The 57,671-nt window shown below is 59.9% G+C and carries 42 protein-coding genes, 1 tRNA gene and 1 riboswitch; of the genes, 21 read left to right on the top strand and 22 right to left on the bottom strand.

Translation table 11 applies throughout. From position 1 onward, the window contains the following. Positions 1-139 precede the first annotated feature (139 nt). Together BME24068_RS20405 and BME24068_RS20400 are read left to right on the top strand one after the other, a co-directional pair. The gene (locus BME24068_RS20405; RefSeq protein ID WP_174927181.1) at positions 140-331 is read left to right on the top strand and encodes a hypothetical protein; all 192 of its coding nucleotides are present in this window, start codon (positions 140-142) and stop codon (positions 329-331) included. Further along, positions 324-2,378 (top strand): capsular polysaccharide biosynthesis protein, encoded by a 2,055-nt coding sequence (locus BME24068_RS20400; protein WP_174927180.1) that lies wholly within the window; start codon positions 324-326, stop codon positions 2,376-2,378. The genes BME24068_RS20405 and BME24068_RS20400 overlap by 8 nt, the downstream gene beginning before the upstream one ends. On the opposite strand, the gene BME24068_RS20395 is transcribed toward BME24068_RS20400, so the two are convergent. Then, positions 2,320-3,651: a capsule biosynthesis protein gene (locus BME24068_RS20395; protein WP_239007664.1), complete on the bottom strand. Its 1,332-nt coding sequence runs from the start codon at positions 3,649-3,651 to the stop codon at positions 2,320-2,322. The two genes, BME24068_RS20400 and BME24068_RS20395, sit on opposite strands and share 59 nt — an antisense overlap. Before the next feature lie 124 nt (positions 3,652-3,775). Here BME24068_RS20395 and BME24068_RS20390 point away from each other — a divergent pair, with 124 nt between their 5' ends. The 9 genes from BME24068_RS20390 to BME24068_RS20350 all read left to right on the top strand — a co-directional run bounded on the left by BME24068_RS20390 (position 3,776) and on the right by BME24068_RS20350 (position 18,265). Further along, on the top strand, positions 3,776-5,860 hold the full coding sequence (locus BME24068_RS20390; protein ID WP_239007663.1) for a glycosyltransferase family 2 protein: 2,085 nt from the start codon (positions 3,776-3,778) through the stop codon (positions 5,858-5,860). Positions 5,861-5,934: 74 nt separating this feature from the next. After that, entirely contained in the window at positions 5,935-7,053 is a 1,119-nt protein-coding gene (locus tag BME24068_RS20385) for a KpsE/RkpR family capsule polysaccharide export protein (RefSeq protein WP_174927178.1), read from the top strand. A 10-nt stretch (positions 7,054-7,063) separates the two neighbouring features. Further along, the gene (locus BME24068_RS20380; RefSeq protein ID WP_239007662.1) at positions 7,064-8,194 is read left to right on the top strand and encodes a polysaccharide biosynthesis/export family protein; all 1,131 of its coding nucleotides are present in this window, start codon (positions 7,064-7,066) and stop codon (positions 8,192-8,194) included. A gap of 13 nt (positions 8,195-8,207) precedes the next feature. Continuing rightward, positions 8,208-9,023 (top strand): ABC transporter permease, encoded by an 816-nt coding sequence (locus tag BME24068_RS20375; protein WP_174927177.1) that lies wholly within the window; start codon positions 8,208-8,210, stop codon positions 9,021-9,023. Positions 9,024-9,027: 4 nt separating this feature from the next. Next, positions 9,028-9,684: an ABC transporter ATP-binding protein gene (locus tag BME24068_RS20370; RefSeq protein ID WP_174927176.1), complete on the top strand. Its 657-nt coding sequence runs from the start codon at positions 9,028-9,030 to the stop codon at positions 9,682-9,684. A gap of 709 nt (positions 9,685-10,393) precedes the next feature. Continuing rightward, positions 10,394-12,748 carry a glycosyltransferase family 2 protein gene (locus BME24068_RS20365; protein ID WP_174927175.1) on the top strand — a complete coding sequence of 785 codons (2,355 nt, stop codon included), beginning with the start codon at positions 10,394-10,396 and terminating at the stop codon, positions 12,746-12,748. Between the two features lie 22 nt (positions 12,749-12,770). Further along, positions 12,771-15,749, top strand: coding sequence for a glycosyltransferase family 2 protein (locus tag BME24068_RS20360; protein ID WP_203368123.1), 2,979 nt, complete (start codon positions 12,771-12,773; stop codon positions 15,747-15,749). A 13-nt stretch (positions 15,750-15,762) separates the two neighbouring features. Further along, positions 15,763-16,641: a hypothetical protein gene (locus BME24068_RS20355; protein ID WP_174927174.1), complete on the top strand. Its 879-nt coding sequence runs from the start codon at positions 15,763-15,765 to the stop codon at positions 16,639-16,641. Between the two features lie 283 nt (positions 16,642-16,924). Then, the gene (locus BME24068_RS20350; protein WP_174927173.1) at positions 16,925-18,265 is read left to right on the top strand and encodes a pectate lyase family protein; all 1,341 of its coding nucleotides are present in this window, start codon (positions 16,925-16,927) and stop codon (positions 18,263-18,265) included. Between the two features lie 184 nt (positions 18,266-18,449). On the opposite strand, the gene BME24068_RS20345 is transcribed toward BME24068_RS20350, so the two are convergent. From BME24068_RS20345 to BME24068_RS20290, 12 genes are all read right to left on the bottom strand, one after another. After that, complete coding sequence (locus BME24068_RS20345; protein ID WP_174927172.1) at positions 18,450-19,631, bottom strand: polysaccharide pyruvyl transferase family protein; 1,182 nt, start codon at positions 19,629-19,631, stop codon at positions 18,450-18,452. 272 nt (positions 19,632-19,903) lie between these two features. Next, positions 19,904-23,149: a rhamnosyltransferase WsaF family glycosyltransferase gene (locus tag BME24068_RS20340; RefSeq protein WP_174927171.1), complete on the bottom strand. Its 3,246-nt coding sequence runs from the start codon at positions 23,147-23,149 to the stop codon at positions 19,904-19,906. A gap of 111 nt (positions 23,150-23,260) precedes the next feature. After that, positions 23,261-24,427: a nucleotide sugar dehydrogenase gene (locus BME24068_RS20335; RefSeq protein ID WP_174927170.1), complete on the bottom strand. Its 1,167-nt coding sequence runs from the start codon at positions 24,425-24,427 to the stop codon at positions 23,261-23,263. Between the two features lie 53 nt (positions 24,428-24,480). Continuing rightward, entirely contained in the window at positions 24,481-25,839 is a 1,359-nt protein-coding gene (locus tag BME24068_RS20330; RefSeq protein ID WP_174927169.1) for an aminotransferase class I/II-fold pyridoxal phosphate-dependent enzyme, read from the bottom strand. 7 nt (positions 25,840-25,846) lie between these two features. Continuing rightward, positions 25,847-33,484, bottom strand: coding sequence for a type I polyketide synthase (locus tag BME24068_RS20325; protein WP_174927168.1), 7,638 nt, complete (start codon positions 33,482-33,484; stop codon positions 25,847-25,849). A gap of 263 nt (positions 33,485-33,747) precedes the next feature. Continuing rightward, entirely contained in the window at positions 33,748-34,041 is a 294-nt protein-coding gene (locus BME24068_RS20320; RefSeq protein WP_174927167.1) for a hypothetical protein, read from the bottom strand. Between the two features lie 37 nt (positions 34,042-34,078). Further along, positions 34,079-34,981, bottom strand: coding sequence for a dTDP-4-dehydrorhamnose reductase (gene rfbD, locus BME24068_RS20315; RefSeq protein ID WP_174927166.1), 903 nt, complete (start codon positions 34,979-34,981; stop codon positions 34,079-34,081). An 8-nt stretch (positions 34,982-34,989) separates the two neighbouring features. After that, positions 34,990-35,541 carry a dTDP-4-dehydrorhamnose 3,5-epimerase gene (gene rfbC, locus BME24068_RS20310; RefSeq protein WP_174927165.1) on the bottom strand — a complete coding sequence of 184 codons (552 nt, stop codon included), beginning with the start codon at positions 35,539-35,541 and terminating at the stop codon, positions 34,990-34,992. Then, positions 35,526-36,419, bottom strand: a complete 894-nt coding sequence (gene rfbA, locus BME24068_RS20305; protein ID WP_096505127.1) for a glucose-1-phosphate thymidylyltransferase RfbA — start codon at positions 36,417-36,419, stop codon at positions 35,526-35,528. Before rfbA ends, rfbC begins: the two co-directional genes overlap by 16 nt. A gap of 11 nt (positions 36,420-36,430) precedes the next feature. Then, positions 36,431-37,492 (bottom strand): dTDP-glucose 4,6-dehydratase, encoded by a 1,062-nt coding sequence (gene rfbB, locus BME24068_RS20300; protein ID WP_096504984.1) that lies wholly within the window; start codon positions 37,490-37,492, stop codon positions 36,431-36,433. A 578-nt stretch (positions 37,493-38,070) separates the two neighbouring features. Beyond that, positions 38,071-38,904: a class II glutamine amidotransferase gene (locus tag BME24068_RS20295; protein ID WP_174927228.1), complete on the bottom strand. Its 834-nt coding sequence runs from the start codon at positions 38,902-38,904 to the stop codon at positions 38,071-38,073. Positions 38,905-39,052: 148 nt separating this feature from the next. After that, positions 39,053-39,382 (bottom strand): carboxymuconolactone decarboxylase family protein, encoded by a 330-nt coding sequence (locus BME24068_RS20290; RefSeq protein ID WP_096504982.1) that lies wholly within the window; start codon positions 39,380-39,382, stop codon positions 39,053-39,055. 127 nt (positions 39,383-39,509) lie between these two features. On the opposite strand from BME24068_RS20290, the gene BME24068_RS20285 reads away from it, so the two are divergent. The 10 genes from BME24068_RS20285 (at position 39,510) to BME24068_RS20240 (ending at position 50,353) form a co-directional block, all read left to right on the top strand. Continuing rightward, positions 39,510-40,454 carry a cupin domain-containing protein gene (locus BME24068_RS20285; protein ID WP_174927164.1) on the top strand — a complete coding sequence of 315 codons (945 nt, stop codon included), beginning with the start codon at positions 39,510-39,512 and terminating at the stop codon, positions 40,452-40,454. A 110-nt stretch (positions 40,455-40,564) separates the two neighbouring features. Then, on the top strand, positions 40,565-41,008 hold the full coding sequence (yiaA, locus tag BME24068_RS20280) for an inner membrane protein YiaA (RefSeq protein ID WP_096504978.1): 444 nt from the start codon (positions 40,565-40,567) through the stop codon (positions 41,006-41,008). Between the two features lie 139 nt (positions 41,009-41,147). After that, positions 41,148-42,212, top strand: coding sequence for a glycosyltransferase family 2 protein (locus tag BME24068_RS20275; RefSeq protein ID WP_239007660.1), 1,065 nt, complete (start codon positions 41,148-41,150; stop codon positions 42,210-42,212). Positions 42,213-42,271: 59 nt separating this feature from the next. Further along, positions 42,272-43,303: a hypothetical protein gene (locus BME24068_RS20270; protein WP_174927163.1), complete on the top strand. Its 1,032-nt coding sequence runs from the start codon at positions 42,272-42,274 to the stop codon at positions 43,301-43,303. Next, positions 43,300-44,055: a hypothetical protein gene (locus tag BME24068_RS20265; protein WP_172441903.1), complete on the top strand. Its 756-nt coding sequence runs from the start codon at positions 43,300-43,302 to the stop codon at positions 44,053-44,055. Before BME24068_RS20270 ends, BME24068_RS20265 begins: the two co-directional genes overlap by 4 nt. Then, on the top strand, positions 44,052-45,215 hold the full coding sequence (locus BME24068_RS20260; protein ID WP_174927162.1) for a glycosyltransferase family protein: 1,164 nt from the start codon (positions 44,052-44,054) through the stop codon (positions 45,213-45,215). The genes BME24068_RS20265 and BME24068_RS20260 overlap by 4 nt, the downstream gene beginning before the upstream one ends. After that, the gene (locus tag BME24068_RS20255) at positions 45,212-45,835 is read left to right on the top strand and encodes a phosphatase PAP2 family protein (protein ID WP_174927161.1); all 624 of its coding nucleotides are present in this window, start codon (positions 45,212-45,214) and stop codon (positions 45,833-45,835) included. The genes BME24068_RS20260 and BME24068_RS20255 overlap by 4 nt, the downstream gene beginning before the upstream one ends. Beyond that, positions 45,823-46,797, top strand: coding sequence for a fatty acid desaturase family protein (locus BME24068_RS20250; protein ID WP_174927160.1), 975 nt, complete (start codon positions 45,823-45,825; stop codon positions 46,795-46,797). The genes BME24068_RS20255 and BME24068_RS20250 overlap by 13 nt, the downstream gene beginning before the upstream one ends. Further along, complete coding sequence (locus BME24068_RS20245; RefSeq protein ID WP_174927159.1) at positions 46,794-47,933, top strand: YncE family protein; 1,140 nt, start codon at positions 46,794-46,796, stop codon at positions 47,931-47,933. The genes BME24068_RS20250 and BME24068_RS20245 overlap by 4 nt, the downstream gene beginning before the upstream one ends. 35 nt (positions 47,934-47,968) lie before the next feature. Continuing rightward, positions 47,969-50,353 carry an NHL repeat-containing protein gene (locus BME24068_RS20240; protein ID WP_174927158.1) on the top strand — a complete coding sequence of 795 codons (2,385 nt, stop codon included), beginning with the start codon at positions 47,969-47,971 and terminating at the stop codon, positions 50,351-50,353. A gap of 207 nt (positions 50,354-50,560) precedes the next feature. On the opposite strand, the gene BME24068_RS20235 is transcribed toward BME24068_RS20240, so the two are convergent. The 9 genes from BME24068_RS20235 to BME24068_RS20195 all read right to left on the bottom strand — a co-directional run bounded on the left by BME24068_RS20235 (position 50,561) and on the right by BME24068_RS20195 (position 57,140). Beyond that, positions 50,561-50,637 (bottom strand) — tRNA-Lys (locus BME24068_RS20235). A gap of 114 nt (positions 50,638-50,751) precedes the next feature. Further along, positions 50,752-51,501 (bottom strand): tol-pal system protein YbgF, encoded by a 750-nt coding sequence (gene ybgF / locus BME24068_RS20230; RefSeq protein WP_096504966.1) that lies wholly within the window; start codon positions 51,499-51,501, stop codon positions 50,752-50,754. Positions 51,502-51,520: 19 nt separating this feature from the next. After that, complete coding sequence (gene pal, locus BME24068_RS20225) at positions 51,521-52,033, bottom strand: peptidoglycan-associated lipoprotein Pal (RefSeq protein WP_096504964.1); 513 nt, start codon at positions 52,031-52,033, stop codon at positions 51,521-51,523. Positions 52,034-52,050: 17 nt separating this feature from the next. After that, positions 52,051-53,346 carry a Tol-Pal system beta propeller repeat protein TolB gene (gene tolB / locus BME24068_RS20220; RefSeq protein ID WP_096504962.1) on the bottom strand — a complete coding sequence of 432 codons (1,296 nt, stop codon included), beginning with the start codon at positions 53,344-53,346 and terminating at the stop codon, positions 52,051-52,053. Positions 53,347-53,455: 109 nt separating this feature from the next. Beyond that, complete coding sequence (gene tolA / locus BME24068_RS20215; RefSeq protein WP_174927157.1) at positions 53,456-54,535, bottom strand: cell envelope integrity protein TolA; 1,080 nt, start codon at positions 54,533-54,535, stop codon at positions 53,456-53,458. Further along, positions 54,532-54,981, bottom strand: a complete 450-nt coding sequence (gene tolR / locus BME24068_RS20210; RefSeq protein ID WP_096504958.1) for a protein TolR — start codon at positions 54,979-54,981, stop codon at positions 54,532-54,534. Before tolR ends, tolA begins: the two co-directional genes overlap by 4 nt. A 10-nt stretch (positions 54,982-54,991) precedes the next feature. Beyond that, positions 54,992-55,669 (bottom strand): protein TolQ, encoded by a 678-nt coding sequence (tolQ, locus tag BME24068_RS20205; protein ID WP_021157170.1) that lies wholly within the window; start codon positions 55,667-55,669, stop codon positions 54,992-54,994. Positions 55,670-55,799: 130 nt separating this feature from the next. Continuing rightward, the gene (gene ybgC / locus BME24068_RS20200) at positions 55,800-56,285 is read right to left on the bottom strand and encodes a tol-pal system-associated acyl-CoA thioesterase (RefSeq protein ID WP_174927156.1); all 486 of its coding nucleotides are present in this window, start codon (positions 56,283-56,285) and stop codon (positions 55,800-55,802) included. A 108-nt stretch (positions 56,286-56,393) separates the two neighbouring features. Then, positions 56,394-57,140 (bottom strand): SDR family oxidoreductase, encoded by a 747-nt coding sequence (locus BME24068_RS20195; protein ID WP_096504954.1) that lies wholly within the window; start codon positions 57,138-57,140, stop codon positions 56,394-56,396. 180 nt (positions 57,141-57,320) lie between these two features. Beyond that, positions 57,321-57,421, top strand: a riboswitch (ZMP/ZTP riboswitch). Positions 57,422-57,671 lie beyond the last annotated feature (250 nt).

Genomic DNA, 57,671 nt, shown 5'->3' with positions numbered 1-57,671 from the left:
GGATTTCCGGCGGTTTCGAGCGGCCGGCCCGTTAAAATACCGGCCACGAGCCGGCCGGGTAGCGGCGAACAGTAGGCAAGTACAATGCGATTGCGTCAGCAGCGTGAGGAAATGCACGGCGATCACGTGAATTGCGTCCATGATGAGCATTGCTGCCGCTGCCGTCGGGTTGCATGAACCGATACTCGACTGCCCGCTCGACACGAAGAACCTCATGAGCACACCGATATTTCATTATTCCGGCTTCGCGGCAAAACCTTCCGCTTTCGGCAATTGCCGGATCGCGCGGACGCTTGCGGCCATATTTGTCGAGGCTCGTGTCTTTGACTGATTTTTCTGTTGCCCGGGGCGAAGTCGCCGGACAGGCGCTGCCCGATGCGTTGACGGGTTCGCTGCCGATTGCCTATACGCAGGCACCCGGCGTGAACCGCATCCCGACGCTTGCCGCGTTGCTCGACGATTTTCAGTTGCACTACCGGTCGGTTGGCCAACCAGTGGCCGGCGCGGGTGTGCTCGCCTGGGGGCGTCGTCCGAGCGCGCTGGCTGCGCAGCGCTATGCGCAGAAGCACGGCCTCGCCGTCTATCACGTCGAGGACGGCTTTTTGCGCTCTGTCGGACTCGGCAAGGACGATCCGCCGCTCGCGATCGTTTTCGACGATGTCGGGCTTTATCTCGATGCGAGCCAGCCGTCGCGGCTCGAGTCGCTGATTGCGCAGCCGCTGCGCGACGACCAGATCGTGCGGGCTCGTGCATTGGCCGCGGCGTGGCGGGACGGCCGCGTATCCAAGTACAACCATAGTCGCGACCTGGGATGGGCATTGCCCGATGGGTGTGTATTGGTCGTGGACCAGACGCGCGGCGATGCGTCGATCTCCTGCGGTCTCGCCGATGCCGCCAGCTTCCACCGGATGCTGGAGGCCGCGCTGCACGAGCATCCCGATCGCACGATCCTGCTCAAGGTTCATCCCGACGTCGTGTCCGGCCGCAAGCACGGTCACTTCGATCTCGACGCGGTGCGCGCGATGCCGCGCGTGCAGGTGCTGGACGACAACGTGCATCCGGCCAGCCTGCTGCCGCTGGTGCGCGAGGTGTATACCGTCACGTCGCAACTCGGCTTCGAGGCGCTGATGTGGGGATTGCCGGTGCGTGTCTTCGGCATGCCGTTCTATGCGGGCTGGGGGCTGACGCGGGACGCGCTGCCGGCGCCCGCGCGACGCGGTGCGGCCACGCTGGAACAACTCGTTCACGCGGCGCTGATCGATTACTGCCGCTATGTCGATCCGGAAACCGGCAAGCGCTGCGAGGTCGAAACCGTGCTGGCATGGCTCGCGTTGCAGCGCCGGATGCGACAGCGATTTCCCGTCGATATCGATGCGCTCGGCTTTTCCGGCTGGAAGAAGGACTACGTGTGTCAATTCTTCGACGGCAGTGCCGTTCGTTTTCGCTGGCGCGTGCCGCGGGCGATCGATCGCGCCGTTGCCACATGGGGGCGCAAGCTCGACGACCGGCTCGCGCCCGCGCTGCCCGCAACGCAGAAGGTCATTCGCGTCGAGGACGGCTTCGTGCGCTCCGTCGGCCTCGGAGCCGATCTGACTCGTCCGCTGTCATGGGTGCAGGACGATGTCGGCATCTATTACGACGCCACACGGCCTTCGCAGCTGGAAACGCTGCTCGCGCAAACCGCGTTCACGCCTGACCTGCTCGCGCGCGCGGCAGCCCTGCGTCAGGCCATTTGCGACGCGGGCATTACCAAATACAACCTCGGCGGATACGCGAACTGGGTTCGTCCGGAGGGCAGGCGCGTGATTCTTGTGCCCGGACAGGTGGAGACCGATGCGTCGATCCGCTTCGGTGCGTCCGGCATTCGCGGCAATATGGATCTGTTGCAGGCCGTGCGTGCCGCCAATCCCGATGCGTATCTGCTGTACAAGCCGCACCCCGACGTGATGGCCGGCCTGCGCAAGGTGGGGCGAGGGGAGGACGACGCGGCGCGGTGGTGCGACGAGACGATCGGCTCGGTGTCGTTTCACCAGTTGCTCGGCAACGTGGACGAAGTCCATGTGCTGACGTCGCTGGCCGGATTCGAAGCGCTGTTGCGCGGCGTGAAGGTGGTGACTTATGGGCAGCCGTTCTATGCGGGCTGGGGCGTGTCGCACGATGCGGGATTGACGGAACCGGTGCGTCAGCGGCGCAACCGTGTGCTGACGCTCGACGAACTCGTTGCCGCCGCGCTGATTTTATATCCCACGTATGTCAGCAGAACGACGAAACGCTTCACCACACCGGAGCGTGCGCTGCAGGAACTCGTCGAATGGCGCGCTACGCCACGGGTGCCACGTTGGCGGCATTGGGTTGCGCGGCTGTTTCGGGAGGCTTAGCAACCGGGCGCGTACCTGCCGGCTCGATGCCGCTGCCTTTCAACGAACCGAAGATCGGAACGTTCGACCGCAGCGCGCGATCGAGCCGCGGAGGCGGATCGACAAAGGCGCCGTGGCCGTTGACCTCGTCTTTCATCACGCGGCGCACGATTTCGACGCACGCCGCATCGCGGCCCGCGCGGTTGTAGAACGAGCCATGTATCTGGACGGTGGCGGCAATCGCTGCCACGAAGTCGTTGAGCAACGGCTTATTGACACGCTCGGGCCTGGTCCAGAACGTTTCCAGCGAACCCTGGTGCGTGAGCCCCGCAATGTCGTACATCGCCATGCCGAGCACCTTCACCGGGCAATTGGCGCGCAACGCATGCAGGCCCACGGTCGAATTCACCGCAATGACACCTTTGCTGTGCTTGATCGTGCGCTTGAGGTCGCAGTCCGTCACGGCAATGACGCGCGACGCCACGTCGTAGCGTTTTGCCGTGCGCGCGACGAATTTCTCCCAGCGCTCCATGCCATTGTCGAGCGGATGCAGCTTGATGATCAGCGAGCCGTCCTGCGGAGCGTGCTGTGCGAACGATGCAATGACTTCCTCGATCACTTGCCGCTGATCGCTGTACGCGGAATTGGCGCGCAGCTGGTAATCGGCCTGCATTTGCAGCGCGAGCATCCAGTAACGCTTGTTCGAGTGGCGCAATACGTCGGCGGCGGCGACCCGCGCGGGCTCATGCAGGCGCTGGCCGATCATGCGCGGCAGCCAGCGCAGATAGTCCAGTAACGGCAGGTAATACTTGTCGGTGCGATAGAGCGGGAAAAAATATGGCACCAGCGAGGTCAGGAGGTTATAAAGCACCTCGTTGAACGCTTCCTGCCCGAAACTGTGCGAATAGTGCTTGGTGTCCGGCCTGAATGGACCGACACGGCGGGCAATTGCGCGGATCGCCTTCGGGTCGGTGGGGAAGTGCGACAGCGTGCCCATGCCGCCGCGCTCGAGGGTGAGCCAGTCGGGGCGCAAGTAGCCGAATTCGATCGAGTACGTGCGAATGCCGAGCGACTCGGCGACTTCACGCGCGACCGCATGATAGGGCAGGCGGTCGGCAAAGTACATGATGTCGGTGATCTCGTGACGCACCAGATAATCGCGCAGAAAGTCCGCCCAGCGGCTAAAGCGGCCGCGGTAGTTGACCGCGCCCGGTTTGCGCCAGTAGGCCCAGTCCCCCAGGGAAAGATTGATCCGATGCGTGCGCACGAGTGCGGCATCGAAGTGATCGCTCAATTGGCGCCAGAAAAGCGAGGGAGGCCCCTGGAGAAATAGTATGGATCTGCGCATGTTTGATACTTCTAGGTTTTTCTAGTCTTCCTCTGGCCGTGAATTATAATCGCGGATCCTAAGTTGCGACATGATTAAGGCAGGTAGTGAAGAAGTGGCGGCTGAAATCGTTCATAAGGAGAGTTGGCGTGCTGCCACGGCCTGGCTTATAGAGGGCCAAGTGGTTGGTAATGTCAAGGCTTGCGTGGCTACTGTCGTGCTGACGATGCATGATGATCGCACGCAGGCGTTAAAAGTCTTAATCAGCAGTAAGGGCCATATCCAGGAGCTGGTCAAGACTCCTGCAGCCGTTCGGACTGTCCATCTGATCATGGACAACGATGAAAGCCCCGTTCAAGTCCGATTCCTTCGGCATCGCCGTCTGAGTTCCGCAGAGTACCGCTTGCGGCAGTTCTGGCGGGCGGCGAACACGCTGTACAAGCAACCGATGCAGCGTTGTGTCCGAGCAGGACTTACGCCGGTCACTCTTTTCCGCGATCTCGATCATGCATACGACGTGGCGTGCCGTTTTCGCGCGAACGTGTATCGCGAAGGTTACGCAGGGTGGTATCAGGAGTTCTATGCTATTACCCCGGCGGACCGTGCGTTGATGGCTCGTCGTGCGAAGCGTTGGCAAGATTCACCAATATTTAATATTTCGCTGGGGGTGAGCCGGCAAACTACGCAGGCTGATATCGATGCGACGCAAGGCAGTTTGCAGGCGCAAACATATCGACACTTTAAAGTCGAGGTGCGAGACGATTTCTCGGATGATGTACCCCGGTTGATTTCGACACCGGTCGCAGAGAATTCCTGGCGCCTCGTTATCAGGGCTGGAGCGACGCTCTCGGAGCAGGCGCTGTTTTGCCTCGCGGATGCCATCATCAAAACACCCGATGCCGCTGTAATTTATACCGATCATGATGTTGTGGGGATTGACGGCCAACTGCGCGATCCCGTTTTCAAGCCGGACTGGTCTCCCGAGCTACTGCGTTCCACTAACTATATCGGTGACGCTTTTGTCTGGAGCAGCCGGCATGCGGATCGCCTGCATGGATTTGGCGTGGACGTAACAGATGCCAACGCGATGCACGCTTTGCTGCTGGCGCTGAGCGAACTCGGCTCGCCGATGGTTCATGTGCCCGCACCGCTTTGGCATATGGCACCCCGAGATGAACAGGATGATGACGCGGGGACGGTTCGTGCAGTGGCCGCGCATTTGCGGCGCATGGGTGTGTCGGCGGAAGTTCAGAGCACTGGGCCGGGCCGTTGCCGGGTGCGTTATCCGGTAGCCGAGCCGGCGCCGTTGGTCAGTATCGTCATTCCTACGCGCGATCAGCTGGGGCACCTGCGCCGCTGTATCTCCAGCGTGCTGGAAAAGACACGCTATGGACCGTATGAAATCCTCGTTGTTGATAATCAAAGCATCGAACCCGACACACTGGCTTACCTGCAGAGCTTGAAGCAGGTAGCCAATGTTCGGGTGTTGTCGTTTGATGAGCCGTTCAATTACTCGCGGATCAACAACATGGCGGTCGCCGAGGCGAAGGGCGAACTGGTGTGTCTGCTCAACAACGATACGGAAGTGATTTCGCCGGATTGGTTGGGTGAGATGGTGGGGGTGTTGTTAAGCGATGGCGTGGGCGCTGTCGGGGCGAAGCTGCTGTATGGGGACGATACGGTGCAGCATGCAGGCGATACGGTGGGGCCTGGTGGGTGTGCGAATCACCTGCATAGCGGAATCGGGCGGAATGAACCAGGGTATACGGGTAGAGCGTTGGTGGCGCAGGATTTGTCGGCGGTCACGGCAGCGTGCTTGTTGACAACAAGGTCAATTTATCAGGCTACAGGCGGTCTTAACGAGATCAATCTCAAGGTGGCTTTTAACGATGTTGACTTCTGCTTGCGCGTTCGAGATGCGGGACTTCGCGTCATCTGGACGCCACACGCTGAGCTGTATCACCATGAATCTGTCTCTCGCGGTCTCGAAAAAACAGGGGCGCAGCGTCGTCGTTTTCGAGCAGAAGTGCGCTACATGCGTAAGCGCTGGTCTCGAATAATGCATCACGATCCTTACTACAACCAAAATCTCAACTACCTTCAGCCGGATTTTTCATTAAGTGCTTTGCCGATGGCATTCCGGCCTTGGCAAAGTGGTGGTGCCGAATTTTGGTGAAATTGACAGCGATTGAATACGATAGATTTTTTGGAAATTAAATTGTTCGTGCGACAACGAAAAAATACTGACAAATGATTACTGATAGCATTAAAAAGCATCGGCTTTTCTGGGGTATGATTGTTTTGCCAATGATATTGGCAACTATATATTTTGCAATTCTTGCAGAAGATCGCTATGTGAGCACGTCTCAGGTCGTTGTTCATAAAGTTAGTTCTGAGAGCGCGGGGGGCGGCGGTCAGATGCAAGGTCTGGCTGTTCTGATGGGAGGGAGTGGGTTAGCCGATGGGACATCGGCAGAAACACTCTATGTCCGGGAGTTTGTGCTCTCGCAAGACATGCTGGATATATTGCAAAAGAAGCTGCACTGGAGTCAACATTACTCCGGGCGCCTTCGTGATATGTGGTATTACCTTCCGCCTAATGCATCAAGGGAGGTGATGTTAAAATATTACCAACGCATGGTTACGGCTCAATTTGATATGACGACTGGGCTTTTGACCATAGAAGTGCAAGCATTTGATCGGGAGTTTGCTGATCAAACGTTATCGGTGATTATTTCTGAGAGTGATAAGTTTGTTAATGAAATATCACATCGGTTGGCACGTGAGAAAGTTAGCTTCTCGGAAGGGGAGCTGGAGCGTGCGCGTCTCAATTACGAATCGAAACGAGAGGCATTGCTGCATTTTCAAGGGGCAAACAATGTCCTGGATGCCGAGCAGTCTGCATTGGCTAGAAATGATGTCATTACTGGTTTGCAGGCCCAACTGACCAAAGAGAATGCTTCGCTACGGGCTATGCGTGCAAGTTTGAGTGACGATAGCCCGCAGGTTCGTCAGCAAAAAATCCGCATTTCTGCGATTCAGGATCAAATGTCTGCGGAAAATCAGAAGCTAGTTGCGAAGAATTCAAATAATAGAATGAACGTTACTGCTTCGAGATATAAAGGTTTGGAGCTCGAGGCGGGCATTGCAGAAGATTCGTATAAAGCGTCGGTTTCCTCTCTGGAGAGTTCGCGGATAGAGGCGACGCGAAAGCTTAGAAGTCTGGTTGTTGTTGTTAGCCCCAATATGCCTGATGAGGCATTGTTCCCTCGTCGAATTTATAGCTTGTTCACCGTTATGGTGATTTTGCTCTTGATCTATGGCATTGCCAATTTTGTTATAGCTACGGTCAATGATCATAAAGATTAAGGTGGCATATATGTATAAAAAGCAACTATTTAAAGATATTGAGCGGAAAGGTATGCGCTATTTGTCAGGGGCCGTGCTCGTCGGCAGTTTGATCTCGATCAGTGGGTGTGGAATTATTTCGGGGGCAGGTCCCCAAGTTTATAACGTCACATCGCAGAGTAATATGGATAATCCGGATTATCCATATAAATTGATTGATCTCTCGCCGGAAAATATTGCACCTTATATACGTCCTCCAGAAAGCGTTCTTGTGAAGCATGTTGCAAGGCCGGAGGAACCAGAAGTACGTCTGATTCCTGGCGACGTACTGAAGGTATTGATTTCAGACGATGGTGGGGTCGACAAGACGGTATTTGCTCCCCTTGCGCAAGGAGGGACGGTTTTTGCTCAAGTTCGGGTCGATGCAAGAGGCAGGATCTCGATTCCGTATTTAGGCACAAAAAATGTTCGGGGAGCTACCCTTTCCGAAGTCGAAGAAATTATTCGGCGAGGCGTTAGCGGACGTGCAAGCGAACCGCAAGTGCACGTGGAACTAATCAGTGATTTATCGAGTTCTGTTCTGGTTGCTGGTGCGGTCAAAAGTCCCGGCCGATTCTCTGCCCTGCAGGGGCCACTCACCATCCTGGATGCGATCAATCAAGCAGGTGGCCCACTCCTGGAACCGTATCTAATCAATGTAGTGTTGCGGACCGGGAAAAAGGTAGAGAGCTATAATTATCAAGATCTCCTGTCTGGTGGAAATATGCCGGTACCACCAAATTCGGAAATCGTGCTGCAGCGCTCACGGAAGAGATTTGTCGCTATGGGGGCGGTAAGTCAGCCTGGTCTTCATGATTTCCCTTCATCCAGTCCGAGCCTGTTAGAGGTGTTAGGTTCGGTTGGGGGATTGAATGAGCATGCTGCTAACCCGAGTGGTGTTTTTGTATTCAGATTGTCGGATGGTGATTCCGGTGAAGGTCCCAAAGCACAGGTATTTCGGCTAAATATGCGCGAGCCAGTATCAATGTTCTTGGCGAAGAATTTTTTGATACAACCGGACGATACTGTTTACGTCACAAATTCGCCGGTATATGAGATGCAAAAAATTATTTCTCCCATCGTCCAAGTATTGGTTTTGGGTCGAAATGTGAGCAGCTATTGATTAAGGGGGAAGTGTGTCGAATCTAGAATCTCCTTTCAAGATAAACCGCCCGGCAGCCAAGATTTTCAAGTCAGTTTTGTTTGCATTGTTTTTGAGGGAAATGCAAACCAGATTCGGTGCGAGACGAATGGGATTTATCTGGCTTATTCTGGAGCCGCTGGCGATCCTGGTGATTATTTTGGTGTTTCATTCATTCCTGCGAACAACCCCAATGCAAGGAATGGATTTTGTCATGTATATGGTTAGTGGGATCGTTCCTTTCCATATGATGAGAAGTATTGCCTGGCGTTTGACGGATGCTATAGGGGCAAATCAAGGGCTATTCGCGTATCGACAGGTAATGCCATTCGATACCTTCGTTGCCCGGGTGCTCGTCGAATTATGTGCGTATTCGTGTGCATATATAATTATCTGTTTTGCACTGAGCTTCTGGCTTAAAAAGGATGTTTCGATAAATGACCCGCTAATGTGGGTTCTTGCTTTGTTGGTCGGGGTGCTTCTTTCGTTTTCGCTTGGAATTGCCTTTGCAATTATTAGCCACTCCATACCAAATTCGGCAAGAATATGTAAATTGTCGTTCATTCCTCTATATATCACAGCAGGGGTTTTCTTTCCGGTTTGGGAGTTGCCGAGCGAAAAGATGTACTTCATTTCGTGGAACCCTTACGTCGAGGTGATTGATAATATTCGTGCGGCGGCATTTGATAATTATCCGGTAACAAAAGGCCTGAGTGCTGGCTATCCGATATATTTCACGATTGTTCTTACGTTCATTGTAATGTTGATTTACAGGCGCCAGCGACAAGTGCTGCGTGCGCCGAAGGCATAACGATATGATTGAATTGTCGAAATTGACCAAGTCCTATGTGACTAAACATGGGAGGAGGTATGTTTTTCGAGATCTTTCGTTCATTGTTCCGCCTGATCGAAATATCGCGTTAATTGGGAAAAATGGCGCAGGGAAGAGCACATTGATGCGCTTGTTGTGTGGAACGGACATACCTGATAGCGGGAAGATAATTACCGATAAAAGGATATCCTGGCCTGTCGGTCTTGGTGGGGGCTTTCAAGGGTCCCTCACCGGTCGTCAAAATGTGAAATTTATATGTAGAACTCTTGGCGCGGAAGGCCAGGAAATGCAGCGGGTTATAGATTATGTCGAAAACTTTGCTGAATTAGGCGAATACTTTCATCAGCCGGTAAAAACATATTCTTCCGGTATGAGCTCTCGCTTACGCTTCGGAATGAGTTTGGCCTTCGATTTTGATTATTATATGGTCGACGAAGCCATGTCGGTCGGCGATGCACACTTCAGAGAAAAGGCTGCTGAGGAATTCAAGCGTCGAGTTGGCAGGGCAAATCTGATCCTGGTGACCCACGGGATGGGACAGGTTAGAAAGATGTGTGACATTGTTTTGGTCCTGAAGGACGGTAATGTCGAGGTGTACGAGGATGTAGAGGAGGGGATCAACAGGTATATGAAGCTATAGCCTAGATTGCTAAGTAGAGGCGCGGCCTCGTAGTTCCATCGATTAAATAAGTTTTGGGTTTGTGTGGCATATTTCGCTTTTCGGTGATAATCGATTGCACTATTTATTTATGAGAAATGTCGAATTTCGAGTAACAATTTGTGCGGCTGGGTAAATTTCTCAAAAAGCGTAGTGCAGAATGTAATATGGCATCTGGTTGTTGTTGCGGCCTTCTGAAGTAGGGTTGTGACGCACGGAAAAATTGCCATTCCGAGATTGATTCTGGAGTGGGCATTTATCGAGATACGAATGTGGAAATTTTGCGAGCGATGGTACTTCCAAAATATAGCAGGCCGGCTGATGCAAATGAATATTGATTCAGATGAGGTGACTCGTGTCAAATTTCATGAGGAGCGCTAGCGAAATCAGAGGCCGGCGTTTGCAGAACCTGTATCGATCCGAGATGAGAAGCTCCCTACTCGGGTGAAGCTGTGGTGAATTTTCCAAGCGTCTATCAACTGATATCTCTAAGCTGTCGTGTCCTCATCGTCCGATCCTGGAAGTTAATTGCTCCGTTTCGACGTGATTCCGAGGAGCGGTTGGAAAATTGGTGCTCGTACTTTGGTGCGTTCCGCCTATAATACACAAATGCAATCTTGGATCTTGAGTCCAGAGAAATTGATATATGCGCATTGGAGAGATGCCGCATTTGCGAGATATGAAAATAGAAATGAACGATAGATTTAAAATTAAGGCAATTGCGATCGCGAAGGATGAGTCTGCTTATATTCCGCAATGGGTATTCCATCATCTTCATTTCGGATTCGATGCCGTCGAGATTTGGGTAAATAACACTACTGATAACTCCATTGAGATGATCAGGGCGTTAGCAAGCAAACTGGGCGATAATGTTGTTTCAGTGGTTGAGGCAGATGATATTCTGGCTAAGTGTGCGGCAAATAATGGATTATTTCAGCCCGAGGCATACAACCAGGCATATCGCCGAGAGAGTGAGAGAGGGGTGTACAGTCATTTAATGTTTCTGGATATGGATGAGCTGTGGACGCCACATAATTTTCGGGATTCGATAAAGGACGTGCTGGCCAGCTATCCAGACTCAGATGCAATATCGTTTTTGTGGATGGTGGATCTTCCGGTTGCGAGTAGGGCAATGTTCTCGCGTCCTTTTTCGACGACCAACAAATTTCAAAAAAATCGTCACGTTAAATCTTTGGTGAGAATTTCACCGCGGGTCCGTAGCGTGGGGATTCATAATCATGCTTCTAGAGATACCGTATTTCATCTCGCCGACGGAACAAAATTCGAAGAAACCAGTGATGTTTTGAATGTCAATTGGGCATACATTTCAGTCGAGCAAATGAAGAAGCGGCTGGGAGTGCCTGAGAAATATTTTATAGTCCATCAGGTATATCGGTCTCAGGAAGAGTATTTGTCTTCTCTCCTAAGGGGGCGGCAACATGCTCGAGATGATAACGTTTTCAAAGTTAATCGATTAGGCTATGTTCCATTTCATTCAGACGCGCATACAGAAAAAATAAATATCCAGACCGAAGCTCTGGAGGCATACGATACATCGTATGATAATTTTATTGCCGAGAATCGGCTGGAGGGATTGTTGGAGAGCGCGCGTAGCTTTATTGTTAAGCGATATGATTCTGCTTTGTCAATGATCAAATCTGATTCATCGCTATTCGGCAGATATCGGAGGCAGTTGCGAGGGTTACGCGTTGTTGATGAAATTTTTGAAAAAGACCCTCTTATCGGCCGCGTTGAGCGAGTGATTCAATCCTCTTCATCCGGCTTCGTGGAGTTGAAAGGATGGGCGTCTGATATTCTACACAATCGACCTCTTAAATTTCAATACAGATCGAGAGATGGTCGTTTGATTCACGTGTTCTCGCAGAAAATCGCTCGGCCGGACTTGAGTATTTCGAGCCCAGAGTTGGGGTTTTATTGTGGATTTAGAATCGAGGTGCCAGTTGATGTTGCACTCGATATTGGCGATGAAGAAATCAATGGTGGGACTATTGAGTTCATCGCGAAAACGCAAGATGGAAAAAACGCTTGTGTATTGGCTGGCGACGCAGTTGAATATGTCAAATGCGTGGCTCCGAAAGCGTCTGATGCAAATATTTTCGGTGAAGTCCGTGATGCATTGTTTAGAGATGGGATTCTACAAGTCTCCGGAAAAATATCAGACCGTGTAAGTGGACCGATCGAAATTTATGCTGATATTGACGGAATTCTGTTTGAGTTTTCAATCCAGCGAGAGGCAGAGATGTTTGCCGAAAATCTCACGATAGGGGGATTCTCTGCAACATTGAATCTCGAAAATGTTCCGCAGGAATTGAGAACCCGGGCGCCGCAATTTGTTCTGATAATTGAGGGTGTTCGGAGAGCGCTTAAATTTGGAAAAGCATATGCGTATCCAATTGATCAAATCTATGCATCCTTGAATCAAAAGTTGCCGCGTGTATCTATAAAATCCTCTATGCCGGAAGCAGAGCAATCTTGCCTAACCTCGAGTCTGCAAGGAAAAGAGACGTATTTGACTTACGGCGCTCCCGATACCCCGGCTCTGGCGCTAAGTTTGGGAGTGAAGAATGTTGTTGCGGTTGATAGTGACCAAAGGATTTTGGATGCTCTGAACTATCAACTTTTGGCAAAAATAGCGGGCGGGCGGCAAAAATTTTATCCCGTCTGGATCGACATCGGTAAGACCAAGGAATTGGGATATCCGATGGATAGCAGTGGGTGGTCCCGTTATCCATTGTACGCGGTAGCTCCGTGGAATCAATGTGCAGAAAAAGGACTATCGCCAGACGTCATTTTGATCGACGCTCGATTTAGAGTCGCTTGCTTCCTGGTTTCCTTGGTTATGGCGGATCCGGGAGCATATCTCCTATTTGATGATTATGTGGACAGGCCGCAATATCACGTCGTCGAGGAACTTGTAAAGCCTATTGGTGCATATGGGCGACTGGCCAAGTTCGTCGTTCCTGAGCAAGTAGATTGTCGAAAATTGACAAGATTGCTGCTCCAATATTGCAACGCCGCCATGTAACCATCTGGCTGCATTTTGATAAATGTACCGCGAAATCGAGAGAGTCGAAATGATTTTTCATTATGAAGGCGACGATGCGAAGGATGTGCGCCAGAAAGACAATGATCCTCAATTGTCAAAGGAAAATGATTCCTTGATGAGCGTGTGCAGAGACCTAATGTCGCAATGTGATCAATTGCGTCAACGCGAACAAGAACTGGCGATGTCTCTGCATTATGAAAAAATAAAAGTTCTGCAGTTGAATTATAAATTGAAAGGGATGCAATCTGGCGTAGATGGTGCGCTGGTTGCGCCATTTAAATATGCTCGAAGCGTTTATAGAAAATTGACCGGACGCTACCGGTTGCATTTCGTTCCGGTGCATCAATTGGAATTTACGGCGGGGGGGATTTGGCAGGCAACCGGGAATGATCCGCAATTCGTTATATTTGCGGATATCAACTGGAGCCGTCTGGAAGGCTGGTATCTGCTTGAGATTGATGTTGAATCTGAGCATGATCTTGAGGCGCAGATCTACTTTGATGTGGATGGAAATGGTTATAAAGAATCAGATTCCGTTCGTGCTCAAATTTTAGCCAAAAAAACAAATAGAATTCCGATTTTTATTCCGCGTGATTGCAAGGGAATTCGCCTCGATCCATGTCAGTTTAAAACTTCGTTTAGATTTAAAACAGCGAGATTGATTCGACTAAAGGAACGCCCGGATGTTGCGGAGGAAGCGAAAGATCTGCTGCATTCATATTCGCTTCTTGGAGGGATTGGTGGAAATTGGTCGACCCTGGTTCCGAATGAGACGATCGGCCGTTTTCCGGGTAATGAGTACAGCTGGGTATCGGAAAACAACGACCCGTGGTTCAGGGTGGTATCCGATAATAAAAATATTAAAAAGGGATGGCACCGGATCGACCTTCTTCAGTATTCAAAGGTTAAGCGCGGCGTCGCCAAATTTTACTTCGATTTCGGTGACGGCTTTAATGAGACTGACTCCGTCAGGTTGCCATATATGTCAGGCGTTACGGCGTCGAGGATTGTTTACCTCCGCTTACTTCCAATTTCCGTGCGGTTTGATCCTTTGGAATCTGTTTCGGCCTTTTCAATCGATCGGCTCAATATAACGGCGATTGGTGAGGAAGTTGCCAAAAAGGAAAGTGTCGAAAAGATTTGTGAGCATGGCGATGCGTATAAAGACCGAAGCAGCGATGATGTCTGGCGTGATGCGGTAGTCAGTGCAAAAAAAGACGGCCAAGATCCTCTTCTGAAGCTGTACGAGATATATGATTCTGTTCATTTTTATGGACAGGAATCGGCTGACTACTCAGATTGGATTCAGCGAAATGAAGACGGAATTTTTGATGTAAATTTGATTGCAAAGCGACAGCAAGAGTTCGCCTGGAATCCCGTGATTTCGATTGTTATGCCGACTTATAACACATCAAGGCAAATGCTGTCCGCCGCGATAGAGTCTGTTCTGCGGCAAAGTTATCCAAACTGGCAGCTATGCATCGCAGATGATGCATCAACGGACTCAATCACAAGAGATGTGCTCCTGCATTACGAGAAATTAGACAGTAGGATTAATATAGTTTTCAGAGAGGAAAACGGTCATATTTCGGCCGCATCCAACTCGGCTCTCGATTTGGCGAATGGTGATTTTGTTGCTTTGCTTGATCATGACGATGAGTTCGCGCAGCATGCATTGCACTATGTGGTCGATTGCCTGAATCGTAGCCCAGATGCAAAAATTATATACACGGATGAAGACAAGATCGATGTGAACGGTAATAGGTCGGAGCCACACTTCAAATCAGACTGGAATCCGGACTTGTTTTTATCGCAGAATTATGTTTCGCATCTTGGCGTGTATCGGCGAGATATTATTGAAAAAATAGGTGGATTCAGAAGAGGCGTCGAAGGTAGTCAAGATCAAGACTTACTGTTGAGATGCCTGCCCCTTGTGAGGGATTGTGAAATTCATCATATTCCATTGGTGCTCTACCACTGGAGAAGTGTGGAAGGGTCAACGGCAAAATCTGCTGCGGGGAAATCATACACTACCGATGCAGGAGTGAAGTCGCTGCGAGATTATTTCGACTTGCTGAACCGGCCCGATATTCAGGTAGAAGAGGGGCTTGTTGCGAATACGTATCGTGTGCGATATCCAATTCCCAACCCCGCTCCTCTTGTTTCGCTGATAATACCGACGAGGGATCACGTTGATTTGCTTAAGACTTGCATCCAAAGTATTGTCGACAAAAGTGATTACACGAATTTCGAAATAATTATTTTGGACAATGGCAGTGTTGAGCCCGAGACAATTTCTTATTTCGATGAAATTCAACGTGCGGAGCCAAGAGTAAGGGTCCTGCCATATCATCATCCATTTAATTACTCGGCAATAAATAACTTCGGAGTTATGCATGCCGAAGGGGATGTGATTGGTTTGATCAATAATGACGTTGAGGTAATTAATCCCGGTTGGCTATCCGAGATGGTGAGTAACGTTTGCCGGCCGGAAATTGGATGTGTCGGAGCCAAGCTGTATTATAGTGATAATACTATTCAGCACGCTGGTGTCATTGTCGGACTTGGCGGGGTTGCTGGACATTCACACAAATATTTTCCGAGGGATGCGTCAGGTTATTTTCACAGGTTGAAGGTGGCGCAGAATTTATCCGCGGTTACCGCGGCCTGCTTGTTGGTCCGGAAATCCGTATTCCTCGAAGTTGGCGGACTGGAAGAGGACGCGTTGAAGGTTGCTTTCAATGATGTGGACTTTTGCTTGAAGGTGCGAAAGGCTGGATATAGGAATTTATGGACTCCGTATGCAGAGCTTTACCACTACGAATCAAAATCACGTGGATCAGAAGACACTCCGGAAAAAATTGCACGATTTGCGTCGGAAATTAATTTCATGCAGGGTAAGTGGAACGATTATTTGGCGATTGATCCATACTATAGTCAAAATTTAACGTTGTCGCGCGAGGATTTCTCAATATCGTAAGTGAGGAGGAAAGATGGTGCTGACTCGACGGAAATTTATTCAAGCCGGAATTTCGGCTGGTTTGACTTCTGGCCTCAGGCCGGCGATCGCTTCAGAAAATTGTCCTGACCGGCGTCAAAATATATTTGTTGGCGGTGTTACTGGATTTGATTCTCTTGCAAATCCGGAAAATACTGAATTTCTTCGAAAATCATGCCGTGTTGCGTTATATGTTCACGGCTATATTTGGACGCGAACTGCGCCAGAGGTTCAGAAGGAAATTCTGGCTTCCTTCAAGGGTGACTTGATGGAGGTTGAGCTCGGGTTGACTAACAATCCAGATAATTGGTTTGAGCACGGATACAAACGAAAATATATAGACGCGGGCGTTCATGCAAAGCGGGCCCACGTTAATGGGTTTAAGTCAGACCGCGCTGATGTGTGGGGTGAGTTTGTCACAGCAGCCAGGTCGTATGGAATCGAGACTGTAGCTCCAATTTTTTCACCAAACAGTCGACAGTACGTTGGCGCCCCTTTTTCGTCATCGTCTTGGGATGTTTTGCGCAGAGCTGCAAAGATGGGTGGCGGGCTGACTACCGACTCTCCTCCACATTATTTCCTCCGTCAGCCTAGGGAATATCAGAGATTTGTATTGGATGAAGTATCTTGGGCCAAACACGCTGGGCTTCATACAACGTTTATCATTTCTCCAAATAATTCGGGCGATAAATTCCTGGACGAAACAAAGAGGACGATTGATTTTCTGAGTAAAAACGATGCAATTCCAAATTCCTGGGTGGTCGAGAATTATAATTCCAAAGCCGGAGTTTCGTATTTGAACAAGATTGGATCCGAGAATAATAGCGAAAGTGTTCTTGGGGTTGCATCCTGGCTTGTTAAGAATGCTCCATAATCTCAAACTCCCTCGTGTCGCGTATCAAGGGTAGTCGTTCCGTTGATTGTGCTTGTTCGAGAGGAAGGAATGACCGATCATGGGTGATGAGCTGAAGCTCTCTATGGATGATATTTTTGTTTGAGTGTGTCGTCGGCAAACACGCCAGCGCCGACAGGTTTTCATCGAACCGCGGCGCCGGACGCTCGATTTTCTGCTGGTAGATACGTGGAATTAGTTTCGGTCGGGAGGGTATATGGGCAATCGACGGCGGTTTATTTTGTCAATGTTGATAATGGCTTCGATGTCCAAGATGGCTCGGGCCGCAACGTCACAGCTGCATTCCGACAATGCGGAACCGATGGCGGAGAATGCCTATCAACGATCGCCGCACGGTGCGCAATGCCCATGTGATGGGTTGGATCGGCAGATTCCGGGGGGGCGGTTCGAGAAAAATTCCGAAGAGAAGAATACCTACTATGCAAAATCCCTTGGTATTGTTGGGGATGGTGTGACCGATACAGCCCCGGCCATTCGCGCGGCAATCGCAGATGATAGGACTATTGTGTTCCCCGCTGGGGTATATCTCCTAGATAGCAGTAGCGGACCAATTCACGGTGTGGCAGATGCTCCGGCAATCGTAATAAATGGAGTTCGAAATTTCGGTCTTATCGGCATGCCGGGAGCTATCTTTAAAATTGGTGATAATTTAGCTCGCCGGAATAGCAGCTTCGTTTTGATGATGGTTTCTGCTGATCACGCTGCGGCCGGAAAATATACCAAGAATATTCATATTTCTGGTTTGAAGCTCGTATTTAATGCCGGCTCCGGCGTAAAGGGTAATATTTCTGGGTTTAATGTTACATCAGCGGAGAATGTTTTAGTTGAGAACGTTGTATTTGATGGCAGTGCCGTTACCACTGTTGGCGTGCTGGGTATTACAGGCACTGGCGGACGAGGTCACATATTTAGAAAGAATGAATTTATTCAGGTGTCTACAGCATTCGATAATTCCCAATACGAGAATTGCAGATTCGAACGGAATAGATTGATTGGTGGTCGCGGTGCTGTCACTGGATTTAATCATTTCTATGACAAGTCCACGTTGGATAATATCCGACTTGAGAAGCCATTGTCTGGTCCAATTAGCTCCCGGCTGCTCTATTTGGATAATGATATCGCGGGTTATCCGACAGCCTTTGCTCTTAGGGGTCTCCGTGATTCTTGCGTCGACCAAAATCGATGTCATGATGCGATACTTAGCGGTAACGGTGACCGGAATATTATTTCCATTTATACTGGTGATACGGAATATTCTGCTGGCTACTATGTTAGCAATATTTGCGTGACTCGAAACGTTATATATAACTATAGCCGGGCTGGAGTGGGGGTGACGAAGGGTATATTCGTTAACAGGTATGGCGGGAAGAGACCGGTAAAAAATGTCTCTATTGTCGATAATACTATCCGAAACATATCGGGATCGGGAGCAATTGGCGTCGATTGTGATAAGTTGGGTGACGGTGATGAAGTGCAGGGGAATGTTGTCGACGCCAAGTCTGTCGCGAAGACATATGGCGCTCGCATTGCAAAATATATCGAAAATCAATCGGCCGGCGTTGACGGAGTCGGTAGCCGTCGATAACGGGCGAGCTTGAAGTTGATAAGATGGTAGAAAACCAACTGATTTTTCTCGTCGGTGAGTTGGGGAGTGCCGAATTTACTTCACTCGGCGCCATCTCTTCAAACTCGCTCATCGAGAAGGACTGAAGTGGTGAAAGCGGCGGGGAGGATGTCCTCCACCGCCTGGTGATCTTTTCGACGTTACATCAGGTCGATTCCGAGCACAATCTTTCAAATTCAACAGAAAGCGGGATTTCCATTTCGAGCATAAGAGTTCGAATTTGGCGCGCCAGTCCAAGACGATGTTCGTCTCTCTCGGCAGCATCTTTTTTGTTTATTTTTTCAAAAAGCCTGTCGAATTTACTGATTGGGTTGACATGCAACGCGTCGCCCAGAGAAGTGACCGGGATTTTAAGGGTTTCGCACAATTCGGATGTCCTGGAATCGTGCGAGATCATAGCGGCGGGGCGCTCAGCCTGTAGCGCCATGATCGTTCCATGGATTCTTGTGCCGATGACAGCTTGATAGCGCCGGACGTCACGGATCCAATGGTCGATTCGAACATGTACGCGGGAGCGCGTAATCAGCAGCTCCCGGAATTCGGCCAATCTCATGCCCGGAGCAAGGCGCTTGCGCAGGAACGAAAGCGTTGAATCGTCCACCAGATTTCCCTGGCCCAATGCGAAGGCAATGATGGTTGGATGTGCTTGGGCGATGTAGTCGCCATTTCTAAATCGTACTAAATCAAAAAGTTGGCGCTCGAGTTGAGACACTTGATCTGAGTGCGGGTGGCCGAGCGGGTAAATGCCTTCCATGACCCCAAGGCGTCCCCAGTCTTCAAAACTGACCTTTTCGGAGATGTCCTGCCATAAGGTTTGCGTCGGATTGATGAAAAATGACGGGCAACCTAATACCTTTGCACCGGATACACCTAATCCGTCAATGATGGATTTGGTATATAGCCCGCGAACACCAAATCCAGACGAGCGCTTGCTAATCGCTTTCAGATAGTTGATCGTGCCTTCCGGGATTGTGATTTTCTCACCGATGGCACTGGACTGTGCACCGATTCCTAGGCAGAAGGTGGGGAGATCTACTGTTTCGATAAATTTGGCCGGAGCGCCATAATTTATAGCGGGATTAACTAGATTTGCTTCTGCGACTATCAATGCGCGAGCATTCCGACGAACATAGTCCGGATCGCTCTGATAAGTAATATAAATTACATCTTCGCCGATCAATCTGCGCATGCCATACTTAAAGGCATAATTTCCTACGTTTACACCGGAAAGTTTAAGCACATCCCCTGATGATAACCCGGCAGTGTCTCCGATTCCTGCGTAGTCGGATTGTGCTTCGGTGCTGGTTAATAAGATGGCAACTGTCATTTAATCCTCTTCAGTATTGTCTTGTGGTGGCACAAGCAACATATTTGATGCGGCGTGTTGCTGGGGCGATATCGATTCCGAGGTGGCGATCACAGGAAATCCTCTCGAAGTGCGTGTGATGCGGTGGCTGTGACCAACGACTGATCTGGCGTCGGCCACAGTTTCACCCAGCCTCACCCAGCTCGACAACACTCTTTTCTTCGCTACCCGAACGCTCATCATAGACCACCGGGTAGCGAAGGACACGCAAATTCTCAGGAAATTATAAAATTTCAGAATTCTCTTGTTGCAAGAATTTGCTTGGATGCAGACCAAACACCTTCAAGATATTTTATTTTTGCTTCAGTAATGTCGCCGACGTCAGCGTGGCATAAGCCAAGCTTGATGGCATTTGCCAAAACCATTTTCTTGGTGTGTTGAATTGAATGAATAAGTTCGGTCTTCGACTGGAATCGAACGATGTCGAAGTTCTGAAAAAGAGCTTTTCCTTCTTCGATGCCGCGGCGATACGATTCTTCGAAATTATTTGTGTAGTCATGCGAGTGAAAGACGACGGCACCGGGGCAATAGCCACGAGAGAATCCGGCGTCCAGCAATCGTTTTGCGATGCCCTGATCTTCAGCAAATTCGACCGCCGGGAAGCGATAGCGGCGCAACAAATCACCTCGATATCCAGCATTGTTGTCGCTGTTAAAGCACAATCCAGCTCGGAAGTACGGCTCCTTGTTGTAGCGATCGCCGTGCTGAGACCGATTGGTTACGAATCCATGATGAACGAACCCGTTAAAGTGTTCGATAAGTTCGATATCGTAGATCGGGTGATGATCGGGGTACGCGCGATGCGGCCCGAAACTGTAGCCACAGTTAGGAAGCATCCGGAGAGGGGTCAACAAGGACTCGAGCCAGTATTCGCTGGCAGGCAGGGTATCCTGGGTCAGATAGGCATAAAAATCTGCTTCGGTAAGGCTGGCGCCTAGATTCCTCGTTTCGCCGTGCTGGAACGTAGCGGCGTCGATGACATGGACTTGAGCCAATCGATGTTGTTCGATTTTTTCGATGACGGGCGATGCAACCCCGTTTTTGCGAGAATCGACAACTTGGATTGTAACGTCGTATGAGCAAAGCTGTCCGTGGATCGCATCCAGGACTTCGACGAAGTTTTCATCAGGATAATACGTCGGGATAACGACCGTTGCGGGCTTGCGCAGAGAGATTCTGGGCGCAGCCGGAGCGATTTTATTATCCATCCACGCAGCGATCTTTTCGAACTCGGCTTCCCATGAGAGTGAGCGCGAAAATTCCATGTATGGCTTGCGTAGTTGATCGAAGGCTTCTTGGTCGAGCCCATCAACAAGCTTCAGGACATGGTCAACGATTACTTCGGAGGACGGTGCGATTGAGATGGCGCCATGTGCATCCGTGGTTTCTTTGGTCGATTCAGAAGTCGGTTGTACGACAATAAGGCCCGAAGAGGCCATCTCAACGGGAAGAATTGAATAATTTGTTGCAGATGCAACCAATCCGAATTTGGCACGATGGAAAAGCTCCGCCATTTTTTGTGGCGGCAATATTCCCATGTTTGTAACATTGTCATTGACTGCTTCCCCAGGATGATCGTCTCCGAAGATGACGACTTCGCCTTGCCCGGCGTTGGCTAGCCGATTGGCCACGTCGATCATCAAATCGGAGCAACGGCGGCTGGTGTGACCTCGAACGTACACTGCAGCCAAAACATCTCGTTCTGCTAGCGGAGTATCTTTTTGCTGATAAAAGGGCTCTGCGCATAATTCGAAGCGCACGTGCTCGCCGCCTTTGTCTGATACCAGTTTTTCGAGCCATTCGCCAGCACAGACGAAATCAAATCCCATCTGATATGTATATTCTGCTCGAAGCGCATCGGTTCCGGCCGCTAAAAAGAGACTTTCCTTGTCCTGGACAAAATACAGGCGAATATTGGGTTGCTTGTTTTTGGCAACTGTGTACGCGGTTGTCCAGGCAGTTGCTATAAGGAATTCGCCTTCAATTGTTTGGAATCCACTATCGACAAGCCGGAATGAAACCGATGTCGAAGGGAAGTATCCAACGTATTCGCTATAAAGCGCATCGATCTGGGAAATCTCTGTCGCATCATCCACCCAGAAAATGGATTCCCATCCGAGGCGTGACAGCGTTCGAGCACATCTAAAAATAGTGGTATGGCCACCGCCACCTTTAGAGAATCGCGGAATAACCCAATTCAAAACTCTTCGTTTTGCATGCGTCGCACGATTCATGTGGAGCGCTGATGCTGCTGCGATACGTGTATCGCTGGAGCCGGTATTGAGTGGCAAAGCACGCATGTCGGTGTTCTTCAGCCAATGGCCGACCCACTCGATGGCGGACTGTAATTTCATGCGCTTCGCAGCCGTTGCAACTTCTTCACTCGGAAAGAAACCAACGATTAAGCCGATCGCGAGAAAATGCTCGAGCGCGGAGAGAGGCCAGCCGGACAACTCGTTAGCATATGCTTTGCGATAATATCGCCCATCGAAGAAAGGTGACGGACATGCTCCCTCGAACTCACCATAGTGATAGTAATGCTCCCAGGGATCGATTTTGGTCGAATCCAGATCCGGGCGGTTGGAGAGATAATATTGAGAATCGAATTTAAAGAAATCACGAGCCCGGTCAATTGCTTCCGGTTGATGAATGCGGCGATTTCGTTCTTGAGCGGGAGTCGGGCAATTGAAGCGACGCTTCTCATCATACCCGTGGCGGGTGTAGTGAGTGATCGGCTCCATGAAATCTCTCGCCACATCCGGATTTAATTGCCAATAACTTACCGGTGAAAATTCGAGATTTGGTGCAAGTAAATTTTTAGCGCCGATGTTGTGGTAGTGTGCTTGAGGCTCTACAGATTCCGGTAGATTGTATGCGCTCGAATACCACTCTTCATCGAGATCGACAATAATGCTGATTGCTTCCCGCTGGGCACGATCTGGACGAACCCCGAGAGCTTGAGGAGTATCGTCGGTGGTGCCATTTTTTGCCGTTGAGTCGAATTCATTGACTACAGTTTCGAACATTTGGATATCCGTAGGTACACGGGAATCCTCATGTGTGGTGACAAAATCCGGATTGATTATTTCTTGACTCTTATCAAAATCTTCTGCTTTAGCCATGATGCGGTCTTCAGGTTCTAGTGCAATGTCGAGTGAGGTTCGAGGGGGATTCTCGAAATTTTCGATTGTTTGATTGTTATTCTGTTCTTGAGCCTCATTTCTGAGGTAATGAAGCATTATTTGCCATTGATTGGATTTCTGAGGTAGATTTTCATTGAGTTTCTTGTATTTTTCCCAATCAAAATCATCCGGGATTGCCTTTTCATCTAGCCCCAGTTCCTGTGCCATTTCGGCAAATGTGTGGAATTTTTTGGGGTGACTTGATTGATTCAATAGGTGCTCTTGAAGAGTTGCGTCATCCAAGTTGGCAATATCCGGATACCACCCCCGGAGGAAATTGAAGTCAGGTTTCGTCACGTTTTAAATTCTCCAACATTCGGGATTTTTAAATGCGATTCGTCGTAGAGTAATTCTGAGGCGCATGCTGAAGTGGTGATTCTGCTGCTGCCTTGGATGAGATGTCGGGTCTTAGTCGCTTCCAAAAAGATCTCGGGTATAAATCTTTTCCGAAACGTTCTTTAATGCGGTGGCTATTCGATTGCTGATAATTACGTCAGACTCTTGCTTGAACGCCTCTAGATCTTCGATAACTCGAGAGTGAAAGAATGACGATTCCTTCAGCGCAGGCTCGTACACGATGACCTCCACGCCCTTCGCCTTGATCCGCTTCATCACGCCCTGGATGCTTGACGCCCGGAAGTTGTCGGACCCGCTCTTCATGATGAGGCGATAGATCCCGACCACCTTCGGCTTGCGACGGAGCACGTCTTCAGCGATGAAGTCCTTGCGCGTCGTATTGGACGCCACGATCGCCTGAATCAGGTTCTGCGGCACGGCCTTGTAGTTGGCGAGGAGCTGCTTGGTGTCCTTGGGCAGACAGTATCCACCGTAGCCGAACGACGGATTGTTGTAATGGCTACCAATCCGCGGATCAAGGCAAACCCCGTCGATGATCTGCCGCGTATCCAGCCCGTGCGTCGCCGCGTAGGTGTCGAGTTCATTGAAGTACGACACACGCATCGCGAGGTAGGTATTCGCGAAGAGCTTGATGGCTTCCGCTTCAGTCGAGTCGGTAAAAAGAACCGAGATGTCCTTCTTGATCGCGCCTTCCTGAAGCAGTTCGGCGAACACCTTGGCTCGTTCCGATTGTTCTCCGACGATGATTCGCGACGGATGCAGGTTGTCGTGCAGCGCGCGACCTTCGCGCAGGAATTCAGGGGAGAAGATCACTTGATCGCAATCCAGATCCTGTCGAACCTTCGCCGTATATCCGACCGGCACGGTCGACTTGATCACCATCACCGCACGCGGATTGATCGCCTTTACGTCCCTGATCACGGCTTCGATCGAGCGCGTATTGAAGTAGTTGGTCTCCGGATCGTAGTCCGTCGGCGTGGCGATGATGACGTAGTCCGCCCCTTCATAGGCCTCGTGCTTGTCCAGCGTCGCGCGGAAGTTCAGGCGCTTGTTCGCGAGATAATCCTCGATCTCGGTATCGATGATCGGAGACTGCTTGCGATTGAGCATCTCCACTTTCTCGGGAACGATGTCCAGTGCGACGACTTCGTGGTGCTGAGCGAGCAGGATACCGTTGGAAAGCCCGACATAGCCGGTGCCGGCGATAGCGATTTTCATGAGTCGTTGATTGATTTGGAATTGGAATGGACCGCGTACTCAACGTACCGGGACTATCGTTTCTCGAGCAACCCCTTCATTGCCTGCACGGTCTGGTCGATCTGCGCTTCACTATGCGTGCAAGCGATGAAAAACCTCAACCGCGCCGACTGCTCCGGCACCGCCGGATAAAGAATGGGCTGCACATTGATTCCTTGTTCGAACAGGGCGTCCGACCACTTGGTCGCCCGTAGCGAGCTGCCGAGAATCGCCGGAACGACAGCAATTCCCGCGCTGCTGCCCGTATCGATTCCCACCGCCTTGGCCTGCGCAAGAAAATACTGCCCGCGCGCCTGAAGCGCGGCCACGCGCTCGGGCAATTCCAGCATGCGCCGCAGCGCTGCGAGCGAAGCGGCCGCGACCGGTGGCGGCATTCCCACGCTATACAGGAACCCCGGCGCCAGAAATTTCAAATGCTCGATGAGCGCCGTCTCGCCGGCAATATAGCCGCCGCAGCCGGCCAGCGATTTGCTCAGCGTGCCCATCCAGATGTCGACGGCATCGCCGGCAAGGCCGAAGTGCTCGCGAATCCCGCGCCCCGTCTTGCCCATCACGCCCAGCGAATGGGCCTCGTCCACCATCAGGAACGCCCGGTGACGGCGCTTGATGTCGACGAAGCGCGGCAGGTCGGGGTAGTCGCCATCCATGCTGTAGATGCCTTCCAGCACGATCAGCACGCGCTCGAACTGATGCCGCTGTTCCGTCAGCAGCCGCTCGAGCGCATCGGCGTCGTTGTGCGCGAACGAAAAGCGCTTCGCGCCCGACAGCTGGATCCCCTGCAGCACGCTGTTGTGGATCAGTTCGTCGTGAATGACGAGATCGCGCGGCCCGAACAGGTAGCCGATCGTCGTCACGTTGGCCGCATGGCCGCTCACGAACGTGATGGCGTCGTCCACGCCGTACAGTTCGGCGAGCGCTCGTTCGAGCTCGCGGTGGATCGGCCGTTCGCCTGACACCAGGCGGCTCGCGGATACCGACGTGCCGTAGCGGTCGATCGCATCTTTCGCGGCTTGCGAGACGACGGGGTCGCCCGACATGTCGAGGTAGTTGTAGCTGGCGTAATTGACGTACGTGTGACCGCCGATGCGGGTTTGTGCACCGGCCGTCCCTTCATGCAGCTTGAAGAACGGGCTGCGCAAGCCAAGGCGCGCCGCGCCGTCGCTCATGATGCGCAACTGCCGATAGCCCGGATACTGGTCGAAGCGCGTATAGGCTTCCGGCACGGAAGCCGCCGTCCTGCGGCCCGCCGCCGGCGCGGCCGCGGGCTGCTCGCGCCCGGCTTCACGCAGCTTGCGCTCGAGCGCCTGCTGGATGAGCTTGTTCTTCAGGGCCGAGGTGAGGCCCGGCAGTCCGGTGGTTTTGGTCTTGCTCATGTCGCGCTTATCGGATCATGCGTTCCGGCTTGTGGCCGGCTTCTTGTGCAGCCTTGATTTCGTCGGTGAACTCGGCGATCGCTTCGCTGGAAACATCCTCGGTATGCTGGGCCACGACATGCGCAACCTGCTGGGCAACGGTGTCGGGCTCGGCCGGCTCTTCGCCGCGCAGCACCTCGATCAACCGCGTGGCCAGCTTGGTCATGGTGGGGCTCTCGGAGAGTGCCATCACCGGCAGCCGGACGCCGAAGCGGCTTTCGAGCGCCACCACGAGCTCCACACCCATCAACGAATCGAGGCCCATATCGTAAACCGAACGATCGGGGTCGATCTTGTCCGCGGGTACGCGCAGGATCTCGCTGACTTCGTGCTTGATCATGTCGACCACGGCCGGGTGCAGTTCCTCGTCGTTCAGCGTGGCCAGCAACTCGGCGACGTCGTCGCTGCCGTCCTCGTCCTGATGTGACGTTGCCGCGTCGCGCGCGACCCAGGCGAACTTGGGCGTCTGCGCGCTCGGCAGGAAGCGCGACAGCGCACGCCAGTCCAGTTCGAGCACGCCGAGGTCGCCGACGTTGCCCAGCAGCATGTCTTCCAGCGCATCGAGCGCCGTCGCGGCGGGCAGGGCGCTGCCGCCCATGCGGTTTTGCAGCGCGTCCTTGACCTTCTGGTTGCGCGCGAGGAAGCCGGCATCGGCAATCGCGCCCCAGCGCGGGCTGGTCGCGGGAAGCCCGCGCGCGCGCCGCAGGCGGGCCAGCGCTTCGAGCCAGCCGTTGGCGGCCACGTAGTTCGATTGCCCCGGGTTGCCGAACAGCGTCGTGCCCGACGAGTGGAACACGAAGAAGTCGAGCGGCAGTGCGCAGGTGAGTTCGTCGAGATGCAGTGCGCCGACGATCTTGGGCGCCATCACGCGTTCGATTTGCGCGGCGGTTGCGCCGCGCACGAGCCCGTCGTCGATGACCATCGCGGCGTGCACGATGCCGCGCAGCGGCGGCATGTGCGCATCGACGTGCGCGAGCAGCGCGGCGAGCGCCGCGCGATCGGTGACGTCGCACGCGGCGGCATGCACGTCCACGCCGCGTTCGCGCAGCGCGGCGATCGCTTCCTTTGCCTCGTCCGATGCGGGGCCGCTTCGGCTCGCGAGCACGAGGTGGCGCGCGCCCTTGTCGGCCAGCCATTGCGCGGTGCGCAGGCCGAAACCGGACAGGCCGCCGGTGACGAGATAGCTGGCCTCGTCGCGCAAACGCAGCTCGTCCGCGGGGGCGGCGGTTTGTGCCGCCGCGCTTGCCTGCAGGCCGCGACGATAGGTCACGACGATCTTGCCGATCTGGCGCGCCTGTTGCATATGGCGGAACGCGTCAACGATATCGTTTGCATCGAAGGCGTGATAAGGGAGCGGACGGAGCACGCCCTCCTCGAACAGCGCCATCATCTCGCCGTACAGGCGTCGCGTCAGATCCGGGCGCTTCGACATCAGCTGGTCGGCGTCGATGCCGAAGTAGCTGATGTTGTTGCGGAACGGACGCAGGCCGATGCGCGTGTTTTCGTAGAAGTCGCGTTTGCCGAGTTCCAGGAAGCGGCCGAACGGCTTGAGCGCGCGCAGGTTGCGGTTGATGGCTTCGCCCGCGAGCGAATTGAGCACGACGTCGACGCCTTCGCCATCGGTCGCGGCGAGGATCTCGTCGGCGAACTCGAGCGAGCGCGAATCGTAGATGTGCTTCACGCCCATCAGGCGCAGGAAGTCGCGCTTCTCGTCCGAGCCTGCGCTCGCGTGAATCTCCGCGCCGATCCATTGTGCGAACTGGATCGCGGCGATGCCGACGCCGCCGGCCGCGCCGTGGATCAGCACGCGCTCGCCGGGCTCGAGCCGGGCGAGGTGGTGGAACGCGTAGTAGACGGTGAAGAACGTGCTCGGAATGGTGGCCGCGGCCTCGAACGACAGGCTGCGCGGAATGTGCGACAGCGCGCTCGACTGCGTGACGACGCGGTTGCCGAAGCTGGCCGGCCCGAAGCCGACGACGGCGTCGCCCGGCTTGTATCCGGTGACCTTGCGGCCGACGCGCTCGACGACGCCCGAGAACTCGAGCCCGAGCGTCGGTCCGGCAAAGCCGTTTTCGATCGCTTCGTCGGACAGCAGGCCCAGCGTGTACATCACGTCGCGGAAATTCAGGCCGGTGGCTTCGACGCGGATCTGCAGCTCGTCCTCGCGCACGTCGGGCAGCGTATGGGCTTCCCAGCGCAGGTTGCGCAACTGGCCGGGCACTTCGAAGCCGAGACGCAGCGCGGTATCGGTCGCGGAAGCGGGTGTCGCCGGCGCTGCGGAATGCGGGCGCGGATTCTTGCGCAGACGCGGCGCATAGCGCTCGCCCGCTGCGCCGAGCGCGACTTCCTGTTCACCGTCCGGCCACAGCAGCTCGCGCGCGAGCGCGTCGAGCGGCACCGGTTCGGTTTGCGGCAGGTCGACGAGGCGAACGTCGAATCCGGCGGCCTCGTTGATCATCGTACGGCCGTACAGCCACAGCGAAGCGTCGTTCAGCGTCGCGTAGCGGCTGCTCGGCGCGCTCGGCAGGAACGGTGCGGCGCCGGCCGTCAGCAGCCACAGCGTGGTCTTCAGGCCCGCGCGCTCGCACGCCGATGCGAGCCCGGCGGCCAGCGCGCAGCGCTGCACCTGGGCTTGCAGCAGGCGTTGCGGATCGTCGCCGTCGGCGAGGTTCGCGCCGTATGCGAGGCCCGCGAGATGCACGATGCCGCGAATGTCGCCGAGCTCGGCTTGCGCGCGCTGGAGTACCGCATCCAGCTGCTCGGGCGTGACGTCGGTCTCGACGCGCACCGGCAGGCGGCGACGGCTCGACAGATGGTCGGCGAGCTTGCGTGCGGGGCCGGATTCGCCGGCCGTGTGCGCATCCGAGAGAATCAGCCAGCCGCCTTGAGGCGGTTGCGGCTGCGCGACGGCGGCGGCTTCGACCGGCAAGCCGGCCGCGAGCAGATACGGGCCGCACGCGCTTTCCGGCGCGAGTTCCAGCGGCTCGTCACATTCGAGGCCGAGTTGCGCCAGCTCGGTTTGCCAGTAGGCGGCCGTGCGTTGCGGCGAGACCGGCGTGCCGTCGGCGCGCTTGGCCCACCACGCGGCATTGCCGCCGAAGATGAAGTCCATCCACGCGGCCGGTTGCGTGCCCCACAGCAGCAGCGTGCCGCCGGGCTTGAGGCGGTTCGCGCCGTATTGCAGCGCCAGCCGGGCCGCATCCGGGTTGCCGAAGTCGCAATGGAAGACGATCAGGTCGGCATCGCGGCCCGGGCTTGCCGCACTTGCATCGATCCGCTGGACCGACAGCTCCGGGCAATGCTCGCGCAGGCGTTCCGCGTGTTCGAGCGCTGCATCCTCGGAGCTGGCGTAGCTGAAGTCTGCAACCGCGAAATCGAGATGGCGGCACAGGTCGGCGGTCGCGCGCGATGCGCCGGCGCCGATTTCCACGATGCCGACGCGCTGCTCAGGCGCGCGCGCGACCAGCGCCTTCTCGAGGTGCGCGCTCAGCGTGTCGGACAGCCGCTGGTTCGCTTCATCACCCAGCACGTAGTGCGCGAGCTCGACGGGCGTGACGTCGCGCGGGCAGACGTTGGCCCACGCGGCCGAGCCGGTCAGCAGGGCCGGCAGATGCAGGCCGACACGGCCGGTCGCGTGAACCAGCGTGAAGTAGTCGGGGTATTCGCGCAGCAGGCTGTTCCAGATGTCGCCGGTGCTGGCGCCGTCGTCTTGCGGCACATCGATCTGCCAGTCCTGCGAATCCGGCAGGCGGCGCGCGCTGCGGCCGAGCGCCCAGTCGAGCAGCGGGGCGGCGTGCGGTGCGGCATCGCGACAAGCGGTGAGCGCGGCGGCGTCAAGCCGGCCGTCGGTCGACAGCGTCAGCAGCGCTTCGGCGGCATAGCGGTCGCACAACGTTTCCAGCAGTGGATCGACTTCCTGCGCATAGCGTTCGAGCAGGCCGTCGGTCGCGATGGAGCGGACCGTCGCGCGCAGCGCGGGCTGCAGCGCGTTGCGTCGCAGCGCGGTGTTCGCGGGTTGCTGGCTCTGCGGATGCGGGCTCGGCGTGGCGGCGTAGTCGAGGAACGAGAGCGGCTCGGTGTGCGCCTTCGCCAGGCGCACGCTACGAAAGCGTGCTTCGCTGACGGCCGCGATCTGCTGCCCGTGTTCGTCGAAGATCGCGAATTCGGCGGTGAGCGAATGCGGCGCCCGCTTCAGCAGGCGCGCACGCACGCGGTGCGGCGTGCCTTGCCCGGCGCGCCAGCGCAGCCGGCCGATACGGGTCGGCACGAACGCGATGCCTTGTCCCAGCGACGGATCGTCCTTCAGCATCTGGATGATGAGCTGGAACGTGCAGTCGAGCAGGGCCGGGTGCAGCAGGCTGTGGGGCAGGCTGTCGGCCAGCGCTTGCGGCGCGTGCAGCACGGCCACCACGCTTTGCGGCGATTCGAGCCAGCCGTGCGACACGGCCTGGAAGGCCGGGCCGTAGTCGAGTTCGGCCGCGCGTGTCAGCGCGAGGTGCGTGGCGCCGGTGAAGTCGGGCTCGCGTTCGGGCAGCGCCGGCGCGATTTCGGCCAGTTGCTGCGCGTTCGCGCCCGACAGCAGGCGGCCGCTGGCGTGCACGGTCCACGGATCGGTGCTGCCGACTGGCTTGCTGCGCAGCCTGAAGCGGCCGTCGCCTTCGTCGAGCGACAGGCGGGTGATCTTGCTCGGCGCGGCGGACAGCAGCAGCGGCGCATGAATCTCCAGTTCCTCGATGTCCGCGTGGTCGCCGGGGTGCCATTGAAGCGCGGCGGCGAGCGCGATTTCCGCGAAGCCGGAGCCCGGGAAGACGGTCGCGTGGCCGACCACGTGGTCGGCGAGCCACGGCTGGAGCAGCGTATCGAGCTGGTTTTCCCATGCAGGCTGGGTCTGCTGGGTCATCCTGTAGCCGAGCAGCGGATGAACGCGACGGCGGCCGAGCTGGTTCAGCGACTCGGTGGTGACCGGGTGCCAGTAGCGCTCGCGTTGCCATGCGTACGAAGGCAGTTTGGCGCGGGCCGCGTCGCTCGGGAAGAACCGCGTCCAGTCGATCGGCGCACCGCTGATCAGCGTTTGCGCGGCGGCTGCCTGCACGCGCTCGGGCGCGTCGTCGGTGCGGCGGCCGGTCGGGATGCAGTGACCGGTCTTGCCGTGCTGCTTGAGCGTTTCGTTGATGTAGTTGCGCAGCACGGGCGCCGGGCCGACTTCGATCAGCACGTTGCTGCCTTGCGTGACGAGACTGTCGAGCGCCTGCTCGAAGCGCACCGGCACGCGAATGTTGCGCCACCAGTAGTCGGCATCGAGCGCGGTGCCGTCGAGCTCGGCGCCGGCGACGGTCGAGAAGAACGGCACGCTCGCGCGCTGCGGCCGGATAGGGGCCAGCGCCTGCTTGAGCGGGGCTTCGATCGGATCCATCGCACTGCTGTGGAACGCGTAATCGAGGTCGAGCTGCTTGTAGAACACGCGGCGCTCGGCGAGCACCTGGCCGACCTGCTCCAGCGCGTGCGGCGCGCCGGCCAGCGTGGCACCCTTGGCGCTGTTGTAGCCGGCGACGCACAGCGCGTCCTGCAGGCCGAGTTCGTCGAGCAATGCGGCGGTGGCGATGCCGTCGATGCCGACGGCCGCCATGCGTCCCTTGCCCTTCGTGAGCCCCTGCTGCTGGCTGCGGTGATAGATGACCGCGACAGCATCGGCGAGCGAGAGCGCGCCGCATGCCCACGCGGCGGCGACTTCGCCGACGCTGTGTCCGACGACGGCGGTGGGCCGCACGCCTTGCTCGGCGAGCATGCGCGTCACGCCGACCTGCAGCGCGAACAGCGCGGGCTGCGCGATTTCGGTGCGCTCGTAGATGCCGTCCTGCGCGTCGCGTTCGAACAACGCGTTGAGCGACCAGTCGGCGAGCTCGGCGAACATGCGATCGATTTCGGCGATCGTCTGCTTGAAGACCGGATGCGCGAGCAGCTTGCTGCCCATCCCCGCCCATTGCGAGCCGTTGCCGGAATAGACGAAGACCGGGCCTTGCGCGTCGCGCACGCCGACGCCTTCGTGGATCGACGGGTTCGCCGCATCGTCGGCGCCGAGCTGCTCGAGCAGTTGCGCGACATGTTCGCTATCGGTGCCGAACACCACCGCGCGCTTTTCGTGCCAGTCGCGACGCAGCGCGGCTTCATGCGCGACGTCGTACAGCGCCGGCGCGTCCGGGCCGCGCAGCGTGTCGGCAAGCTTGCGGGCGTTGGCCTGCAGCGCCGCGCTGCTGCGGCCGGTGACGATCATGGGCACGGCGGCCGTCGTCGCCGCTGCCGCGCGCGTATCCGGCGTGCCGGCCGCTTCGGCGGGCGTTTGCAGGATCACGTGCGCGTTGGCGCCGCCGAAACCGAACGAATTGACGCCGATGGTCAGCGTGCCGGTTTCGCGCAGCGGATACGGCTTGGTCAGGACTTCGATGTTCCAGTCGTCGAAGCGGATGTTCGGATTGAATTCCTTGATGCCGATCGTGCCCGGCACCACGCGATGCTGGAGGCTATAGATTGCCTTGACGAGCCCGGCGACGCCGGAGGCCGCTTCGAGGTGGCCGAGGTTGCTCTTGACCGACCCGATCGGCAGCGGCGCATCGGCGGCGCGGCGCTGGCCGAGCGCCTGCCCGATCGCGCGGGTTTCGATCGGATCGCCGACCGGCGTGCCGGTGCCGTGGGCTTCCAGATAATCGATCGCGCTCGGCGGAATGCCGGCCTGCTCGTAGACCTGGCGCATCAGCGCGGCCTGGGCGTCCACGCTCGGCACGGTCAGGCCGGACTTGCGGCCGTCGGTGTTCACCGCGGTGCCGGCCACGACGGCGAGGATGCGGTCGCCATCGGCCACGGCCTGGTCGTAGTCCTTCAGCAGGAACAGGCCGCCGCCTTCCGAGCGCACGTAGCCGTCGCCGGACGCGTCGAAAACCTTGCAGCGCCCGTTGGGCGACAGCATCGACGCCTTCGAGAACGTGATGAAACCGTACGGATGCAGGTGCAGGCTGACGCCGCCCGCGATTGCGTGGCTGATTTCGCCGTTGGCGATCGCGCGGCAGGCGAGGTGGAAGGCCACCATCGCCGACGAGCACGCGGTATCGACGGCCAGGCTCGGGCCGCGCAGGTCGAAGACGTAGGACAGGCGGTTGGCCGCGATGCTGGCCGTATTGCCGGTCGCCATGGACGCATCGACCGTCGCGAGGTCGTCTGCCATCCGGTACGAATAGTCGGCGCTGGCGATACCGACGAACACGCCGCAGTCGCTGCCGCGCAGCGACGAAGGCTTGATGCCGGCGCTTTCGATGCTTTCCCAGCCGAGTTCCAGCAACAGTCGTTGCTGCGGGTCCATCAGTGCGGCTTCGCGTGGCGAAATGCCGAAGAAATCCGCATCGAAACCGGAGACGTCCCCGATCGAACCTGCGGCGAACGTGTAGGCGGTACCCGGATGATCCTTGGCTGGATGCAGATATGCGTCTTTCGACCATCTGCCGGCTTCGACTTCGGTGACGCAGTCCTTGCCGTTGAGCAGGTCGTTCCAGTAGTGACGACTATCTGTTCCAGGAAATCGAAACGCCAATCCGACTAAAGCGACGCATTTGCTCATGTGCTTGTATCTTTCTTACTGGCTGACTGCGTGATTTCCCTGTTATTGCATGCGAAAAGCAAAGCGGCCCGGGGGTTGTACGGCAGATGGGAGAGGAGACTGACCATGCCCGCCAGCTTTGGACATGGACGCGACCCGCGATTTTATCTCGAAAATTATGTTTCACCCTAGAACGTCTCGAAATTTGCGGACCGGTCTGATGCGGTATGGCAACGCTGCCCGGTTGAAGGGGCGGATCGGCGCGAGGATGTAAACAGTCCTAATCAATATCTCGTTATTGCTTCCGGCCAGTGATGCAAATGGTGCTCGTCGAACGCCTGTTTGATACGCAACCGGATGGAATGAGGAATATTTTGCTGCAAGAGGGGTGGTCGCGACGCCACAATGGGTATTTTTTGCCGGTTGGCGGCGCGATGACGCCCCGGCGTGCCGGCGCCGAATTTTGCGGCGCGACGCACATTTGAATCGGAATGCCGTGTGCGGATATTCGCAGCGCGGATAACACTGCAACCGGAATGACCAGAATATGAATTCCGTAATAATGCGAAATAATCCACCAGCCGCGATTCAGCGAAAAGCGGCTGGCGGCGCGCTTTAAATCTCTTTCATGCAGAGTTCGAGCGCGGTTTCCCAATCCGGTGCGCCGAGGCCGAAGTGCTCGGCCAGTTTCGCATTCGACATGCGGGAATTGGCCGGGCGTGCCGCGGGCGTCGGATAAGCGCTGGCGGGAATAGGCGCCACCGACGGCTTCTTCGGGAGATTCGACAGACGGAAGATCGCTTCCGCGAATCCGTGCCACGACGTCGAGCCGCCCGCGCACAGGTGATAGACGCCGGAATGCGTGCGCCACCAATCGTCCCGGCCGGCCGTGCCCGCACCGATGGCCTGCGCGGCGACGTTCGCGCTCAGCGCGGCGATCGTCTTGGACCACGTGGGCGCGCCGATCTGGTCGGCGACGATCTTCAGCTCGTCGCGCTCGGCGCCCAGGCGCAGCATGGTCAGCAGGAAGTTCTTGCCGCGCGTGCCGTACACCCAGCTCGTGCGGAAGATCAGGTGCGCGCATCCCGATGCCGCGATCGCCTGTTCGCCGGCGAGCTTGGTTTCGCCGTAGACGTTTTGCGGATCGACGGGATCGTCCTCGACGTACGGGCCATCCTTCGTGCCCGCAAATACGTAGTCCGTCGAGAAATGAATCAGCGCCGCGCCGATGCGCGTGGCTTCTTCGGCGAGTACCGCGGGCGCTTCCGCATTCAGGCGCGTCGCCATTGCGACCTCGGTCTGCGCCTGGTCCACGGCCGTATAGGCGGCCGGGTTGACGATCAGATCCGGCTTGACCTCGCGCACGACGTCGCGCACCTGGTCGAGGTTCGACAGGTCGAGCCGGCTGCGATCCAGTGCGACGACCTTGCCGAGACCCTGCAGGCTGCGCGCGAGCTCGAACCCGACCTGCCCGTTGATGCCGGTGAGCAGGATGGTCCGCTGTGCGGGGGATTGCATGGCGCCGCTCATTCGTAGCACTCGGCTTCGACGAGTCGCTTGCCCGCCGCATCCTTCGCCGCCAGCACCGGCTCGCCGTCGAACGGCCATTGAATGCCGATCTCCGGATCGTTCCACAGCAGGCTGCGCTCGTATTCCGGGAACCAGTAGTCGGTCGTCTTGTACAGGAATTGCGCGGACTCGGACAACACCACGAAGCCGTGCGCGAAGCCGGGCGGCACCCACAGCTGACGATGGTTGTCGGCCGACAGCGTCACGCCGACCCACTTGCCGAAATTCGGCGAACTGCGCCGGATGTCGACCGCGACGTCGAACACTTCGCCCTCGACCACGCGCACGAGCTTGCCCTGCGCGTGTTCGATCTGGTAGTGCAGCCCGCGCAGCACGCCCTTCGACGAGCGCGAATGGTTGTCCTGCACGAATTCGACGCCGGTCTCGACGAGTTCCGCGAATTCGCGGCCGTTGAAGCTCTCGTAGAAGTAGCCGCGCGCGTCGCCAAACACCTTCGGTTCGACGATCTTGACTTCGGGGAGTGCCGTAGCAGTTACCGTGATGGCCATGCGACCTGATCCGTAAGAATGTTCAGCAGATATTTACCGTAGCCGTTCTTCGACAGCGGTTGCGCGAGCTTCTGCACTTGCTCGGCATCGATCCAGTGACGGCGGTACGCGATTTCTTCGGGGCAGGCGACGACCAGGCCTTGCCGCTTCTGCAGCGTTGCGATGAAGCTCGCCGCCTCGATCAGCGAATCGTGCGTGCCGGTGTCGAGCCACGCATAGCCGCGCCCCATGATCTCGACGTTCAGCGCGCCGTCTGCAAGATAGCGCGAATTGACGTCGGTGATTTCGAACTCGCCGCGCGGCGACGGCTTGATGTCGGCCGCGATGTCGCACACGCGGTTGTCGTAGAAGTAGAGACCGGTGACGGCGTAGTGCGAACGCGGTTTTGCCGGCTTCTCTTCGATCGACAGCGCGCGGAATTCGTCGTCGAACTCGACGACGCCGTAACGCTCCGGATCGTGCACGTGATACGCGAACACCGTCGCGCCCGCGTCCTGTGCGTCCGCGCGCTCGAGCTGCTTCGCGAGATCGTGCCCGTAGAAGATGTTGTCGCCGAGGATCAGCGCCGACGGATCGTTGCCGACGAAATCCTTGCCGATCACGAATGCCTGCGCGAGACCGTCAGGCGACGGTTGCACCGCGTACTGGATGTTCATCCCCCACTGGCTGCCGTCGCCGAGCATCGATTCGAAGCGCGGCGTGTCCTGCGGCGTCGAGATGATCAGTACGTCGCGAATGCCCGCGACCATCAGCGTCGACAGCGGGTAGTAGATCATCGGCTTGTCGTACACCGGCAGCAGCTGCTTCGACACTGCATGCGTGATCGGATACAGCCGGGTGCCGGATCCGCCGGCCAGAATAATGCCCTTGCGTGCCATGTCCGTTGCCCTTACGCGCGATGCGCGTAGTTCGTTGCGACCCATTTCCGATAGTCGCCCGAAGCGACTTCGTCGGCCCATTCCTGGTTGTCCAGGTACCAGCGCACCGTCTTCGCGAGGCCGGTTTCGAACGTTTCGGCGGGCTTCCAGCCGAGCTCGCGCTCGAGCTTGCGCGCATCGATCGCGTAGCGGCGATCATGGCCGGGGCGATCCGTCACATAGGTGATCTGGTCGCGATACGAACCGGCTGCCTTCGGGCGCGCCTGGTCGAGCAGGTCGCACAGCGTGTGCACGACTTCCAGATTCGTTTTCTCGTTCCAGCCGCCGACGTTGTACGTTTCGCCGGTCCGGCCGCGGGCGAGGACTTCGCGGATCGCCGAGCAATGGTCGCCGACGTACAGCCAGTCGCGCACGTTCTGGCCGTCGCCATAGACCGGCAGCGACTTGCCGGCGAGCGCGTTCGCGATCATCAGCGGGATCAGCTTCTCGGGGAACTGGTACGGGCCGTAGTTGTTCGAGCAGTTCGTGGTCAGCGTCGGCATGCCGTACGTATGCTGGTAGGCGCGCACGAGATGGTCCGAACCTGCCTTGGTAGCCGAATAGGGGCTGTTGGGCGCGTACGGCGTCGTTTCGGAGAATTGCGGGTCGGTGGGCGACAGCGAACCGAACACTTCGTCGGTGGACACGTGCAGGAATCGGAATGCGGCCTTTTCGGCTTCAGGCAGCGTATTCCAGTACTGACGCGCCGCTTCGAGCAGCGTAAAGGTGCCGACGACATTGGTCTGAACGAAATCGGCCGGGCCGTGAATCGAGCGATCGACGTGGCTTTCTGCGGCGAAATGCAGCACCGCGCGCGGCTTGTGCTCGGCGAACAGCGCGTCGAGTGCGGCGCGATCGCAAATATCCGCCTGCGCGAACACGTGCTTCGGATTTCCCTGCAGCGATTTTAACGTTCCCAGATTGCCCGCGTAGGTCAGTTTGTCGACGTTAAGAACCGATTCGTCCGATTGACGCAGCCAATCCAACACAAAGTTGGCACCGATAAAACCGGCGCCACCAGTAACCAATATCATGTAGCCTCTTTTTATGTTAACGGCAGGCAATACTGCCGTGCTCTCGTTGTGGACATCGCCCTCGGTTGACGCGGGACGAACAATATCAAGAAACTGCGCGGACCCGCCCGGAGTGGATGGACCAGCCTGATCGCCGCGTATTCTAGGGCATCCGCATGTAGCGCGCATGTCGCCCGGCAATTCGCGTTGCAAGACCAGATTCTCTATGCTCCGGCGCCCCGCATGCCGCCGTCGTGCCTGTCGTATCGCTACTTTCCATTGAATTTTCCAAGACTCGCCGGACGTGCGATCGCACGCGGACATTGCGCGGATTGCAGCGACGAACTGCGGCGGGACTCGGTGCCGATTACAGTGGGAGTTGTTGCGATACTAAAAGGCGGCGGTAACTATAGCATGCTCGATTCGCGCATAACGAGAGTCGTCTGGTTTATGTCGCGATTTAAGACGACCGTGTTTTTTTACCGGTATGGGGTTTTGCGATGCGCTCACCGCGGCTTCGCTTGCCGGCTTTTCGCCGATTCCGGTTCGCGCCGGACTCGTGTCGCACGGTGTGGCCGGCGTCTTGAGCGCCTTGCAGCCTATTTGTGCCGCGGATTGAACGGCCGCTGCTGGACGTCGACGCCATGCGCGACGATCGCCATGCTTTCCGGCACTTCCTCCCACGCGCCGCGCAGGTCGACGAGCGGCTCCGACACGACCATGAACGCGTCGTCGCCGGCTTCGGCAATACGCGGATTGTGCGGATAGAGTTCGTGCAGATGCTTGAACGACGTGCTGTGGAACAGCGAGCGCGATTGCCGCTCGCTCGAATAGCGCACGGCGATGATCCGGTCGCCGTCGGTTGCGCAGATCGTCATGTTGAGCGGCTCGGCGACGCGATACCGCGCGGCGGTTTCCTCGACCACGCCGGCCATCCGCTCGAGCGCCGGCAGCGGCATTTGTTCGAGGCCATACGTCAACGCGAGACGGAACATCAGCTCGGAGTCGGTCGAGCCTTCGAGCGTGGGGAACAGCGCGGGGTCGACCTTCATCGTCAGGTCGCGGCGCAGCTTGTGGAAATCGCGGATCAGCCCGTTGTGCGCGAACAGCCAGCGGCCGTGGCGGAACGGGTGGCAGTTGGTTTCCTGCACGGGCGTGTCGGTTGCCGCGCGGATGTGCGCGATGAACATTCGCGAGCGGATCGCGCGTGCGGCCTCGCGCAGGTTGCGGTCGTTCCACGCGGGATGCACGGAGCGGTAGCGAAACGGAAGTTCATCGGGATGGCCGTACCAGCCGATGCCGAAGCCGTCGCCGTTGGTCGTCGTGGCGCCCAGCTCCGAATGCAGGCTCTGGTCGATCAGCGAGTGCTTCGCGCGAAACAGCACGGTTTCGAGATGGATCGGATTACCCGTGTAAGCGAGCCAGCGGCACATGGCATGCTCCTTCGCGATGAATCGTTCGCGCATGGTAGCCGACTTCGCGGCACACCCGAAGGCGATTCGCGGCGGCCCCGGCCGATCGGCCGAGGCCGCCGCGATCGTCATGCGGTGCGTTGCGCCGGGTTGTGCCCGGCTGCGATCGTCAGTCGCCGAGCGCGTCCATCACGCGCGCGGAATACACGAGCGCCGCGCCCGCATTCATCGCGATCGCGACGCTGAGCGCCTCCGCCACTTCCTCCTTGGTCGCGCCATGCTTCACGGCGTCGGCCGTATGTATCGCGATACAGCCGTCGCAGCGCGTTGTGACGGCCACCGCGAGCGCGATCAGCTCGCGCGTCTTCGCATCCAGATGGCCCGTCTTGGCGCCGGCGCCGGACAGCGCCTTGTAGCCGGCCAGCGTATCGGGCGACAGCTTGGCGATTTCGCCGACGCGCGTCGAGAGTTCCTTCCGGTATTCGTTCCAGTTCAGCATGATGTGTCCTTAGAAATGGTGGAGCGGGGCGGCGGATGCCGCGATCTCGGGCGATGCAGGGCTATTCTGATCGCTCGCGCTGAGGGTTTCGATACGTTAGAGTGTCAATTTTTAGCGCAATCGTCTCATGGATGCATTGAGTCAACTGTTGTCGCTGGGCCGTAGCCATGTCGAGTTGGACGTGCGCTGCCTGCTCGACGGCTCCTTCGCGATGCCGCACGATCCGTTGCCGCCGGGTGAAGCGGCGTTCCATCTGTTGCTGGCGGGAACATGCCTGATGCGTACCGCCGACGGGCGCACGCTGCGGCTGGCCGACGGCGACTTCGTGCTGCTGCCGGCGGGCGACGCGCACGACCTGTCCGATGTCGGGGGCGGCCGGGCGAAGTCGGCGCCGCTGCGCGAACCGGTCGCGGCGGGCGGCGCGGTGCTGCCGGTCACGTCGAATCTCGATCCCGCCGAACCGGGCGGTGCGAGCGTGGACCTGCTGTGCGGACGCTTCGTCTATGCGCGCGGCGCCGGCGAATTGCTGATGCGCACGCTGCCACGCGTGCTGCACGTCGGGCTGCGCGAAGCATCGGGGCTTGCGCCGCTGCAACTGCTGACGAGCGTGCTGCGTGCCGAGGCATCGAATGCGCAGCCGGGCGCACGCGCGATCGTGAATGCGCTCGGGCAGGCGCTGCTCGCCTATGCGCTGCGCGCATACGGGCGCGACGCAAGCGTGCCGGCCGGCTGGCTCGCGCTCGCCGCCGACGCGCGGCTCGGCCCGTCGGTCCAGGCCGTGCTGCAGGCACCGGCGCAGCCGTGGACGGTCGAATCGCTCGGCGCGGCATCCGCGATGTCGCGGGCGACCTATGCGCGGCATTTCCGCGAGAAGGCCGGGATGAGCGTCGGCGCGTTCGTCGCGCAGATCCGGATGATGCATGCGTGCGCGCTGCTGCAGGATACGCAGCGCGGACAGGCGGAGATCGGACAGGCGGTCGGCTATCAGTCCGAGGCGGCTTTCGGCAAGGCGTTTCGCGCGGTGCTCGGCACGACGCCGGGGCGCTGGCGGCGCGCGCAGCGCGGCGCGTAAGACGGCAAACGCACCCGCCGTGCGGCGCGACAAAGCTGCTACCATGCGCGAAACGCGTGCCAGAGAAGCGCGTTTCCGAACAAGAAACAAAAAGAGAGAGGGCAACAGCAATGAACCAGACCACCATCCAGCAGCCGTCGTTCGCATTCGTCGCGGCATCGTGGGCCGCGCTGATCGCCGGTTTTGCCGCATTCCTGATCGGCCTGTGGAACGCCGGCATGCAGCTCAACGAGAAGGGCTACTACTTCACCGTGCTCGTGTTCGGCCTCTATGCGGCGATTTCGCTGCAAAAGAGCGTGCGTGATCGTGCGGAAGGCATTCCCGTCACCAGCATCTATTACGGGCTGAGCTGGGTCGCCCTGCTGCTCGCGATCGCGCTGCTGATCGTCGGCCTCATCAACGCGACGCTGCAGTTGAGCGAGAAAGGGTTCTACGCGATGTCGTTCGTGCTCGCGCTGTTCGGCGCGGTGACCGTGCAGAAGAATACGCGCGACATGCAGAGCGCGAAGCCGCGTTTCGCCGACGCAGATTCCACGCCGTCCGTGACCGAATGAGCGCACGCGGGGCGGGCGGCCGTTGCGGCCGCGCGTCGCGCGACAACCCTCGCGGCGGGCAGCAGGCGCCGGCGCACCGCCGGATTTCCGTACGCCCGATTCATCCGTGCCGCCGCGCATGACGATGGAGACATTCCGGATGCCAGACGATATGCAACCGATGCACGACACGTGCGCGGCCGCCCGTTCCGTGGCGAGCCGCGCGGCGCTCGTGCTGGAGACCAACAACCTGCGCGGCGGCGCCGGCATCGCGCAGGCCGTCGAGAGCCTGAAGCGCCTCGTGTCCGCGCTGTCGAACCAGACGGTGCCGCCGGCTTCGCTCGCGCAATGGATCATCACGCACGACGGGTTGCCCGCCGACGCATGCGCGCAGATCGCCGCGCTCGCCGGCCGCCCGATCGACTTCGTCGAGATCGACGCGAGCACCGGCTACTACGAGGCGAAGAACGAAGGATTCGATCGCGTCGATGCGGCGCGCTGCGACGTCGTCGTGTTCGGCGATGCCGATTGCCGGCCGGCCGACGACTGGCTCGAGCACCTGCTCGCGCCGTTCGCGCGCCACGGCGACGACCGGCCCGTCGCCGTGGCGGGGCGCACCAGCTACGCGCCGAACGTGCTCGGCGTCGCGCTGACGTCGATCGACTTCATGTACTTCCCGAGCCCGCTGCGCGATGGCGCGACGCGCAACTTCTACGCGAACAACGTCGCGTTCCGGCACGACGTGTTCGCCCGATTCCGGTACGAGCCGCTCGACGGCGTGTATCGCGCGCATTGCCAGGTGCTGGGGCTGCGGATGCAGGCTGCCGGCATCGCGATCGAGTTCGCGCCGTGCGCGCACACCGAGCATCGGCTGCCGGACACGCGTCGCGAATCGCTGAAGCTGCGCTGGATGCGCGGCGAGGACAGCGTCGGGCTCACGCCGTATCTCGTGAATGCATATCTGCCGCGTGCGTGGCAGTGGTTCGGTCGCAGCGGCCCGCTCGCCCCGTTCTGCGTGATGGCGATGCGGCTCGGCTACAGCCTGCGCGCGCTCGATCACCAGCAGTTGCCACGGCTTGGCTTCATCCGTTACGTCGCGGCCATCGGGGTGACGATCGGCGCGTCCGCGGTCGACACGCTCGGTGCGCTTGCCCGCGGCTTCGGATTGTCCGGGCGCGGGGCGGCGCGGCGCGATCTCGAAGCGCTGTCGTATCACCGTCGTTGAGCGACACCGCGCCACGCCTCGCGGTACACCCACCACGACCCGACTTCCTCCAGACGACCATGTCCTCATTCGCTACCCGTGTTGCCTGCCTTGCCCTGTTTGCCGCCAGCGCTGCCGCTCATGCCGCGCCGGTCGATCATGCGGGGCGCGGAATCTACCATTTCGCGTCGCAAAGCGGCTGCCCGTTCGCGCGTGCGACGGCGACGGACTGCAATCGCGTCGCGCTCGATGCGCCGGACGTTCATGCGAGCGTCGATACCGATACGCATACGATCGTCTTTTCGAGCGACGCGGCGCGCCGCACGAAGGACGTGCTCGGCGACGTGCTGCTGCAGGGCACGGGCGTCGACGGCGACGGCCAGCGCGTGCCGCTGAGCGTGCACGTGCTGTTGCGTCGCGACGGCGCGAAATGGAATCGCGACGTGTACGTTCATGCGCCCGTGCACGGCAAGTTCACCGACGTCCGGATCGATCCGTATCGCGTGCGCGTGAAGGAGCGCGGCGGCGAGCGCGACGTGCTCACGCCGGACGAAACGAGCGCGCTGTTCGCGCATCCGTCGTTCGCGTCGCGGCTCGCGCAGCATCTCGTGAATGTGCGCGCGACCGATCCGAAGCAGCCGGCCGCCGACGACATCACGATCGCGCTCGGCGTCGGCAAACTGACCCAGTCGGTCGCGCGCGCGAGCTTCACGTCGAACGGGCCGCGCGACGGCGATATCGCCGGTGCGCTCGCGTCCGGGACCTGGGCGATCCGTCTCGATGTACTGAGCGACCACATCCCGGTGTGGGTGGCGCAGCGTGAGCTGTTCCTGTTCGGGCTCGACGGCAGCCCGCTCGTGAAGACGCTGCGCGAGCGCGGCTTCGCGAAGAACGACCGGATCGAACTCGGCGCGCGCGACGGCAACGGCTATCTGCGCGTGAACGGCCACGAGGAGGCATTCGCCGGCGCCGGCGCATCGGCCCATGCGTTCCTGCAGGAAAGCTTCGTCGGCCTGATTCTCGGCTGGCATCGCGATCCGGCCGCGGCGTCCGCGGCGGCGTCGGCCGTCGCGCCGAAGGTCGCGCGTTCCGCGCCGGGTGTGCCGGCATGATGCCGGCCGGCGAATGGTCGGCGTCGCCGCACGCCGCGCCCGACGAAGGCTTCGCGTGTCTCGAGCAGCGCGTGCCGCGTGGCGCCGCGCGCATGCGCGCGTATCTCGTCGACCGGATCAAGCGCGCGGCGATCCGGCGGCTGCATCGCAGCGCGCACGGCGAGCGCTGGATCCTGCGCCTGTACCTGATCGGCGAAGAGGCGACCGAGTGCGCATTGCTTGACGAATGCACCGGGCAGCCGCCGGACTGGCTCGCACTGCGGCTCGAGCAGCATCTCGCGGACGAACGCCGCCACGCGGCCGCGTTCGCCGACGCACTGCGCGTGCGTGGCGTGACGGCCGCGGCGGGCCCGCGCGAACCGGACTGGGCGACCCGGCGCAAGATCCTCCGGTGGCGCCGGCTCGGGCGCCGCTACGCGCCGCACTTCGCGCAAGGCGCGCTGGTGCCGACCTACGCGACGGGCCTGTGTGCGGAGCAGATGGCGATGCGCGTGCTCGCGCGCCACTGCGCGACGCTCGGCGAAGCGCATGCACTGCATCCGCTCTTCGCTCGGGTGCTGGCCGACGAGGCGCGGCATGTGCGACTCTGCGCGGATACGCTGCGCCGCATCGTCGCGCCGTCCGAGGTCGTGCATCTCGCGGCGCTGCTCGACGAGATCCGCACGATCGAGGCCGGATTCGGCGTGACGGGTGCGCTGGCGATGTACGCGGCCGGATGGATTCAGTGGTGGCGTCCGGGGGCGCGCGCATGATGTTGCGCATCGTCTATCTCGCGACCGCCGATGCGCGCGGTCATCTGATGCGCGCGCAACTGCTCGTGCATGCATTGCGCGCGGCCGGTGCACAGGTCGACGTGCTGACGACGTCCGACGCCGGGCAGGCCTTCCTGTCCGCATTCGGCATCGAGGCCGCCGTGCTGTCGCGTCACTATGCGGTGCAGTTCGACACGCGGCAGAACATGCTGCGCGATGCGACGGATCGCAACGTCGCGCACTACGTATTCAGGCCGACGCGGATGCTGCGCGACATCGCGCGGCTGCACGCGATCGTCCGCGACGCCGATCTCGTGATCAACGATTCGTTTCATCCGGCGCTGCTGTTCATGGGCGCGGTGCCCGGCTGGCGCGGTCGCATCGTGCACGTGTATGGCGGCAGCCTGCGCGGCGCGCTGACCGCGAACTTCAACGGACGACTGCCGCGCATGCTGGCGCGTGCGTTCTCCCGGATCGTCGACTGGCAGATCGATTCGGCGCTGTGTTGCATCGAGCACGACTTCGCGTGCGACGCGATCGGTGACGTGCAGGGTTCGCGCATGCGCTACCGGTTGCCGACACCGGTGCCGGTCGTCGGCGAATGGCCTGCATCGGAGGCGGCCGCCGCGGCCGTGTATCTGAATCCGCACTTCAGCGACGTCGCGCTGGCCGATGCGCTGTCGGCGGGACTGCACGATGCGGGGCTGGCCGCGCACCGCGTCGGCGAAGGCTATGCCGCGCACGATGGCTGGACCGGCGTCGACGCGGACTGGGCGACGCGCGCCGCGCATGCGCCGTTGATCGTGTCGGCGCCGGGGATGGCGGCGCTGTCGATTGCGCGCGTCTATCGCAGGCCGATCCTGCTCGTGCTGACCGACCAGCCCGAGCAGGCGAGCAACGCCGCCCGGGCCGCCCGGTTGCAGCTCGTGCATCGCATCGTCACGTGGCGCGGCGATGCCGCTGCGTTCCGGCAGGACATCGCGTACGCGGCGAGCGCGCTGATGCACGACGCCGGCACGCGCGCCGCAACGGCCGACGGTCGCGAACATGCGCGCTCGCGCGTGGACGGATGGACGTCGCGCATCCTCGCGTTGCGGCCGAATGCACGGCACGCCGCCGCCGATGTCGACACGCAACGCGAGGCGCCGGCATCGCGATGAACAGCCTGTCGTCTATCGATCGCCGGCCCGATCTGCGGCAGATGCTGTCCGCGGCATTCGGGATGGCCGCGGGGCTCGCCGTCTTCATCCTGCTCGAGCGTGGCGTCACGCCGCGCTATGTGTTCGCCACCGCGCTCGATGAGCGCATTCCGTTCATCGCGTGGTCGTGGTTCGTCTACGTCGGCTTCTTTCCGTTCGTGATTGCGCTTGCCGCCTATGCGCGGCCGCCGGCGTTCGTCGCGTTCAGGGACGCGGTGCTGATCGCCTTCGTCGCGGGGGTCGTCTGTTTCCTGCTGTTTCCCGAAGCGGTGCCGAGGCCCGACGTCGCGGAGATCGGCAATGCGTTCGTGCGCCACCGACTCGCACGGATGTGGCGGCTCGATCTCGCGGCCAACGGCTTTCCGAGCCTGCATGTCGCCGTCACGTGTCTTGCGTGCCGGATGTTGACGGAGCGGCGCCGCGGCGTACCGATCGCGATCGGCGTGCTGATCTGCGCGTCGACGCTGACGCTCAAACAGCATACGGTCGTCGACGTGCTGGGCGGCGTGGCGCTCGCGATGGGCAGTGCGATATGGGTCGAGCGACGCTCGGTGCGCGGGAGGCTCGCATGGCGCAAGTGAATCCGCACGCCGGGTCGAACACCGCGCTCTCGCGCTTCGTGCCCGACGCCGCGCTGTTCCGCGTGAAGCCGTCGCGCGTCTGCGCGGCGTTCGCGGGCGACTGGATGCTGATCGCCGCGGCGTTTGCGGCGGCGATCGCGTTTGCGCACCCGCTCGTGTACGTGTGCGCCGCGATCGTGATCGCCCGCAGCCAGCTCGCGCTCGCCGTGATGATGCACGAAGGCGCGCACGGGCTGCTCGCGCGAAACCCGCGCGTCAACGACATGCTGGGCCAGTCGTTCGCCGCCGGCCCGCTGTGGTTGTCGTTGCGCACGTATCGCGCCGGTCATCTGAAACATCATCGCGCGCCGATGCAGGCGGACGATCCCGTCGCGCTGCTGTTCGGCGTTCACGACTATCCGGTGTCGCGCGCGCGGCTGGCCGGCCGCCTGCTCGCTTACGCGTGCGGGATCGGCTACGTGACGAGCGTCGTGAAGCTCGCGCGCGGTGCGTTTGCCCATGCGTTGCCGAAGGTCCGCAAGTCGCGCGCGTATGCGGCGTGGGAGCTTGCGTCGATGCTTGCCGCGAACGGCGTGCTGTTCGCCGCGCTCGCGACGGCCGGACATCCGCTGCTGTACGTCGGCCTGTGGATCGTGCCGTCGGTCACGCTGCTGCCGCTCGCCGGGCAGGTGCGTGCGATCTTCGAACATGCGGGATTGCCGGCTTGCGCGGATCAAAGCCGCAACGCACGCACGATCGGCCGGCGTTCGTGGCAGACGTTCCTGTTCGGCCCGCACGCGATTCATTTCCACATCGAACACCATCTGTTCATGCGGATGCCGTTCCATCACTTGCCGGCCGTGCATCGGCAACTCGTGCAGCGGCAGTTGCTGCCCGACGGCAACCTGTATGCGGGATACGGGGCGGTGCTGCGCGACGTGAGCGCGCACACGATCCCTGCCTTCGAGGAATCAAGAGAGTGAGCGTCGATTTCAAGTTGCGTGTGCTGTATCGCGCGGTGATTGCCGTGCCCCTTGCGATGCTGGCCGCGGACGTCGTCGCGCAGTCGGAGCCGGCGAAGGCCGATGCGCCCGCTGCCATTGCGATCGGCAAGCATCCCGCCGGCATTGCGTTCGGGCCGGACGGCAAGCATCTGTACGTGACCAGCAACGGCGACAACAGCGTCGCCGCGATCGACATCGCGGCGCGGCAGCGCGTGCGCGACTTCGGCGATCCGCCGGCAAAGGCGCCCAATGATGGTTGTCCGGACAACTTCTGTCGCGGAATGGGCGCGACGGATATTGCGATCGCGGCCGACGAGCGCCATGCATACGTCAGTTCGATGCGCGCGGATGCGCTGGCGCGGCTCGATCTCGACAGCGGCCACGTGGATGGCGTCGCGAAGGTGCAGCGCTTTCCGCAGGCCGTGGCCGTGTCGCCGGACGGCACGCGCGCGTATGTGCTGAATGTGGTCGCCAATTCGGTTTCGGTTGTCGATCTCGACACGTTCCGCACGCTCGGCAAGCCGATTGCGCTCGGCGGCGGGAATGCCGGCAATCAGCCGTTCGGGCGGCCCGCGGCGCTGGTCCTGTCCCGCGACGGGCAGCGCCTGTTCGTCACGAACGGTGTGGCAAGCAGCATCGACGCATTCGATACGCGCACGCGCGCGCAGGTCGGCACGATTCCCGATGCGGATGCCTACGACCTGGCCGTCGAGCCGGGCTCCGGTGATCTGGTCGCGCTGTTTCGCGACGGTATCGCGGCCTATGACGCGAACACGCTGCGTCCGCGCCAGGCGGCGCAGTATTGCCGCGGGCTGACGAGCTACAACTTCGCGCTCAGCCCGGACGGCCGCGCGGTGGCGTTCAGCCTGCCGCAGGAGAACACGGTGCTGGTCGCCGACCGCGCGACGGGCATGCTGCGCGCCGCATATCGCAGCGGCGAATGGCCGCTCGCGCTGGCCTTCAGTCCGGACGGCAGCCGCCTCGCGGTGCTCAATGCAAGCCAGTCCGGCAGCGTGTCGCTGTTCGACGTGCGCGATGCCGGCACGCTGAGCGACTACGTCGCCGCCAGCGGCGAGCTGTTTTGCCGGCCGGCCGCGGAGGGCGCGTTGCAATGAAGAAGGCAAATCGTTCGGCAACTGGCGGGAACGGCATGGGGAAGGGGAACACGATGATCTGGAACGTGAACGGTATCGGCATGCGCATCGCAACGTGTGCGGCCGTGACCGTGCTGCTCGGTGCGTGCGGCAGTTTTCCGCCGGCGGGCGGGCCGTCGCTCGAATGGGTGGCCGGCACGCCGGGCTCGGAAGGCAATCTCGACGGCAGCGGTACGACGGCACGCTTCGCCGGCAGCCTGAGACTGCATGCGGATCGCGACGGCGGCGTGCTGGTGGTGGACACGTACGCATCAACCGTGCGACACATCGATGCGCAGGGCCATGTGACCACGCTCGCCGGCAGGAGCGGCGTGCGCGCGTATCGGGACGGTGCGTCGTCCGCCGCGCGCTTCGACCAGCCGGGCGATGCCGTGCGCGCGCCGGACGGTACCGTTTATGTGGCCGATACCGGTAATTCGCTGGTGCGTGCGATCCGGCCGGACGGTACCGTCGCGACGATCGCCGGCGTGCCGGGCAAATCGGGCGATGCCGACGGTCCGCGCGGCGTCGGCCAGCTCAACCAGCCGGACATGATCGCGCTGGACGGACAGGGCCGGTTGTGGACGCTCTCGCGGTATTCCGGTCATTTGCGAATCGTCGGCACGGACGGTTCGGTCGCGACCTGGACGCCGCAGTCCGACGGCGATTGCACGCTGTCGGGGCTTCGCGCGATCGCGGCGAGCCCGACCGGCGAGATCTGGGTGACCGATGGCAAGACGTTCGGCCACGTGACGCCGACCGGCGATGCGCCGTTGCCCGCGTGCAGGACCGGTGGTGCACCGGACGGCATCGATACGGCGAGCGACGCCGCGGCTGCAGCGGCGGCTGCCGCGGCCGCGGCTGCGGCGGCAGCGATGCGCGTGCCGCCCGAGCCCGGCCCGGTGGCGGCACTGGCCGGCGCCGTGCCGTTCATCGGCTCGGCCCCGGCCGCCGGGACCGACAAGCAACCCGACGCGAGCGATACGCAGGACGATTCTGGCTACATCGCGCTCGCGTTCGACGGCGCCGGGCGGATGATCGCCGCAAGCGCACGCTCGATCGTGACCGTCGGCGCCGACGGCAAGCCGACCGCGACGGTGCATGTCGCATCGCCGGCGCTACACCGCGGCCGCTCGGACGATCGCGATCTGACGTCGCTCGCGATCGACGGCTCGGGGCGTCGGCTGGTGACGACGGGCAGCGGCGAGGTCGTGCTGCAGGCGGCGCCGGACGGTCGTCTGCTCGCCTATGCAGGCACGAGCAACCGCAGCGACGCGTTGCTGGTGACCGACTCGAAGTTCGTGCCGTTGCCGGGATCGGTCGACGACGATTTCGCGGTCGCCGCCGATGGCACGATCTATTACGTCGACCGGCTCGACGACGCGATCTATCGGATCGCGCCGGACGGCAAGAGCGAGCTGTGGGCCGGCGCGCCGGACGAGAAGGGGCGTGCCGACGGGCCGCGTTCGAGTGCGCGCTTCCGTTATCCGTCGGGGCTTGCGCTGGATGCGTCGGGCAATCTCTACGTGGCGGACAGCGGCAATGCGCTGATCCGCCGCATCGATCCGCAGGGCAACGTGCAGACGGTGAGCGGCAAGCTCAGCGACGAGACGCGGGTCGACGGCCCGTTCGCGCAAGCGACGTACTGGCGGCCACGCTATCTGCGCTTCGATCATGACGGCCGGTTGTACGTGCTCGACGACAGTCCGTATATCGGCAGGCGCGGCGCCCGTATCCGGCGGCTCGATTTCTCGACGGGAACGGTCACGACCGTTGCGCGCGATGAACAGCAGTACAAGATTCCGCGTGACGAGGTCGAACGTTTCGTCACGAGCCGCCGGATGCCGGGCAGCTACGAGGATCTCGCGATCGGTCCGCAAGGACAACTCTTCGTGCTGAGTCGCGACGTGATCTGGCAGATCGATCCCGCGACCGGCGAACACCGGATTCACTTCCTGCCGGGGCCGTGGCCGGCCGCGGAACATGCGTATTACGGCGCGCTCGCGAAAGCGGAGTCGCGCGACGAAAAGGACCGGCTGACGAACAACCTGATCAGTTGCGACTGGACATGGTGCATGCCGGATCGCATCGCGGCCGATGCGAGCGGCAACGTGTACGTGAGCGATAGCGGTAACCACACCGTGCTGCGGATCGATCCGAAGGGCGACGCGGCGGTCATCGCGGGGCAACTCGGTTCGCGCGGCAATCGTGCGGGTACGCTGCCGGGTTCGTTGAACCGGCCGGCGGGGATGGTCGTCACGCCACGGGGCGATCTGTACGTCGAAGTCGGGGACGAGGGGATCATGCGGTTGCGCGCGCCGGCAGCGGCGACGGGGCAGGTGCCGGTTGCAGCGGCGACGACATCGGAGAACGCCGTGGAGGCCAACGCACGACAGCCGTGACGAACAACAGGGCGATCGACGCTTGCAGGCGCGTGATGCCGCACCGGCGAGCGGCGTCGCCTGGCAAGCCTGTACGTGGCGTCGATCCGCGTGCGGTGCGCTTTCTTCGGCGGCATTGCGGGCAGGGAAGGGTCACCGTGCCCCCGCAAAAGCAACAGACGCAAAAAAGCCTCCGCGAGGGAGGCTTTTTGCACTATCGAAGATAGTTGGTAGGGTGGGAGGGACTCGAACCCTCGACTCTCTGATTAAAAGTCAGATACTCTAACCAACTGAGTTACCACCCCACGTTCTTGAAACCGGTTCTGTCGGGTTCGTTGCTTTTGCAACTTGGCAAGCGACCCAAAGAGCAAAAAATTATAGCGGCGGGTTGTTGGACTGTCAACAACCCGTCACGATAATTATTTGATGCTTTCGAGCTTGCCCTGCGCCGTCTGCGCAGCGTTCGACCCAGCGTACTGCGACACGACCTGCTCGTACGTCTTCTTCGCGGCCGCCTTCTGGCCTTGTTCGAGCTGGTTCGTGCCGATTGCGACGAGGGCGTCGGCCGCGCGCGGATGCTGCGGATACTTGCTCACGATCGCTTGCCACGTCGCCGTGGAGCCGCGATAGTCACGCAGCGCGTATTGCGCATTGCCGAGCCAGTATTGCGCGGTCGGCTGGTACGGGCTCTGCGGATACTTCGCGATGAAGCTGCGGAACGACGCCGACGCCGCCTTGAAGTTACCGTTGCGGAACTGCTGTTGCGCCGCGTTGAGCGCATCCGTTTCACCCGGCTGCACGGTGCCTTCGACACCATCGATCGTCGCCTGTTGCGGCTCGAACTTCTTGAGCCGCGTGTCGAGATCCTGGTAGTACTCCTTCTGCTGCCGTTCGAGCGTCGTCAGCCGGTTCGTCAGATCCTCGTTCTCGCCGCGCAGCGTCGCGACCTGCTGGTTCAACTGGTCGAGACGGCCGGATTGATCGAGGATCGTACGCTGGGCGGCCGACAACTGGCTTGCCAGGTTGTCGGTTTTGCTGCGCAGATCGAGCACGGCGCGGCGCGCTTCGTTGTCGTCGAACACGCCGGCGTGCGCCGGCGCGGCCGACCACGCCGCGCCAACGACGCAGAATGCTGCGGCAACGCGCAGCAGGGATACACGGTGCGTCATACGGCGAACCTTCCGTTACTTACTGTTGGTAGACGAGGTCGGCGCGACGGTTCTGCGCCCACGATGCTTCGTCGTGACCCGTTGCTTGCGGCTTTTCCTTGCCGAGGCTCACGGCTTCCATCTGCGAGTCGTTCACGCCGAGCAGTGCCATCGCGCGGCGCACGGCTTCCGCACGCTTCTGGCCCAGCGCGAGGTTGTACTCGCTCGTGCCGCGTTCGTCGGTGTTGCCCTGGATCAGCACGTGACGCTGCGGGTGGCTCTTCAGGTACTGAGCGTGTTGCTGCAGCAGCGGCTGGTATTCGTCCTTCACCGAATAGCTGTCGAAATCGAAGTAGATGCTGCGCTTCGCGAGCGGGCTGTTCGGATCATTCAGCGGATCGACGTTCACTTGTGCGACGTTGTCGGCGCTCGGCTGCGTGCTCATCGCACCCGCGTTGTTGGCCTTGTCGTCGAGCTTCACGCCCGACTTACACGCTGCGAGCGTGCCGATCATCATCACGGCCAGGGCCAGACGAACTTTTTTCGACATCATGGTTACTCTCCTTGTGGTCATTGCATGAAGGGCCCCCACGACGGCTCACGAACGGAGCCGCCCTGGACGGACAGGATCTGCGGCGGCGCGCTGCCGTCGGAAGGCACGGCGGCCAGTACGTTGCGCCCGCCCGACTGGGTGGCGTAGAGGAGGTACTGACCGTTTGCCGCGAAGCTTGGCGATTCGTCGCGATTCGTATTGGTGATGGCGTTCGCCGCGCCCGTTTGCAGATCCTGAACGTACAGCTTGAAGCCCCCGCCCGTGCGGGAGATGTAAGCGAGCAGCTTGCCGTCCGGGCTGATGCGCGGACTGGTGTTGTAGCTGCCGGTGAAAGTCACGCGTTGCGCGGCGCCGGCGCTTTCGCCTTGCGCGGGCATCCGGTAGATCTGCGGCGCACCGCCGCGATCGCTCGTGAAGTAGATCCAGCGGCCGTCCGGCGAGTAGAACGGCTCGGTGTCGATCGAGCTGCTCTGCGTGAGACGACGCAGGCCGCCGCCGTTGGAGTTGACCGTATAGATTTGCGTATTGCCCGTCAGCGACAGCGCGACCGCGAGCGTGTTGCCGTCCGGCGACCACGCCGGCGCGCTGTTGTTGCCCTTCTGGTCGGACACCATGTAGCGGCGGCCGGTCGGCAGGTCGTGGATGTAGACGATCGGCTTCTTGCGCTCGAACGACACGTACGCGACCTTCGTGCCGCTGGGCGACCACGCCGGCGAGATGATCGGCTCCGTGCTCGACAGCGCGATGCGCGCGTTCTGGCCGTCGGAGTCCGAGATCTGCAGCTGGTAGCGGTTGCCCGTCTTGATCACGTACGACAGGCGCGTGGCGAATACGCCGCGTACGCCGAGCAGCTTCTGGTAGATGTAGTCGGCGATCTTGTGGCCGGCCGTGCGCAGCGTGTTGTCGTTCGCCGTCAGCGACAGGCCGCCGAGGCTTTGCTGCTTCACGGTGTCGTACAGGATGAAGTTCACCTTGTACTGGCCGTTCGCTTCGCGGTTCACGCTGCCGGCGACGAACGCATTGGCGCCCTTGGCCTTCCATGCGCCGAGATCGACCGATGCGGTCTCGGGCACGGGCGTGCTGCCCGCGTCGATATTGGTGAATTTGCCGCTACGGGCGAGATCCGCGCGGACGATCGACGTGACCTGCTGCGGCAGGCCCGCCTCGTTCGCGAAGTTCGCGGTCGCGATGGGGAACTGGGTCGAACCGACGCCGGTGATCAGCACGTTGACCTGCGCATTAGCGGTGCCGCCCGCGGCAATCAGACACGAGGCCACGAGTGCCCTGAAACCTAGCTTCGTCATCAAACTCATGCTTCTTGCTTCCCGTATGACTTGAATCGCTGCGCAACGGCAGAGACAGTAAAAATACCCGATTCGTTCCCGTCTGACAGCGACGCCCGGAGTGTAAGCGCATTTCCGTTCACTCCGCCGCCTTGAAGGTAATCGTAATGTCTGATGGGGTACGACCGTTAGAATCGGGTGGCAACGGGACCGATGCCTGGATCGCATTGACCACGGCTTGATCCCACCCCGAATTTCCGCTCGAACGGCGGATCGAAACGCTCAGCACGTCGCCCGACGGTGTGCAGCGGATCGCGACGACGGTCGTCAGGCCGGCGCGCTCGCCGCCCCAGACGATGTTCGGTTTCACGCGTCGACGCACCTTGTCAGGATAGCCGGGCGACGCGGCATTGCCACCGGAGCCGGTGCCGGTGCCGCTGTGCGCCAGGCCCTGGCCGCCGCCTTCGCCGGCGCCTGCCATGCCCTGCATCTGCGCGAGGCGCGCATTCCGCTCCTGGTCGAGCTTCGCCTTCGATGCCGCGTCGGCTTTCGCGCGGGCAGTCGCTTCGGCCTTCGCCTTGGCTTTGGCCTGTGCCTGGGCTTCCGCCTTCGCCTTCGCGGCTGCATCGGCCTTGGCCTTCGCTGCCTGCTGGGCCTCGAGCTGCGCCTGCTTCTGCTGTTGAAGCTTTTGCTGCTCGAGCTTCTGCTGTTCGAGTTTTTGCTGTTCGACGAGCTGCTGTTGCTTCAGCTTGTCCGCCTGCTTCTGCTTGTCGCGCTCGGCGGCCTTTTGCGCGGCGAGCGCGGCGGCCTGCTGGGCGGCGAGCTGCGCGCGCCGGGCTTCGTCTTCCTGCTGCTTCAACTGCTGCGCGCGGCGCTGTTGCTGCTCGAGCAGCGCTTCACGCGCGGCCGCTTCCTGCTGCCGCTTCTTCTGCTGCAACGCGATGTCGGCCTGCTCGTCGCGAACGGGCGGAGCGGGCGGGGCCAGCTTCGCGGGCGGCGGCGGCACGACGGGGCGCGGCGTGGGGACGTCGGGCACCTCGGTCCACAGCTCGGCTTCGGCGCCGGCCGGCGTGCTGTTTTGCCACTGCACGCCGTGATAGAGAAACAGCGCGAGCAGCACGTGCATCAGCGCGGCGAGCGCGAACGCACGCCAGGTGCCGCGCTCGCGAGGGGGCTGAGGCGGGTAGGCGTTGCTGCGCGTGGATTGCTGCCGGTTCATTGCGATTTGACGAGGAGGCCGACGCGCTTGACGCCGCGCGCCTTCAGATCCGACATCACGGTCATGACTGCATCGTACTGCACGGTCTTGTCGGCCGCGATCACGACCGGTTGGTCGGGATGGTCGGCCTGGCGGGACGAGATGAAGCTGTCGAGCTCGGCCTTGGTCATCGTGTCTTCCTGCGTCGCGCCGGAGTCGCCCTTGTACTTGACGCTCATCGTGCGGTCGGCCTTGATGTTGACGACGACGGGCGGCGTCTGCTCCTGCGGCGCGGCATTGCCGACGGTCGGCAGATTGATGATCGACGGGGCGACGAGCGGTGCCGTGACCATGAAGATCACGAGCAGCACGAGCATCACGTCGATGTACGGCACGACGTTGATGTCGGCCATCGCACGGCGCCCGCGGCCGCCGCGCATGCTGGATCGAATGGGACTTCCTGCCATGGCGCGCTCCTTACTGGGCCTGACGCTGCAGGATGTTCGAGAACTCTTCGATGAAGGTCTCGAAGCGGATCGCGAGGCGGTCGATGTCGTGCGCGTAGCGGTTGTACGCGACGACTGCCGGAATCGCGGCAAACAGGCCGATCGCGGTGGCGACGAGCGCTTCCGCAATGCCCGGCGCGACGTTCGCGAGCGTGGCCTGCTGCACGTTCGCGAGGCCGCGGAACGAGTTCATGATCCCCCACACCGTGCCGAACAGACCGATGTACGGGCTGACCGAGCCGACCGACGCGAGGAACGCGAGGTTCGCTTCGAGCACGTCCATTTCACGCTGGAACGACGCGCGCATCGCGCGGCGCGCGCCGTCGAGGACGAGGCCCGGATCGCTGATGCGTTTTTCTTTCGCCTTCAGGAATTCGCGCATCCCCGATTCGAAGATCCGCTCGAGCGCGCCGATCGTATGGCGGTTGTTGGCCGCGCTCTGATACAGCGCCTGCAGGTCGCCGCCCGACCAGAAGTCTTTTTCGAAGCGCTCGGTCTGCGCGCGCGCGCGGCGGATCGCGAACCACTTGCGGAAGATGAAGGTCCACGACATCAGCGACAGCAGCAGCAGCAGCCCCATCACGGCCTGGGCCAGCACGCTCGCGTTGAGGACGAGGGAAATGATCGACAGGTCTTGAGAAGTGTTCATAGAGGTTTGAGTAACGTCCCTTCGGGGCGCCGGGTATGCGTGCGGCGCGGCGCGCCGGCCAGGCCTGGCGCCGAACCTTGCTTAGTATCGATTCAGGAAGGCAAGTTCATGGGCATTGTCTAAACGGTGCTCATGCGAGCTTCGTTGACACTACAGTCTGCCCGGTGTCGATGACGGGCCCGCGGTGCAGCGCGTCGAGTACGACCGGCGGGATCGCCGCGGGCCGAATGCCGGTACGGTCGACGCAGCCGAGGCGGATATGTCCGGCCACGAGCAGCGCGTCTCCACGCCACGCTTCCTGCGTGAATTCCACCGATGCGCGGCCGATGCGTCCGGGCCGGCTCGTGATCGCCAGTGCGTCATCGAGTCGCGCCGGTGCGCGGTAGTCGAGCGACGTGCTGCGGACGATGAAGATCGCGCCGGTGTCGTCGGCGAGCCGACGCTGGTCGATGCCGCACGCGCGCAGCCATTCGGTGCGGGCGCGCTCGAAGAATTTCAGGTAGTTGGCATAGAAAACGATGCCGCCTGCATCGGTATCCTCGTAGTACACGCGCACCGGCCAGGTAAAGCCGGAGGGCGCGTCCGGGGAGCGGGTAGGCTGAGTCATGGCGCGCATTCTACCGGAAGGGCGGGGCCGGATTCGTAACCGATTCGTAACGGAATGTAGTACGCGGTAGCACGCCGCGGGCCCGCCTCAGGCAGGGCCCGCGGTGCCTCCGGCGCGTCAGCCGCGATGGATCGTGAGACCCGCCGGCGCCTGCGCGACCGGCATCATCTCGATCGTGTTGATGTTGACGTGCGCGGGGCGCGTCGCGATCCAGTAGATCGTGTCGGCGATGTCCTCGGCCGTGAGCGGCTGGACGTTCTGGTAGACGTTTGCCGCCTTCGTATCGTCGCCGCGGAAGCGGACGTTCGAGAATTCCGTGCCGCCGCAGAGGCCCGGCTCGATGTCGGTTACGCGCAACGGTGTACCGATCAGGTCGGCGCGCAGGTTCAGGCTGAATTGTCTGACGAAGGCCTTGGTCGCGCCGTAGACGTTCCCGCCCGGATACGGATACATGCCGGCAACCGAGCCGAGATTGAAGATGTGGCCGCGACCGCGGGCGATCATGCCGGGCAGCAGCGTGTGCGTGACGGTCACGAGGCCCGAGCAGTTCGTGTCGATCATGGTCTGCCACTCGTCGAGGCTGGCCTTCTGGGCCGGTTCGACGCCGAGCGCGAGACCGGCATTGTTGACGAGCACGTCGAGCGCCGCGAATTCGGCGGGAAGGGCTGCCAGCACGGCTTCGACGGCCGCGCGGTCGCGCACGTCGAGCTCGATCGGCAGCAGGGCGTCGCCGAGTTCTGCCGCGAGTGCATCGAGACGATCCTTGCGGCGGGCGGTTGCGACGACGCGATGGCCGCCCTTGACGAAAGCTCGGGCGATGGCGGCGCCGAAGCCGGCGGACGCGCCTGTGACGAACACGATCATTGCTGCTCCTGGTCGGTAACAAAGTGGCGGATAGTATCCCGCAAGCCTACTGAGATTGCCGCACCGCGGCAAGGCGGCGAAGCGTTCCGGTACGGGTGCGTAGAGTCTGGCCCTTATTGTTTCGGGGCGGCTGCCGCGCGGTTGCCTATTCATGACGCATCCAATACACTAACGCGCTCATCACCCCTGCGTGACTGGCGATAGAACCCTTCGGGTTCAAGGTGGAGCATCCCACCGTGAAGCGCGGGGCATCGTTTTTGCCGTTCGCCTGGGCAGCCGTTGTGCGCCGTTGCGTGCATCGCCGGTGGCTGTCCTGCCTCGCGTCATACGGATTCTTCCGCCACGTCGAGCTGGTCCCGCCAGCAGCGCAATGTACTCGGCCACCCCGGTCAACCTGTACACACTTAACGGAAACCGTATGTTTGACAGAGCCCAAAGCACCATCGCGAACGTCGATCCCGAACTCTTTGCAGCGATCGAGCAGGAAAACCGCCGCCAGGAAGAGCACATCGAGCTGATCGCGTCGGAAAA

This window comes from Burkholderia anthina (assembly GCF_902498995.1).
GTDB classification, from domain to species: Bacteria; Pseudomonadota; Gammaproteobacteria; order Burkholderiales; family Burkholderiaceae; genus Burkholderia; species Burkholderia anthina.
This window is presented reverse-complemented; position numbering and strand designations above follow the sequence as displayed.

Excerpts from the sequence above, each read along its gene's own strand:
- BME24068_RS20405 (WP_174927181.1), top strand. The coding sequence starts at position 140 with ATGATGAGCATTGCTGCCGCTGCCGTCGGGTTGCATGAACCGATACTC.
- BME24068_RS20390 (WP_239007663.1), top strand. The coding sequence starts at position 3,776 with ATGATTAAGGCAGGTAGTGAAGAAGTGGCGGCTGAAATCGTTCATAAG.
- BME24068_RS20385 (WP_174927178.1), top strand. The coding sequence starts at position 5,935 with ATGATTACTGATAGCATTAAAAAGCATCGGCTTTTCTGGGGTATGATT.
- BME24068_RS20380 (WP_239007662.1), top strand. The coding sequence starts at position 7,064 with ATGTATAAAAAGCAACTATTTAAAGATATTGAGCGGAAAGGTATGCGC.
- BME24068_RS20370 (WP_174927176.1), top strand. The coding sequence starts at position 9,028 with ATGATTGAATTGTCGAAATTGACCAAGTCCTATGTGACTAAACATGGG.
- BME24068_RS20365 (WP_174927175.1), top strand. The coding sequence starts at position 10,394 with ATGAACGATAGATTTAAAATTAAGGCAATTGCGATCGCGAAGGATGAG.
- BME24068_RS20360 (WP_203368123.1), top strand. The coding sequence starts at position 12,771 with ATGTACCGCGAAATCGAGAGAGTCGAAATGATTTTTCATTATGAAGGC.
- BME24068_RS20355 (WP_174927174.1), top strand. The coding sequence starts at position 15,763 with ATGGTGCTGACTCGACGGAAATTTATTCAAGCCGGAATTTCGGCTGGT.
- BME24068_RS20350 (WP_174927173.1), top strand. The coding sequence starts at position 16,925 with ATGTCCAAGATGGCTCGGGCCGCAACGTCACAGCTGCATTCCGACAAT.
- BME24068_RS20345 (WP_174927172.1), bottom strand. The coding sequence starts at position 19,631 with ATGACAGTTGCCATCTTATTAACCAGCACCGAAGCACAATCCGACTAC.
- BME24068_RS20335 (WP_174927170.1), bottom strand. The coding sequence starts at position 24,427 with ATGAAAATCGCTATCGCCGGCACCGGCTATGTCGGGCTTTCCAACGGT.
- BME24068_RS20330 (WP_174927169.1), bottom strand. The coding sequence starts at position 25,839 with ATGAGCAAGACCAAAACCACCGGACTGCCGGGCCTCACCTCGGCCCTG.
- BME24068_RS20325 (WP_174927168.1), bottom strand. The coding sequence starts at position 33,484 with ATGAGCAAATGCGTCGCTTTAGTCGGATTGGCGTTTCGATTTCCTGGA.
- rfbD (WP_174927166.1), bottom strand. The coding sequence starts at position 34,981 with ATGCAATCCCCCGCACAGCGGACCATCCTGCTCACCGGCATCAACGGG.
- rfbC (WP_174927165.1), bottom strand. The coding sequence starts at position 35,541 with ATGGCCATCACGGTAACTGCTACGGCACTCCCCGAAGTCAAGATCGTC.
- rfbA (WP_096505127.1), bottom strand. The coding sequence starts at position 36,419 with ATGGCACGCAAGGGCATTATTCTGGCCGGCGGATCCGGCACCCGGCTG.
- rfbB (WP_096504984.1), bottom strand. The coding sequence starts at position 37,492 with ATGATATTGGTTACTGGTGGCGCCGGTTTTATCGGTGCCAACTTTGTG.
- BME24068_RS20295 (WP_174927228.1), bottom strand. The coding sequence starts at position 38,904 with ATGTGCCGCTGGCTCGCTTACACGGGTAATCCGATCCATCTCGAAACC.
- BME24068_RS20290 (WP_096504982.1), bottom strand. The coding sequence starts at position 39,382 with ATGCTGAACTGGAACGAATACCGGAAGGAACTCTCGACGCGCGTCGGC.
- BME24068_RS20285 (WP_174927164.1), top strand. The coding sequence starts at position 39,510 with ATGGATGCATTGAGTCAACTGTTGTCGCTGGGCCGTAGCCATGTCGAG.
- yiaA (WP_096504978.1), top strand. The coding sequence starts at position 40,565 with ATGAACCAGACCACCATCCAGCAGCCGTCGTTCGCATTCGTCGCGGCA.
- BME24068_RS20275 (WP_239007660.1), top strand. The coding sequence starts at position 41,148 with ATGCCAGACGATATGCAACCGATGCACGACACGTGCGCGGCCGCCCGT.
- BME24068_RS20270 (WP_174927163.1), top strand. The coding sequence starts at position 42,272 with ATGTCCTCATTCGCTACCCGTGTTGCCTGCCTTGCCCTGTTTGCCGCC.
- BME24068_RS20265 (WP_172441903.1), top strand. The coding sequence starts at position 43,300 with ATGATGCCGGCCGGCGAATGGTCGGCGTCGCCGCACGCCGCGCCCGAC.
- BME24068_RS20260 (WP_174927162.1), top strand. The coding sequence starts at position 44,052 with ATGATGTTGCGCATCGTCTATCTCGCGACCGCCGATGCGCGCGGTCAT.
- BME24068_RS20255 (WP_174927161.1), top strand. The coding sequence starts at position 45,212 with ATGAACAGCCTGTCGTCTATCGATCGCCGGCCCGATCTGCGGCAGATG.
- BME24068_RS20250 (WP_174927160.1), top strand. The coding sequence starts at position 45,823 with ATGGCGCAAGTGAATCCGCACGCCGGGTCGAACACCGCGCTCTCGCGC.
- BME24068_RS20240 (WP_174927158.1), top strand. The coding sequence starts at position 47,969 with ATGGGGAAGGGGAACACGATGATCTGGAACGTGAACGGTATCGGCATG.
- ybgF (WP_096504966.1), bottom strand. The coding sequence starts at position 51,501 with ATGACGCACCGTGTATCCCTGCTGCGCGTTGCCGCAGCATTCTGCGTC.
- pal (WP_096504964.1), bottom strand. The coding sequence starts at position 52,033 with ATGATGTCGAAAAAAGTTCGTCTGGCCCTGGCCGTGATGATGATCGGC.
- tolB (WP_096504962.1), bottom strand. The coding sequence starts at position 53,346 with ATGAGTTTGATGACGAAGCTAGGTTTCAGGGCACTCGTGGCCTCGTGT.
- tolA (WP_174927157.1), bottom strand. The coding sequence starts at position 54,535 with ATGAACCGGCAGCAATCCACGCGCAGCAACGCCTACCCGCCTCAGCCC.
- tolR (WP_096504958.1), bottom strand. The coding sequence starts at position 54,981 with ATGGCAGGAAGTCCCATTCGATCCAGCATGCGCGGCGGCCGCGGGCGC.
- tolQ (WP_021157170.1), bottom strand. The coding sequence starts at position 55,669 with ATGAACACTTCTCAAGACCTGTCGATCATTTCCCTCGTCCTCAACGCG.
- ybgC (WP_174927156.1), bottom strand. The coding sequence starts at position 56,285 with ATGCGCGCCATGACTCAGCCTACCCGCTCCCCGGACGCGCCCTCCGGC.
- BME24068_RS20195 (WP_096504954.1), bottom strand. The coding sequence starts at position 57,140 with ATGATCGTGTTCGTCACAGGCGCGTCCGCCGGCTTCGGCGCCGCCATC.